The sequence below is a fragment of the Variovorax sp. YR566 genome (genome assembly GCF_051992195.1).
Lineage (GTDB): Bacteria > Pseudomonadota > Gammaproteobacteria > Burkholderiales > Burkholderiaceae_C > Variovorax.
The window spans coordinates 5,577,123-5,632,961 of record NZ_CP197092.1 but is presented as its reverse complement, the minus strand read 5'-3'; the positions used below and the strand labels follow the sequence as shown (position 1 = coordinate 5,632,961).

56 protein-coding genes and 1 pseudogene (2 of these 57 running past the window's edge) are annotated in these 55,839 nt (G+C 65.1%); 45 read left to right on the top strand and 12 right to left on the bottom strand.

Annotated features, from left to right (window positions below):
- A protein-coding gene (locus ACTG4X_RS26340) for an extracellular catalytic domain type 1 short-chain-length polyhydroxyalkanoate depolymerase (protein WP_097198393.1) crosses the window boundary here: on the top strand, positions 1-294 show its final stretch. It extends 759 nt beyond the left edge of the window; only the last 294 of its 1,053 coding nucleotides appear in the window; its start codon lies off the left edge, out of view; its stop codon occupies positions 292-294.
- Between the two features lie 15 nt (positions 295-309).
- Here ACTG4X_RS26340 and ACTG4X_RS26335 read toward each other — a convergent pair whose 3' ends face one another.
- A complete protein-coding gene (locus tag ACTG4X_RS26335; protein WP_093058612.1) occupies positions 310-1,239 on the bottom strand; it encodes an AraC family transcriptional regulator in 930 nt (309 codons plus the stop codon).
- A 124-nt stretch (positions 1,240-1,363) separates the two neighbouring features.
- On the opposite strand from ACTG4X_RS26335, the gene ACTG4X_RS26330 reads away from it, so the two are divergent.
- The 9 genes from ACTG4X_RS26330 to ACTG4X_RS26290 all read left to right on the top strand — a co-directional run bounded on the left by ACTG4X_RS26330 (position 1,364) and on the right by ACTG4X_RS26290 (position 10,849).
- Positions 1,364-1,750, top strand: coding sequence for a hypothetical protein (locus tag ACTG4X_RS26330; protein WP_440532307.1), 387 nt, complete (start codon positions 1,364-1,366; stop codon positions 1,748-1,750).
- A gap of 64 nt (positions 1,751-1,814) precedes the next feature.
- A complete protein-coding gene (locus ACTG4X_RS26325) occupies positions 1,815-3,275 on the top strand; it encodes an MFS transporter (RefSeq protein ID WP_440532306.1) in 1,461 nt (486 codons plus the stop codon).
- Positions 3,276-3,319: 44 nt separating this feature from the next.
- Complete coding sequence (locus tag ACTG4X_RS26320; protein ID WP_440532305.1) at positions 3,320-3,646, top strand: nucleotide pyrophosphohydrolase; 327 nt, start codon at positions 3,320-3,322, stop codon at positions 3,644-3,646.
- Between the two features lie 117 nt (positions 3,647-3,763).
- Positions 3,764-5,032: an urea ABC transporter substrate-binding protein gene (gene urtA, locus ACTG4X_RS26315; protein WP_093058616.1), complete on the top strand. Its 1,269-nt coding sequence runs from the start codon at positions 3,764-3,766 to the stop codon at positions 5,030-5,032.
- 92 nt (positions 5,033-5,124) lie between these two features.
- Positions 5,125-6,672, top strand: a complete 1,548-nt coding sequence (urtB, locus tag ACTG4X_RS26310; protein WP_093077223.1) for an urea ABC transporter permease subunit UrtB — start codon at positions 5,125-5,127, stop codon at positions 6,670-6,672.
- A complete protein-coding gene (gene urtC, locus ACTG4X_RS26305) occupies positions 6,669-7,889 on the top strand; it encodes an urea ABC transporter permease subunit UrtC (protein ID WP_440532304.1) in 1,221 nt (406 codons plus the stop codon). The genes urtB and urtC overlap by 4 nt, the downstream gene beginning before the upstream one ends.
- Complete coding sequence (urtD, locus tag ACTG4X_RS26300; protein ID WP_093178118.1) at positions 7,886-8,764, top strand: urea ABC transporter ATP-binding protein UrtD; 879 nt, start codon at positions 7,886-7,888, stop codon at positions 8,762-8,764. Before urtC ends, urtD begins: the two co-directional genes overlap by 4 nt.
- A gap of 12 nt (positions 8,765-8,776) precedes the next feature.
- Positions 8,777-9,469: an urea ABC transporter ATP-binding subunit UrtE gene (gene urtE, locus ACTG4X_RS26295; RefSeq protein WP_015866784.1), complete on the top strand. Its 693-nt coding sequence runs from the start codon at positions 8,777-8,779 to the stop codon at positions 9,467-9,469.
- A 132-nt stretch (positions 9,470-9,601) separates the two neighbouring features.
- Positions 9,602-10,849 carry an MFS transporter gene (locus ACTG4X_RS26290; protein ID WP_093058620.1) on the top strand — a complete coding sequence of 416 codons (1,248 nt, stop codon included), beginning with the start codon at positions 9,602-9,604 and terminating at the stop codon, positions 10,847-10,849.
- On the opposite strand, the gene ACTG4X_RS26285 is transcribed toward ACTG4X_RS26290, so the two are convergent.
- Positions 10,839-11,519: an anti-sigma factor family protein gene (locus ACTG4X_RS26285; RefSeq protein ID WP_440532303.1), complete on the bottom strand. Its 681-nt coding sequence runs from the start codon at positions 11,517-11,519 to the stop codon at positions 10,839-10,841. The two genes, ACTG4X_RS26290 and ACTG4X_RS26285, sit on opposite strands and share 11 nt — an antisense overlap.
- A complete protein-coding gene (locus ACTG4X_RS26280; protein WP_440532302.1) occupies positions 11,506-12,087 on the bottom strand; it encodes a sigma-70 family RNA polymerase sigma factor in 582 nt (193 codons plus the stop codon). The genes ACTG4X_RS26285 and ACTG4X_RS26280 overlap by 14 nt, the downstream gene beginning before the upstream one ends.
- A 156-nt stretch (positions 12,088-12,243) precedes the next feature.
- Between ACTG4X_RS26280 and ACTG4X_RS26275 the strand changes: the two genes are divergently transcribed.
- From ACTG4X_RS26275 to ACTG4X_RS26195, 17 genes are all read left to right on the top strand, one after another.
- Positions 12,244-13,488, top strand: a complete 1,245-nt coding sequence (locus ACTG4X_RS26275; protein ID WP_440532301.1) for a YVTN family beta-propeller repeat protein — start codon at positions 12,244-12,246, stop codon at positions 13,486-13,488.
- Positions 13,489-13,573: 85 nt separating this feature from the next.
- Positions 13,574-14,584 carry an aldo/keto reductase gene (locus ACTG4X_RS26270; RefSeq protein ID WP_093058623.1) on the top strand — a complete coding sequence of 337 codons (1,011 nt, stop codon included), beginning with the start codon at positions 13,574-13,576 and terminating at the stop codon, positions 14,582-14,584.
- A 72-nt stretch (positions 14,585-14,656) separates the two neighbouring features.
- Positions 14,657-16,141, top strand: a complete 1,485-nt coding sequence (locus ACTG4X_RS26265; protein WP_440532300.1) for an efflux transporter outer membrane subunit — start codon at positions 14,657-14,659, stop codon at positions 16,139-16,141.
- Between the two features lie 4 nt (positions 16,142-16,145).
- Positions 16,146-17,372: an efflux RND transporter periplasmic adaptor subunit gene (locus ACTG4X_RS26260; RefSeq protein WP_440532299.1), complete on the top strand. Its 1,227-nt coding sequence runs from the start codon at positions 16,146-16,148 to the stop codon at positions 17,370-17,372.
- Entirely contained in the window at positions 17,369-20,539 is a 3,171-nt protein-coding gene (locus ACTG4X_RS26255) for an efflux RND transporter permease subunit (RefSeq protein WP_093058626.1), read from the top strand. Before ACTG4X_RS26260 ends, ACTG4X_RS26255 begins: the two co-directional genes overlap by 4 nt.
- Positions 20,540-20,590: 51 nt before the next feature.
- Positions 20,591-21,313, top strand: a complete 723-nt coding sequence (locus ACTG4X_RS26250; RefSeq protein ID WP_093058627.1) for a heavy metal response regulator transcription factor — start codon at positions 20,591-20,593, stop codon at positions 21,311-21,313.
- Positions 21,310-22,707, top strand: coding sequence for a heavy metal sensor histidine kinase (locus tag ACTG4X_RS26245; RefSeq protein WP_440532298.1), 1,398 nt, complete (start codon positions 21,310-21,312; stop codon positions 22,705-22,707). Before ACTG4X_RS26250 ends, ACTG4X_RS26245 begins: the two co-directional genes overlap by 4 nt.
- Positions 22,708-22,823: 116 nt before the next feature.
- On the top strand, positions 22,824-23,762 hold the full coding sequence (locus ACTG4X_RS26240) for a VTT domain-containing protein (RefSeq protein WP_097198404.1): 939 nt from the start codon (positions 22,824-22,826) through the stop codon (positions 23,760-23,762).
- A gap of 99 nt (positions 23,763-23,861) precedes the next feature.
- Complete coding sequence (locus tag ACTG4X_RS26235; protein WP_440532297.1) at positions 23,862-25,091, top strand: MFS transporter; 1,230 nt, start codon at positions 23,862-23,864, stop codon at positions 25,089-25,091.
- A 44-nt stretch (positions 25,092-25,135) separates the two neighbouring features.
- Entirely contained in the window at positions 25,136-26,122 is a 987-nt protein-coding gene (locus ACTG4X_RS26230) for a hypothetical protein (RefSeq protein ID WP_440532296.1), read from the top strand.
- A 59-nt stretch (positions 26,123-26,181) separates the two neighbouring features.
- Positions 26,182-27,573: a cache domain-containing protein gene (locus ACTG4X_RS26225; protein WP_258353454.1), complete on the top strand. Its 1,392-nt coding sequence runs from the start codon at positions 26,182-26,184 to the stop codon at positions 27,571-27,573.
- Positions 27,570-28,211 carry a response regulator transcription factor gene (locus ACTG4X_RS26220; RefSeq protein ID WP_097198409.1) on the top strand — a complete coding sequence of 214 codons (642 nt, stop codon included), beginning with the start codon at positions 27,570-27,572 and terminating at the stop codon, positions 28,209-28,211. Before ACTG4X_RS26225 ends, ACTG4X_RS26220 begins: the two co-directional genes overlap by 4 nt.
- A 342-nt stretch (positions 28,212-28,553) precedes the next feature.
- Entirely contained in the window at positions 28,554-28,802 is a 249-nt protein-coding gene (locus tag ACTG4X_RS26215; protein WP_440532295.1) for a hypothetical protein, read from the top strand.
- Between the two features lie 203 nt (positions 28,803-29,005).
- Positions 29,006-29,311, top strand: coding sequence for a hypothetical protein (locus tag ACTG4X_RS26210; RefSeq protein WP_440532294.1), 306 nt, complete (start codon positions 29,006-29,008; stop codon positions 29,309-29,311).
- 624 nt (positions 29,312-29,935) lie between these two features.
- Positions 29,936-30,541 carry a hypothetical protein gene (locus ACTG4X_RS26205; protein WP_440532293.1) on the top strand — a complete coding sequence of 202 codons (606 nt, stop codon included), beginning with the start codon at positions 29,936-29,938 and terminating at the stop codon, positions 30,539-30,541.
- Positions 30,538-31,170, top strand: a complete 633-nt coding sequence (locus tag ACTG4X_RS26200) for a GTP pyrophosphokinase (RefSeq protein ID WP_440532292.1) — start codon at positions 30,538-30,540, stop codon at positions 31,168-31,170. Before ACTG4X_RS26205 ends, ACTG4X_RS26200 begins: the two co-directional genes overlap by 4 nt.
- A 339-nt stretch (positions 31,171-31,509) precedes the next feature.
- The gene (locus ACTG4X_RS26195; protein ID WP_440532291.1) at positions 31,510-32,316 is read left to right on the top strand and encodes a hypothetical protein; all 807 of its coding nucleotides are present in this window, start codon (positions 31,510-31,512) and stop codon (positions 32,314-32,316) included.
- A 38-nt stretch (positions 32,317-32,354) separates the two neighbouring features.
- Here the strand turns inward: ACTG4X_RS26195 and ACTG4X_RS26190 are convergent, their stop codons facing one another.
- Positions 32,355-33,269 (bottom strand): restriction endonuclease, encoded by a 915-nt coding sequence (locus ACTG4X_RS26190; RefSeq protein ID WP_440532290.1) that lies wholly within the window; start codon positions 33,267-33,269, stop codon positions 32,355-32,357.
- Positions 33,270-33,664: 395 nt separating this feature from the next.
- Here ACTG4X_RS26190 and ACTG4X_RS26185 point away from each other — a divergent pair, with 395 nt between their 5' ends.
- From ACTG4X_RS26185 to ACTG4X_RS26140, 10 genes and pseudogenes are all read left to right on the top strand, one after another.
- Positions 33,665-34,288, top strand: coding sequence for a DUF938 domain-containing protein (locus ACTG4X_RS26185; protein ID WP_440532289.1), 624 nt, complete (start codon positions 33,665-33,667; stop codon positions 34,286-34,288).
- Between the two features lie 299 nt (positions 34,289-34,587).
- On the top strand, positions 34,588-35,067 hold the full coding sequence (locus ACTG4X_RS26180; RefSeq protein ID WP_093058075.1) for a type VI secretion system amidase effector protein Tae4: 480 nt from the start codon (positions 34,588-34,590) through the stop codon (positions 35,065-35,067).
- Positions 35,064-35,309 (top strand): hypothetical protein, encoded by a 246-nt coding sequence (locus ACTG4X_RS26175; RefSeq protein ID WP_093058076.1) that lies wholly within the window; start codon positions 35,064-35,066, stop codon positions 35,307-35,309. The genes ACTG4X_RS26180 and ACTG4X_RS26175 overlap by 4 nt, the downstream gene beginning before the upstream one ends.
- 4 nt (positions 35,310-35,313) lie before the next feature.
- Positions 35,314-35,480 (top strand): annotated as a pseudogene (locus tag ACTG4X_RS26170) (DUF938 domain-containing protein); the annotation flags it as partial.
- Between the two features lie 31 nt (positions 35,481-35,511).
- Positions 35,512-35,931 carry a hypothetical protein gene (locus ACTG4X_RS26165; RefSeq protein WP_440532288.1) on the top strand — a complete coding sequence of 140 codons (420 nt, stop codon included), beginning with the start codon at positions 35,512-35,514 and terminating at the stop codon, positions 35,929-35,931.
- Between the two features lie 19 nt (positions 35,932-35,950).
- Positions 35,951-36,349 carry a hypothetical protein gene (locus ACTG4X_RS26160; RefSeq protein WP_440532287.1) on the top strand — a complete coding sequence of 133 codons (399 nt, stop codon included), beginning with the start codon at positions 35,951-35,953 and terminating at the stop codon, positions 36,347-36,349.
- Positions 36,350-36,523: 174 nt separating this feature from the next.
- Positions 36,524-38,200 carry a tannase/feruloyl esterase family alpha/beta hydrolase gene (locus ACTG4X_RS26155; RefSeq protein WP_440532286.1) on the top strand — a complete coding sequence of 559 codons (1,677 nt, stop codon included), beginning with the start codon at positions 36,524-36,526 and terminating at the stop codon, positions 38,198-38,200.
- 193 nt (positions 38,201-38,393) lie between these two features.
- Entirely contained in the window at positions 38,394-38,684 is a 291-nt protein-coding gene (locus tag ACTG4X_RS26150; RefSeq protein ID WP_093058078.1) for an HU family DNA-binding protein, read from the top strand.
- 126 nt (positions 38,685-38,810) lie between these two features.
- Positions 38,811-39,338 (top strand): C40 family peptidase, encoded by a 528-nt coding sequence (locus tag ACTG4X_RS26145; protein ID WP_440532285.1) that lies wholly within the window; start codon positions 38,811-38,813, stop codon positions 39,336-39,338.
- Positions 39,339-39,349: 11 nt separating this feature from the next.
- Positions 39,350-39,877: a YcxB family protein gene (locus tag ACTG4X_RS26140; protein WP_440532284.1), complete on the top strand. Its 528-nt coding sequence runs from the start codon at positions 39,350-39,352 to the stop codon at positions 39,875-39,877.
- Between the two features lie 31 nt (positions 39,878-39,908).
- On the opposite strand, the gene ACTG4X_RS26135 is transcribed toward ACTG4X_RS26140, so the two are convergent.
- The 5 genes from ACTG4X_RS26135 to ACTG4X_RS26115 all read right to left on the bottom strand — a co-directional run bounded on the left by ACTG4X_RS26135 (position 39,909) and on the right by ACTG4X_RS26115 (position 45,692).
- A complete protein-coding gene (locus tag ACTG4X_RS26135) occupies positions 39,909-40,550 on the bottom strand; it encodes a DUF2894 domain-containing protein (RefSeq protein WP_440534426.1) in 642 nt (213 codons plus the stop codon).
- Positions 40,551-40,578: 28 nt separating this feature from the next.
- On the bottom strand, positions 40,579-41,229 hold the full coding sequence (locus ACTG4X_RS26130) for an OmpA family protein (RefSeq protein WP_440534425.1): 651 nt from the start codon (positions 41,227-41,229) through the stop codon (positions 40,579-40,581).
- Complete coding sequence (locus ACTG4X_RS26125) at positions 41,229-43,586, bottom strand: DUF802 domain-containing protein (protein WP_440532283.1); 2,358 nt, start codon at positions 43,584-43,586, stop codon at positions 41,229-41,231. Before ACTG4X_RS26125 ends, ACTG4X_RS26130 begins: the two co-directional genes overlap by 1 nt.
- The gene (locus ACTG4X_RS26120; RefSeq protein ID WP_101952297.1) at positions 43,583-44,317 is read right to left on the bottom strand and encodes a DUF3348 domain-containing protein; all 735 of its coding nucleotides are present in this window, start codon (positions 44,315-44,317) and stop codon (positions 43,583-43,585) included. The genes ACTG4X_RS26125 and ACTG4X_RS26120 overlap by 4 nt, the downstream gene beginning before the upstream one ends.
- A 124-nt stretch (positions 44,318-44,441) precedes the next feature.
- Positions 44,442-45,692, bottom strand: coding sequence for an FAD-dependent oxidoreductase (locus ACTG4X_RS26115; RefSeq protein WP_440532282.1), 1,251 nt, complete (start codon positions 45,690-45,692; stop codon positions 44,442-44,444).
- A 215-nt stretch (positions 45,693-45,907) separates the two neighbouring features.
- Here ACTG4X_RS26115 and ACTG4X_RS26110 point away from each other — a divergent pair, with 215 nt between their 5' ends.
- The 8 genes from ACTG4X_RS26110 to ACTG4X_RS26075 all read left to right on the top strand — a co-directional run bounded on the left by ACTG4X_RS26110 (position 45,908) and on the right by ACTG4X_RS26075 (position 52,746).
- Positions 45,908-47,983, top strand: a complete 2,076-nt coding sequence (locus ACTG4X_RS26110; protein WP_354339256.1) for a carbon starvation CstA family protein — start codon at positions 45,908-45,910, stop codon at positions 47,981-47,983.
- Positions 47,984-47,987: 4 nt separating this feature from the next.
- Positions 47,988-48,194 carry a YbdD/YjiX family protein gene (locus ACTG4X_RS26105; protein ID WP_093058085.1) on the top strand — a complete coding sequence of 69 codons (207 nt, stop codon included), beginning with the start codon at positions 47,988-47,990 and terminating at the stop codon, positions 48,192-48,194.
- A 126-nt stretch (positions 48,195-48,320) separates the two neighbouring features.
- Entirely contained in the window at positions 48,321-49,124 is an 804-nt protein-coding gene (locus ACTG4X_RS26100) for a class I SAM-dependent methyltransferase (protein WP_093080652.1), read from the top strand.
- A 157-nt stretch (positions 49,125-49,281) separates the two neighbouring features.
- Positions 49,282-49,701 carry a sel1 repeat family protein gene (locus tag ACTG4X_RS26095; RefSeq protein ID WP_440532281.1) on the top strand — a complete coding sequence of 140 codons (420 nt, stop codon included), beginning with the start codon at positions 49,282-49,284 and terminating at the stop codon, positions 49,699-49,701.
- Positions 49,702-49,800: 99 nt separating this feature from the next.
- The gene (locus ACTG4X_RS26090; RefSeq protein ID WP_440532280.1) at positions 49,801-50,496 is read left to right on the top strand and encodes a hypothetical protein; all 696 of its coding nucleotides are present in this window, start codon (positions 49,801-49,803) and stop codon (positions 50,494-50,496) included.
- A 22-nt stretch (positions 50,497-50,518) separates the two neighbouring features.
- On the top strand, positions 50,519-51,181 hold the full coding sequence (locus tag ACTG4X_RS26085; protein WP_440532279.1) for a phosphoribosyltransferase: 663 nt from the start codon (positions 50,519-50,521) through the stop codon (positions 51,179-51,181).
- A complete protein-coding gene (locus ACTG4X_RS26080) occupies positions 51,172-51,945 on the top strand; it encodes a hypothetical protein (RefSeq protein ID WP_440532278.1) in 774 nt (257 codons plus the stop codon). The genes ACTG4X_RS26085 and ACTG4X_RS26080 overlap by 10 nt, the downstream gene beginning before the upstream one ends.
- A 66-nt stretch (positions 51,946-52,011) precedes the next feature.
- On the top strand, positions 52,012-52,746 hold the full coding sequence (locus tag ACTG4X_RS26075) for a hypothetical protein (protein WP_093080642.1): 735 nt from the start codon (positions 52,012-52,014) through the stop codon (positions 52,744-52,746).
- Between the two features lie 29 nt (positions 52,747-52,775).
- On the opposite strand, the gene metC is transcribed toward ACTG4X_RS26075, so the two are convergent.
- The 3 genes in view from metC to ACTG4X_RS26060 are tightly spaced (at most 55 nt apart) and all read right to left on the bottom strand, a layout consistent with a single transcriptional unit that may run on beyond the window.
- Positions 52,776-53,990, bottom strand: a complete 1,215-nt coding sequence (gene metC, locus ACTG4X_RS26070; protein WP_440532277.1) for a cystathionine beta-lyase — start codon at positions 53,988-53,990, stop codon at positions 52,776-52,778.
- A 34-nt stretch (positions 53,991-54,024) separates the two neighbouring features.
- Complete coding sequence (locus ACTG4X_RS26065; RefSeq protein WP_440532276.1) at positions 54,025-55,035, bottom strand: Bug family tripartite tricarboxylate transporter substrate binding protein; 1,011 nt, start codon at positions 55,033-55,035, stop codon at positions 54,025-54,027.
- A 55-nt stretch (positions 55,036-55,090) separates the two neighbouring features.
- Positions 55,091-55,839, bottom strand: the 3' end of a protein-coding gene (locus ACTG4X_RS26060; protein ID WP_440532275.1) for a rhodanese-like domain-containing protein. It continues 832 nt past the right edge of the window; only the last 749 of its 1,581 coding nucleotides appear in the window; its start codon lies beyond the right edge, outside the window; it ends in the stop codon at positions 55,091-55,093.

Sequence of the window (55,839 nt, the reverse complement as noted above, 5' to 3'; positions counted from 1 at the left end):
GCGCCGAGCAATGCAGTCAACAGCGCCGCGGTGTGGGCCACCGCGCTGGGCGCGAAGCCCGGGCTGTCGCGCAACATGCAGCGCGGCAAGCGCCGTTCGATGCGCGTGACCGACTTCAAGCGCAAGGGCCGCACGCTCGTCACGCTGTGCGAGATCGCGGGGCTGGGCCATTCGTGGAGCGGCGGCGCATCGAAGCTGCTGTTCAGTGACCCCGAGGGGCCCGACGCCACGCGCATGACCTGGGCCTTTGCGGCCGCGCAGTTCAAGGCTGCTGAAGGTCCGAAGAAGGTCTGAAGAGAAGAAGGGCGGCTATGCAGCGACAGCGCCTTCGCGCGCCGCTGCCCGCCAGGCACCGGGCGCCATCCCTTTCTCTCGCTTGAAGGCTTTGCTGAACGCCGCCTCCGACTCGTAGCCCACCGCCCCTGCGATCGCGCCCAGGGCAGCGTGGCCTTGCCCCAGCATGTTGCCGGCCTTGAACATGCGCCACTGCGTGAGGTACTCCAGCGGCGCCTGTCCCACCCGCTCGCGAAAACGCTGCGCGAAGGCCGAGCGCGACAGGCTCGCGACGGAAGCAAGAGCCTCCACCGTCCAGTCGCGCGCGATGTCCTTGTGCATCGCACGCAGGGCCGGGCCAATGCGCGCGTCGGCCAGTGCGGCGAGCCAGCCCGTCTGAGATTCGCCGTTGGCCGCGACATGCGCGCGCACGGCCTGCACGAACACGATGTCGGCCAGCCGGCTCACGAGCAGGCTGGAGCCCAGGCCCGGCTCGCCGGTTTCCATGGCCAGCAGTTGCAGCGTGCCTTGCAGCGCAAGGGCGCGGGCCTGCTCCATCTTCACGTGCAGCAGCACCGGCAGCAGATCGAGCAGCGGCCGCGCGGCGCGCTGGTCGAAGTGGAACCAGCCGCAGATCACCGATGCCGCCGTACCCGTGCCGCCAAGCTCCACCAGCCCGCCGATGCGGTCGCGCACGACGGAGGCACAGCTTACCGTCGGCGTGTTCGGATGGTCGCGCAGGATGTAGGGCGTGCCATGCGCCAGCACATAGCAGTCGCCCGTCGCCAGCGCCACCGGCTGCGCCATGCCCTCGATCTCCAGCAGGCAGCCGCCGCGCACCACCAGCCCGAAGCGCGCACTCTCGCCGCCCGCCAGGCTCACACCCCAGGGAGCGCCGGCTTCGAGGCGGGCATACAGGGCGCTGCGCACGCGCATGGCGGCAAAGACGTCGTCGAGCGGATCCATGAAGACTCCTGTGGCGGTGGACGAATGGACAAGATTGTCGGCTTCCCAGGCATTCACTGTCCACCGGGGGAGGCAGAAACTGCAGCCTCACTCTTCCCAGACACAGAAACAACAGGAGCAGAACATGAACGCCAGAACAGAATTTGCCGAGCTCGCCGACCGCTACGTCGCCGTCTGGAACGAACCCGACGCCGACGCGCGCCGCGCCGCCATCGCCGGCCTCTGGGTGCCCGACGGCGAGCACTACGTGCGTACGCTGAAGGCCAAGGGCTACGAGGCGCTGCAGCAGCGCGTTACCGGCTCGCACGAGAAGAACGTGCGTGACGCCGGCTTCCGCTTCATCTCCGCAGGCGATGCCCAGTTCCTGCACGACGCGGTGATGTTCCATTGGCACATGGTCCCGGCCGCCGGTGGCGTAGTGGCCGCAGTTGGGCTGGAGTTAATGGTGCTGGCCGAGGACGGCCGCATCGCCACGGACTACCAGTTCATCCTGCCGACGCCCGCCGTCTGAACCCCGACGATGACCTCCGGGGTCATTGCCGCCGTATCGCCTGCTCCCAACACTCGAGCCCATCATGACGCAGTCAAACATCGCTTCGGCAGCATCGATTTCTTCCACAGGAAGCCAGAGCACGGGCGCGACGAAGCCCGGGCGGCTGGGCTTGTGGGTCATGCTCAGCGGCACCTTCCTGGTGGTGCTGGACTTCTTCATCGTCAACGTCGCGCTGCCGTCGATGCAGCGTGAGCTGCTGGCGAGCGCGGGCACCCTGCAACTGGTGGTGGCCGGCTACGGCCTGGCCACCGCAGCGGGCCTGATCACCGGCGGCCGGCTCGGCGACCTGTTCGGGCGGCGCCGCATGTTCATGCTGGGCCTGCTGCTGTTCACGCTGGCTTCGGCCGCCTGCGGCTTTGCGCCGAACGCCGAACTGCTGGTGGCGGCGCGCGTGCTGCAGGGGCTGGCCGGCGCGTTGCTGCAGCCACAGGTGCTGGCGATGATCGGCCTGGCATACACCGGCGAAGACCGGGCGCGTGCCTTCGCGGCCTATGGGCTCACGCTGGGGCTGGGAGCCACGCTCGGGCAGCTCGTCGGCGGCTTGCTGATCCATGCCGATGTGGCTGGTCTGGGCTGGCGCAGTTGCTTCCTCATCAACGTGCCGATCGGCCTGCTGGCGCTGATGCTTGCACCGCGCGTCATTCCGCCGCTGGCGAACAACGGCAGCAGCAAGCTCGACCTCCTCGGCATGCTGCTGGTGGCCGCGGGTTCGGTGGCCGTGGTGCTGCCGCTGGTGGAAGGCCGCGAACAGGGCTGGCCACTGTGGAGCTGGGTGTGCCTTGCGGCGGCGCTGCCGCTGCTCGCAGCCTTTGCATATCAACAGCGCCGGCTCGCTGCACGCGGCGGTGCGCCGCTCGTGGCACCGGCGCTGCTGGCCAATGACCGCTTCGTCACGGGCCTGCTCACCACGCTGGCCTTCTATGTGGGCAACGCCTCGCTGTACTTTGTGCTCGCGCTGTACCTGCAGCAGGGCCTGGCGCTCGATGCGCTCACCTCGGGCGTCGTTTTCACGTCGCTGGCGGTCGGCTTCTTCGCGACGTCGATGGCGGGTGCGCGGCTCGCACGCCGCTTCGGAGGCAAGCCGCCCATCGCGCTCGGTGCACTGGTGCTTGCTGCAGGGCACGCGCTGCAGTTCGTCAACGTGGTCGGCTGGGCGGGGCATTCGCACGCCGTGGCGTGGATGGTGCCGCTGCTGCTGTTGCAGGGCGCGGGGCTCGGCATGGTGATGGCGCCGCTGGTGTCCACCGTGCTGGCAGGGCTGCCGCCGCAACATGCGGGCGTCGCCTCGGGAGTGCTGTCGATGGTGCAGCAGGCGAGCAATGCGCTGGGGGTGGCGTTGATCGGCATCCTCTTCTACGGGCGGCTGGGCGAGGCGACGGACATGGCCGGCTATTCGGGGGCGTTCGGTGTGGCGCTGCTGTACCTGATGGTGTCGGCCCTGGTGGTGGCTGTGCTGCATTGGCGCGGAAGCCGACAGACCTGAGCTGTGGGGGCGTGCCAAACTCCTGACCGCACAACAGGAGCGACATGATCACCGATCTGCAACAACTGATTCAGGCGCTGCGCGACTTCGCACAAGCCCGCAACTGGGAGCAGTTCCACTCCCCCAAGAACCTCGCCTCGGCCCTCTCGGTCGAAGCCGCCGAACTGCTCGAACACTTCCAGTGGCTCACCGAAGCACAGAGCCGTTCGCTGCCGGCCGACAAGCGCGCCGAGATCGGCACCGAGATCGCTGATGTCTTTCTCTATCTGCTGCAGCTCGCCGACAAGCTCGGCATCGACGTGATCGAGGCGGCGAGAAGCAAGATGCTGGTCAACGCGCAGAAGTACCCCGCGCCATCACCACCCGCCTGAATACCTTCCGTGTACGCCACCCGGCGTATTTCCCCTTCCTGGTGCATTCCGCAGACTCCCTCCCACGCCAGCAAAGCGCTGGCGACAAGGTTCAACCAACCCGGAGCAGGAGTCCACATGCAACGTCGTTTCACACTCAAGGCGCTCACCGCCGCCGTCGCGCTGGCCAGCATTTCTGCTGCGCCCGCTTTCGCTGCCGACACCATCAAGGTCGGCGTGCTGCACTCGCTGTCGGGCACGATGGCCATCTCTGAAACCGTGTTGAAAGACACGGTGCTGATGGCCATCGACGACATCAACAAGAAGGGCGGCGTGCTGGGCAAGCAGCTCGAGCCCGTGGTGGTCGACCCGGCCTCCAACTGGCCCCTGTTCGCTGAAAAGACCAAGCAGCTGCTCGGCCAGGACAAGGTCTCGGTGATCTTCGGCTGCTGGACCTCGGTGTCGCGCAAGTCGGTGCTGCCGGTGGTCGAGGAAATGAACGGCCTGCTGTTCTACCCGGTGCAATACGAGGGTGAAGAACTCTCGAAGAACGTGTTCTACACGGGCGCCGCGCCCAACCAGCAAGCCATTCCGGCCGTCGACTACCTGATGAGCAAGGAAGGCGGCGGCGCCAAGCGCTGGGTGCTGCTGGGCACCGACTACGTGTACCCCCGCACCACCAACAAGATCCTGCGCGCCTACCTCAAGAGCAAGGGCGTGAAGGACACCGACATCGACGAGAAGTACACCCCCTTCGGCCACAGCGACTACCAGACCATCGTTGCCGACATCAAGAAGTTCTCGGCCGGCGGCAAGACTGCAGTGGTGTCGACCATCAACGGCGACTCCAACGTGCCCTTCTACAAGGAACTCGGCAACGCCGGCCTGAAGGCCAAGGACGTGCCCGTGGTTGCCTTCTCGGTGGGTGAAGAAGAGCTGCGCGGCGTGGACACCAAGCCGCTGGTCGGCCACTTGGCCGCATGGAACTACTTCATGTCGATCAAGAACCCGACCAACACGGCGTTCATCAAGCAGTGGAGCGACTACGCCAAGGCCAAGAACATCGCCGGCCACAAGGACAAGCCGCTCACCAACGACCCGATGGAAGCCACCTGGATCGGCATCCACATGTGGAAGCAGGCGGTCGAGAAGGCCAAGTCGACCGACACCGACAAGGTGATCGCAGCCATGGCCGGCCAGACCTTCACGGCTCCCTCGGGCATCGTCTCGAAGATGGATGAGAAGAACCATCACCTGCACAAGAGCGTGTTCATCGGCGAGATCAAGGCCGATGGCCAGTTCAACGTGGTGTGGAAGACGCCGGGTCCTGTGAAGGCGAAGCCGTGGAGCCCGTACATCGAAGGCAACGACAAGAAGCCTGACTACCCCGCTGGCAAGTCGATGTAAGTGTGTTTCTCCCTCCCCAGTGGGGGGAGGGAGCCAACCCAACTTCCATTCTCATGATGCTTCGACGAACCCTTCACTGCGCACTCGCCGCCATGCTGCTCATGGCATCGGCCGCCCACGCGCTGACCGCCGACGAAGCCCGGGCCATCGCCTCCGGCGAATCCGAAGCCCGCATCGCCGCGCTCAACAAGGCCGTGCTCACGGCCGACGACAAGACCACCGCCTTCATCCAGGCCATGTCCGACGACGCGGTCAAGTACACCGAAGACAAGGTCTTCGTGATGAAGGACGACAAGGGCTACGACCCCGTCACCGGTGCCGAGCTGAAGGTGCCCGACACCGCCGAAGACGTCGTCAACAACAACCTCATGCGCGGCGCGCTCGATGCCGCACAGGCCGCGCTCAAGCTCACGAGCAAGGACGACGCGGTGCGCGCCGAAGCCGCGCAGGCGCTCTTCAAGGAGCCCGACGAATCGCGCGTGCCCATGGTCGAGAAGGCGCTGGCAGCCGAGACCAATCCGAAGATCAAGGCGCAGCTCGAACTGGTGCGCGCCGCCAGCATGCTCACCAGCGCCGACAAGGCCAAGCGCCTCATCGCCGCCAAGGAGCTCGGCAACAACCGCAACCCCGACACCAAGCTGCTGCTCAACCAGCGCCTGGCCGACGAAACCGAGGCGGACGTCAAGGCCGCCATCGTCGCGTCCATTGCCAGCATCGACGGCGCGCTGGTCTGGGGAGACCGCATCAACGCCGTGTTCAGCGGCATCAGCCTGGGCTCGGTGCTGCTGCTGGCCGCGCTCGGCCTGGCCATCACCTACGGGCTGATGGGCGTGATCAACATGGCGCACGGCGAGCTGATGATGATCGGCGCCTACGCCACCTACGTGATGCAGGGCATCTTCCAGAAGTACGTGCCCGAGGCGGCCTTCGGCTTGTACCTGGTCGCGGCCATTCCGGTCTCGTTCCTCGCGTCGGCGCTCGTGGGCGCGGTGCTGGAGCGCGGCGTGATCCGTTTCCTGTACGGCCGACCGCTCGAGACGCTGCTCGCCACCTGGGGTATCAGCCTGATGCTGCAGCAGCTCGTGCGCACGCTCTTCGGTGCGCAGAACGTCGGCGTCGAAAACCCCGGCTGGATGAGCGGCGGCTTCACCATGCTGAGCAACGTCACGCTGCCGTGGAACCGCATCTGCATCATCATCTTCGCCGCGTTGGTATTGCTTGCGATGGGCTGGCTCATCGGCAAGACGCGCCTTGGCCTGTTCGTGCGCGGCGTTACGCAGAACCGCCCGATCGCCTCGTGCATGGGTGTGAACACCGCGCGCATCGACACCTACGCCTTCGCGCTCGGCTCCGGCATAGCGGGCCTTGCCGGCTGCGCGCTGAGCCAGATCGGCAACGTCGGCCCCGACCTGGGCCAGAGCTACATCGTCGACAGCTTCATGGTGGTCGTGATGGGCGGCGTCGGCCAGCTCGCGGGCACCGTGTATGCGGCGCTGGGGCTGGGCATTCTCAACAAGTTCATCGAAGGCTGGGCGGGCGCGGTGCTCGCGAAGATCGCGGTGCTTGTCTTCATCATCATCTTCATCCAGAAGCGGCCGCAAGGCATCTTCGCTATGAAAGGCCGGAGCGCTGAGGCATGAGCAAGGTCGCACTTCCAACCAAGGGGCCGCTGCTGAGCGGCAAGGGCTGGACGGCCTTCTTCGTCGCGCTGATCGTGGTGTGCGCCGTGGCGCCGGTGCTCAACATCTGGGTGCCGGTCGACAGCCCGCTGCACATGAGCGACTACGCGGTGGCGCTGGTCGGCAAGATCATGTGCTACGCCATCTGCGCGCTGGCCATGGACCTGATCTGGGGCTACACCGGCATCCTCTCGCTGGGCCATGGCCTGTTCTTCGCGCTCGGCGGCTACATGATGGGCATGTACCTCATGCGCCAGATCGGCCGCGACGGCAACTACAAGAGCGACCTGCCCGACTTCATGGTGTTCCTCGACTGGAAAACGCTGCCCTGGCACTGGACCTTCAGCGACAGCTTCATTGCCACGCTGATTTTGATCGTGGCGGTGCCGGGCCTCATCGCCTTCGTGTTCGGCTTCTTCGCCTTCCGCTCGCGCATCAAGGGCGTGTACTTCTCGATCATCACGCAGGCCATGACATTCGCGGCCATGCTGCTGTTCTTCCGCAACGAGACGGGCTTCGGCGGCAATAACGGCTTCACCGACTTCAAGCGCATCCTGAATATTCCGATCGCCACGCAGGAAATGCGAATGACGTTGTTCGCGCTCACCGGCGCCACGCTGCTGGGCTTCTTCCTGTTCGCAAAGTGGCTCATCGGCAGCAAGTTCGGCCGCGTGCTGCAGGCCATTCGCGACGCGGAGACGCGCGTGATGTTCTCTGGCTACAACCCGCTGCCGTACAAGCTCACGATCTGGGTCATCTCCGCCATCATGTGCGGCGTGGCCGGCGCGCTGTACGTGCCGCAGGTCGGCATCATCAACCCGGGCGAGATGAGCGCGGCCAACTCCATCGAGATCGCCATCTGGGCCGCCGTGGGCGGACGCGCGACGCTGATCGGCCCCATCATCGGCGCCTTCATCGTCAACGGCGCGAAGAGCTGGCTCACCGTGGCCTACCCCGAGTACTGGCTGTACTTCCTGGGTGCCTTGTTCATTGCTGTCACGCTGTTCCTGCCGAACGGCATCGTAGGGTTGGTGCGCAAGTGGGTGTCGAGGGAGAAGAAGCCGGTGTCGCCCGAGCCCGTGCAGGATGCTGCACGGCGCTCGGTTGCGGTGGAGCAGGGCATCGAGCCCGATGCGCTGGCCTCGCTGCCCGTGGACGCGAAGGGAGCACGCGCATGACCCCCGACCTGATGGAAGCCGGCGCCGAGCGCGCGGCACGCGCCAGCGGCATTCACTACGTGAGCGGCAGCACCGAATCGGGCGGCCGCGCCGCCGACTTCGGCCGCCACGTCACGCCGGGCGAAGTCGACGTCACGCATGGCCGCATCCTCTACCTCGAAGACGTGAGCGTGAGCTTCGACGGCTTCAAGGCCATCAACAAGCTGTCGCTCGACATCGCGCCAGGCGAGCTGCGCTGCATCATCGGCCCCAACGGCGCGGGCAAGACCACGATGATGGACATCATCACCGGCAAGACGCGGCCCGATTCGGGCACCGTGTTCTTCGGCAGCACCATCGACCTGCTGCGTCACCGCGAAGCGGACATCGCGCAACTGGGCATCGGCCGCAAGTTCCAGAAGCCAACAGTGTTCGAGCACCTGACCGTGTTCGAGAACCTCGAGCTCGCGCTGAAGACCAACAAGGGCGTGCGTGCCTCGATGCTCTTCAGGCTCGACTCGGCACAAAGCGACCGCCTGGCCGAGGTGCTGGAAACCATCCACCTCGCCGACAGCGTGTCGCGTCTGGCCGGCAACCTGAGCCATGGCCAGAAGCAGTGGCTCGAAATCGGCATGCTGCTGATGCAAGACCCCAAGCTGCTGCTGCTCGACGAGCCCGTCGCAGGCATGACCGATGAAGAGACGGCGCGCACCGCCGAGCTGTTCCTCACCCTCAAGGGCAAGCATTCGCTGATGGTGGTGGAGCACGACATGAGCTTCATCCGCACCATCTCCGAGATCGTCACCGTGCTGTGCGACGGCTCCGTGCTGGCGCAAGGAACGCTGGACGAAGTGCAGGCCGACGAGCGGGTGATCGAGGTCTATCTGGGCCGCTGAGGAACCGAACCCATGCTGACAGTCAAGAACATCCACCAGTACTACGGCGGCTCCCACATCCTCCGGGACGTGAGCTTCGAGGCAACGCTCGGCAAGGTCACGGTATTGCTGGGCCGCAACGGCGTAGGCAAGACCACGCTGCTGAAGTCGCTCATGGGCCTGGTGCCCATCAAGAGCGGCAGCATCGAACTCGAAGGCAAGCCCATCCACAAGGCCACGCCGTACGACAGGGCAAGAGCCGGCATCGGCTTCGTCCCGCAGGGCCGCGAGATCTTCGCGCGGCTCACGGTCGAGGAAAACCTGCGCATGGGCCTGGCCTACAAGAGCGGCAGCACGCCCATTCCGTCGGAGCTGTTCGACCTGTTCCCCGTGCTCAAGCAGATGATCAACAGAAGAGGCGGCGACCTCTCCGGCGGGCAGCAGCAGCAGCTTGCGATCGCCCGGGCCCTCGCGCCCAAGCCCAAGCTGCTGATCCTCGACGAGCCCACCGAGGGCATCCAGCCGAGCATCATCAAGGACATCGGCCGCGTCATCCGCATGCTGGCCGACCGCGGCGACATGGCCATCGTGCTGTGCGAGCAGTACTACGACTTCGCCCAGGAGCTGGCCGACGACTACCTCGTGATGGAGCGGGGCGAAGTCATTGCCCGCGGCCTTGGCAAGGACATGGAAGCCCAGGGCGTGCGCCAGCTCGTCGCCATCTGAACCCCTTGGGCAGGGCTTCGAAGCCCTGCCAGTACAAGGCCTTGGGCAACTGCGTATCGGCAGAAATTCAGGGTTTACCCTAAAATCCGGCTTCTGCCCGCGGCCGCCGGGCACCTTCCCAGGAGCCTGGCCTTGAACGCCTCCCCACCCGCGCTGGACAGCGCGGACACCGATATTTCCGTTTCTTCTTCTCCCGCCGCGCCCGTCAGCTTCCTGCGCGCGGTGCTCGCACTTGGCGTCGGCGGCTTTGCCATCGGCACCGGCGAATTCGTCATCATGGGCCTGTTGCCCGAAGTGGCGAAGGACATCGACGTCAGCATCCCGCAGGCAGGCCACGTCATCAGCGCCTACGCGCTCGGCGTGGTCATCGGCGCGCCCGTGCTCGCGGTGCTCGCCGCAGGCTGGCGCCGCCGCGCGCTGCTGATCGCGCTCATGGCCGTGTTCGCGGCCGGCAACTTCGCCAGCGCCGCGGCCCCCAACTATTTGCTGCTGAACCTGCTGCGCTTTGCCACCGGCCTGCCGCACGGCACCTACTTCGGCGTGGCCGCGCTCGTGGCCGCCACGCTCGCTCCACCGGGGCGCCGCGCGCGGGCCGTGGGGCTCGTCATGCTGGGGCTCACCGGCGCCACGCTGGTCGGCGTGCCCATCGCCGCCTGGCTGGGCCAGATCTTCGGCTGGCGCGCCGCCTTCGTGTTCGTCGGCGTGATCGCGCTGGTGGCCATCGCGCTGCTGCGCCGCGACATCCCCGACCTCGCAGCGCCCGCAGGCGCCAGCCCTTGGCGCGAACTCGGCGCGCTCAAGCGCAAGCAGGTGTGGTTCACGCTCGGCATCGGCGCCATCGGCTTCGGCGGCATGTTCTCGGTGTTCAGCTACATCAAGCCCACGCTCATCGAAGTGGCAGGCATGCCGCTGGGCGGCGTGCCCTTCGTGCTGGCGCTGTTCGGCCTGGGCATGGTCACCGGCAACCTCGTGGGCTCGCGCCTGGCCGACAAGTCGCTCATGCGCACCATCGGCGGCCTGCTGGTCTATGCGGCGCTGGTGCTCGCGATGTTCACCTTCGCGGCGCACAACGTCTTTACCGCGGCGTTCAACGTGTTCCTCATCGGCACCACCGTGGCCATCGGCCCGGCGCTGCAGATCCGGCTGATGGACGTGGCCGGCGATGCGCAGACGCTCGCTGCCGCACTCAACCACTCGGCCTTCAACATGGCCAACGCGCTCGGCGCGTGGCTCGGCGGCGTGGCCATTGCCGCGGGCCTGGGCTGGACCTCGACCGGCTGGGTCGGCGCCTTGCTGGCGCTGGCGGGCATGGGCGTGTTCGGTTGGGCGATTGCGAGCGCGCGCGCCGAAGCGCGCCGGCCCGAAACGGTTACTTGCTGAGGGCTGCGCCCTCGGGCGCGCCGCGTTCGCGCAGCAGCGACGCGAAGCGGCGAAGCTCCGCCGCGTTCAGGTCCGACACCGCCCACGCCTGCATGCCGCCCTGGGCCCATCGCGCCAGCTGGTAGCCCTGGCGCGTGGAGAACACGGGGCCCTGCGCCTTCGCATCGGCCGCCGGCCAGACGAACACATTGATCACATGCGGCCCTGAGCGATACACCAGCGCTGCCACGGTGCGCCCATCGAGGTAGTCGAGCCGCCCGCCAGTCAACGGAAAGCCTTCCGCAGCCAGGTCGGTCACCGGCGGTGAAAAGTCGAGCTTGCCGGCGAACCACGGCTTCACCGTGTGCTGGTCGGACGAGGCCACGTCGGCCAGGTGCGAGGCCATCAGCGAGCGCACGTGGTTTGCGGTGACGGCTTCGGCGAGCGCGTCCTGCGGTGGCATCGGCGTCGCGAGCAGCATCAGCGCAAGGCCCCAGGCCGTTGCCGCGCCCGTGCCGAACCATGCCAGGCCTTGCCACAAGCCGCGACGAGGCTGCTGCACCGGCGTGGGTGCGGTCACTGCCTCGGCGCGCACCGCCTGCCCGATGCGCTCGGCCAGCCCATCCGGCGGCGTGTGCCGCACGGCGTGACGCCGGATCAGCGTTCCCAGTTCTTCTTCAGACATTGACATGGTGGATCTTTCCTCCAGCGTCGCCAGCGGGCCGTTCGTCGCGCAGGCTGTCGCGCAGCAAGGCCCGCGCGCGCGACAGCCGCGACATCACCGTGCCCAGCGGCACGCCGGCAATGCGCGCGATGTCCTCGTAGCGCATCTCTTCGAGCTCGCGCAGCACGATCATTTCGCGGTACACCGGCGGCAGCGCGTCGATGGCGGCATTGATGCGCTCGCCCTGCGCGCGCTGCTCCCATTGCCGGGCCGGATCGCCGGCCCGCGCTGAAGAGTGGCCATCAGCCGCCTCGCTGTCGCGCAGTTCGTCGAACTCGACCTGGTCGGCCAACTGCCGGTTCTGCCGCATCCAGTCGTAGCAGGCATTGCGCACGATGCCCAGCAGCCATGGCCGCGCGCTCTCGCCGCGCAGCCCGTCGAAGAAGCGGAACGCACGCAGGTACGCCTCCTGCACCGCATCGTCGGCCAGCTGGTCGTCGCGCAACAACCAGCGCGCAAGATTCCACGCCGCATCGAGATGCGGCAACGCTGCGGCTTCGAACTGGCGTGTGCGATCGGTCGTCAACAGGCTCAATGGGCTCCTTCTTCCTGCATGACGGAGTGGCCTGGCGCCTTATTCCATCTTCTCCATCTTTTTTACCGACCCGCGTGGAATAAGCAGGGCACGCCATGCGTCATGCCCTGTGCGGATTCTGCTTGCTTCCGTTCAATTCCCCAGGAGGTTTTCACCATGCTCGCCATTCCCGGTTTCGCACGCATCCTCGTACTGCTCTCGGCCCTGGCCGCCTTGGCCGCCCCCGCCCTGGCCGCCGGGCCCAAGGCCTACGTCGGCAACTTCAAGGACAGCACCGTCAGCGTGATCGACACCGGCACCGAGCGCGTCGTCGCCACCGTGCCGGTGGCGGCCGGGCCGGACGGCATCATCGTCGCGCCGGGCGGGCGAAGCGTGTTCGTCAGCGGCTCCAGTGCCTCGACTGTGAGCGAGATCGATGCCGCCACCGACCACGTCGCGCGCAACATCGACGTCGGCAAAGGCCCGCAGGGCCTGGCCATGACGGCGGACGGCAAGTGGCTGCTGGTGGCCGTCAACGGCGACGACCGCGTGGCCTTCGTCGACACCACGGCCCACGGCGTGAGCGCTACCGTGCCGGTGCCCAAGCCGCACACCATCGCCATCCGGCCCGACGGGCGTCAGGCCTACGTTGCGTCGCAGGAGCCCGGCCATTTCGCGCTGGTCGTGATCGACATGACCACCCGCAGCGTGGTCACCGAGATCCCGCTCGACAAGCCACCGCGCGACCTGGAGTTCGGCCACGACGGCAAGGCGCTCTACCTCACGCTGGCTGGCGTGCCCGCGGTGCAGGTGCTCGACCCCGCCACCAACCAGTGGGGCGCGCCGGTTCCCACGGGCGTGTCGCCGCATATCGCACAGCACTTCGCGGGCATGGCCAGCGGGGTGGTGGTAGTGCAGGGCCCGGGCGAAGTCATGCTGTTCGACCCGGCCACGCGTGCGGCGGTGCGCAGCATCGGCGTGGGCAAGCAGCCGCATTGGCTCGACCTGTCGGCGGACGGCAAGAAGCTGTGGGTGAGCAACGAAGGCTCGAACGACGTCAGCGTGGTCGATCTTGCGGGTGGGCCGGTGCACACGGTGGCGGTGGGCAATGCGCCGCGCAAGGTCGCGGTGCAGCGAGTCGTGGCCGCCGAAGCCGCGCATGCCGGTAGCTCCAACCACGTGACTATCCGCAACTTCGCCTTCGAGCCCGCGCAGATCACGGTCAAGGCCGGTCAGCGCGTGAGCTGGCAGAACGACGACGGCGCGCCGCACGGCGTTGTCTTCAAGGACGGCGGCGCCGGCATCGACCTGCTGCTACCCGGCAAGACCTTCGCCCGCTCCTTCGACAAGCCGGGCACCTACGACTACGTGTGCTCGGTGCACCCTTACATGACGGCGCGCGTGACGGTCATTTCCCCCTGAGCTGCGCGCAGGCGATGCGGTGCCTATGATGGTTGAGCGGGCCAGGCATGTGCACGGCCCCTTCGCTTCCAAGGAGCCAACCCCCATGAGCATTCCCACCACGCGGCTCGGCCGCACCGGCCTTACCGTGTCCCGCCTTGCCCTCGGCACCATGACCTTCGGCCTGCAGACCGACGAGACGGTGTCGCACCAGATCCTCGACAAGGCTGCCGAAGGCGGCATCAACTTCCTCGACACCGCCGACGTGTACCCGCTCGGCGGCACCGTCGAGACCACCGGCCGCACCGAGGAAATCATCGGCCGCTGGCTGCAGAAGCAGGGCCCCACGGGCCGCCGCCGTTTCGTCGTCGCCACCAAGGCGGTCGGCAAGGTCGGCCCCAACAGCTGGGACCAGGGCGCGTCGCGCAAGCACCTGCTGGACGCCATCGACGCCTCGCTCAAGCGGCTGCAGACCGACCACGTCGACCTGTACCAGCTGCACAGCGACGACCGCGAGACGCCGCTCGAAGAAAGCCTGGAGGCGCTCGACGTCATCGTGAAGTCGGGGCGGGCGCGCTACATCGGTGTGTCGAACTTCCTGGCCTACCGGCTGGCGCGCGCGCTGGGCAAGGCCGAGCTGCACAAGCTCACGCGCTATGTGTCGGTTCAGCCGCGCTACAGCCTGCTGTTCCGCGAGATCGAGCGCGAGCTGCTGCCGCTGGTTGGCGAAGAGGGGCTGGGCGTGATTCCCTACAACCCCCTGGCGGGTGGCCTGCTGACCGGCAAGTACAAGCCCGGAGCCAAGCCGGAGGAAAACACCCGCTTCACGCTCGGCACCGCCGGCAACATGTACCAGGACCGCTACTGGAACGAGCGCAGCTTCAACACCGTGACGCAGCTGCACAAGCTGGCCGACGAGGCGGGCGTGCCGCTGGCAACGCTGGCCGTGGCGTGGGTGATGGCGAATCCGCTGATCACCGCGCCGCTGCTCGGCGCGAGCCGGCCCGACCAGCTCGACGCGACGCTGGCCGCCGCCGAATACAAGCTCGATCCGGCGCTGAAGCAGAAGCTCGACGAGCTGACCGCCGAGTACCGCAAGGGCGATGCCCCGCGCTGACGCTGAAACTGTCAGAACTGTCAGTTAGTCGACAGCGAGGGGTTTGATGAGGGTGCCTAGAGTGCCCTCATCATGGTTCTTTCCGACGTACCTCCTCTCTCGCGCGCGGCCCTCGCGCTGGCCGTCATGGTCCTCGCAGGCTGCGCTGTCGGCCCCGACTACGTCCGCCCGCAGATGGACGTGCCGGTCGCCTACAAGGAAACCGGCGGCCCCTGGAAAACCGCTGCCCCGCAGACCATCGACGCCAGCCACCCCTGGTGGGACGCCTACGGCGACAGCACACTCAGCGCGCTGATCGTGCAGGCCAACGCGGCCAACCAGAACATCCGCGTCGCCGAGGCGCAGTACCGCGAGGCGCAGGCCATCACCGCGGCAGCGCGCGCCAACTTCTTCCCGACCGTCGGCATCAACGCCGGTGCCACCCGTGCACAAAGCAACAGCACCGGCACCGTCAAGCTAGGCACCACCGACACCCTCGGCCTCGCCGCCAGCTGGGAGCCCGACATCTGGGGCGCGGTGCGCCGCTCGGTCGAGGCCGACAGCGCGAGCGAGCAGGCCAGCGCCGACGACCTCGCAGGCGCGCGGCTCAGCATCCAGACCACGCTCGCGCAAGACTATTTGCAGATCCGCGTGATCGACCTGCAACGCGACCTGTACGCCAGCACCACCACCGCCTACGCCAAGGCGCTTGAACTCACGCAGCACCAGTACGCGGCAGGCACAGTGCTGCGCTCCGACGTGGCGCTGGCAGAAAGCCAGCTCAAGACGGCGCAGGCCCAGGCCGTGGATCTCGACGCCCAGCGCGCCCAGCTCGAACACGCCATCGCGGTGCTGACGGGGCAGGCGCCCGCGTCGTTCTCGCTGCCGCCGCTCGAATCGTCGTCGCAGCCGCCCACGGCCGAAACGCTTTCTTCGGCCGCCGCGCTGCGCGTGCAGCTCCCGGTCACGCCAACGGGCCTGCCTTCGGAGCTGCTCGAACGCCGACCCGACATCGCCGGCGCCGAGCGCCGCGTGCAGGCAGCGAACGCCAACATCGGCGTGGCCAAGGCCGCGTACTTCCCGCAGATCGTGCTCAGCGCCAGCGGCGGCTTCAGCGCTGCCAGCCTGTCCACGCTCTTCAACACGCCCAGCCGCGTGTGGTCGCTCGGCGCGGCGCTGGCGCAGACCGTGTTCGACGGCGGCTTGCGCAAGGCGCACACCGACCAGGCCGTGGCCACCTACGACGCCTCGGTCGCGCAATACAAGCAGACCGTGCTCGGCGGCTTCCAGCAGGTGGAAGACAACCTCGCCACCCTGCGCGTGCTCGACAACGAATCCGCCCTGCAGGCCGATGCCGTGCGCGCCGCCCAACTCGCTGAGCGTCTGGCCCTGAGCCAGTACCGCGCCGGCACCGCCACCTACCTCAGTGTGGTGACGGCGCAGACGCTCTCGCTCACCAACCAGCGCACGGCCGCGCAGGTGCTCGGCCGCCAGCTGGCAGCCAGCGTCTCGCTGATCGCGGCCACGGGCGGCGGCTGGAACGCCGCCGATGCCGCACAAAAGACTTCCGGAAATTGACGCCATGACGACGACCGCAGACACCACCACAACGTACCCCCTGTTCCAACGCCGCTCCACCTGGCTCGCGGCCGCCACGCTCGTGGTCGTGCTGGGCGGCGGCGCCTGGGCGCTCACCCACCACGCGGCCAACGCAGCCAAGCCCGATGCGCCCAAGACTCCGCCGGTGCAGGTGACCACCGCACGCGTCACGCCGCAGACCGTGCAGGTCTATCGCTCGGGCATCGGCACCGTCGCCTCGATGGCCACCGTTACCGTCAAGGCGCGCATCGATGGCCAGCTCGACAAGGTCGGCTTCGTCGAAGGGCAGGACGTGAAGGCCGGCCAGCTGCTCGCGCAGCTCGACCCGCGCACGCTGCAAGCCCAGCTCGCGCAGGCGCAGGCCACCAAGGCGAAGGACCAGGCCACGCTCGTCAATGCGCGCGCCGACCTCAAGCGCTACACCACGCTGCTCTCGCAAGACGCCGCCACGCAGCAGCAGGTCGATACGCAGAAGGCCCTCGTCAACCAGCTCGAAGCCACCGTGCAGAACGACGCCGCGCAGGTGCAATTCGCCGAGGTGCAACTGAGCTTCACGCGCATCTCCTCGCCCATGAACGGCCGCGTAGGCGCGCGGCTGGTGGACCCGGGCAACATCGTTCACGCGACCGACACCAGCGGCCTCGTCGTCATCAACCAGATCGACCCCATCGCCGTGCAGTTCACGCTGCCCGAAGACGCGGTGCAGGACATCAACCGCGTGCAGCAGCAAAGCGCGCAGCCGCTCTCGGTGGTGGCCTTTGACCGCAGCGGCGCGCAGATGCTGGGCACCGGCAAGCTGATCTTGCTGAACAACCAGATCGACACCACCAGCGGCACCGTGCAGCTCAAGGGCAGCTTCGCCAACCCGCAGCACACGCTGTGGCCCGGCCAGTACGTCAACGTGCGGCTGCAGCTAGACCGCAGGCCCGATTCGCTCACCGTGCCCGCCGCCGCCATCCAGCGCGGACAGGACAACACCTACGTCTGGGTGGTCGATGCCGAGAACAAGGCCGAGAGCGTGCCCGTGCACGTGGTGCAGATCGCCGACGGCACGGCAGTTGTCGACAAGGGCCTGACAGCCGGCCAGCGCGTGGTGGTCGACGGCCAGTACAAACTCAAGCCCGGCGCCACCATCGTCGAGCCACCGCCCGCCGCCAAGAATGCAGATGGCAAAGATGGCAAGAAGGCCGCCAGCGGGAGCAGCAATTGAGCATCTCCGCCGCATTCATCAAGCGCCCCATCGGCACCACGCTGCTGGCGCTGGCCATCCTGCTGGTCGGTGCGGCGGTGTTTCCGCTGCTGCCGGTGGCGCCTCTGCCGCAGGTCGACTTTCCGACCATCCAGGTTTCGGCCAACTTGCCGGGCGCCAGTCCGGAAACCATGGCCTCCAACGTCGCGCAGCCGCTGGAGCGGCAGTTCTCGCTGATCGCGGGGCTGTCGCAGATGACGTCCACCAGCGGCCTGGGCTCCACGCAGATCACGCTGCAGTTCGACCTCGACCGCAGCATCGACGCCGCCGCCCTCGACGTGCAGGCTGCCATCAACGCATCCACCGGCCAGCTGCCCGCCAACCTGCCGAGCCCGCCCACCTTTCGCAAGGTGAACCCGGCCGACGCGCCAATCCTGATTCTTTCGGTGCAGTCGAAGACGCTGCCGCTCACCGAGGTGAACGACTACGCCGACAACATCCTCGCGCAGCAGATCTCGCAGATCTCCGGCGTGGGCCTGGTCAACATCGGCGGTGTGCAGAAGCCGGCCGTGCGCATCCAGGTCGACCCGGCCAAGCTCGCAGCGCTGGGCCTGAGCCTTGAAGACGTGCGCACCGTGCTTGCCTCGGCCACCGTCAATGCGCCCAAGGGCACCATCGACGGGCCGAACCAGAGCTTCACCGTCTACACCAACGACCAGTTGCTGAAGGCCCAACCGTGGAACGACGTGGTGCTGGCCTACCGCAACGGCGCGCCCATTCGCGTGCGCGACCTGGGCGTGGCGGTCGATGGCCCCGAGAACGCCAAGATCGCCGGCTGGGCCTACGCAGGCGCCGCCGCGCCCGAAGGCAGCAACGTGCAGAACGGCCGCTCCATCGTGCTCGCTATCACCAAGCAGCCAGGCGCCAACGTCATCGAAACGGTAGACCGCATCAACGCCGCGCTGCCGCGGCTGAAGGCGTCGATTCCGCCGACGGTGGACGTCAACGCCATCATCGACCGCACGCAGACCATTCGCGCCTCGGTGAAAGACGTGGAGTTCACGCTGCTGCTGACCATCGCGCTCGTGGTGGCCGTGATCTTCGTGTTCCTGCGCAACGTGCCGGCCACGCTCATTCCCAGCGTGACGGTGCCACTCGCGCTGCTGGGCACGGTGGCGGTGATGTACCTGCTGGGCTACAGCCTCGACAACCTCTCACTCATGGCGCTGACCATCGCGGTCGGCTTCGTGGTGGACGACGCCATCGTGATGCTGGAGAACATCTACCGCTACGTCGAAGAGGGCATGTCGGCCGTCGAGGCCGCCTACAAGGGCGCGAGCGAAATCGGCTTCACCATCATCTCGATCTCGGTGTCGCTGGTGGCGGTGTTCATTCCGCTGCTGCTCATGGGCGGCATCGTTGGGCGCCTCTTCCGCGAGTTTGCGGTAACGGTCACGCTCACCATCGTGGTGAGCGTGGTGATCTCGCTCACGCTCACGCCCATGCTGTGCTCGCGCTTCCTGAAGAACGAGCACGGCAACAAGCACGGGCGCCTGTACCAACTGTTCGAGCGCGGCTTCGACGCCATGCTCAACGGCTACAAGCGCGGGCTGCACGTGGTGCTCGACCACCAGTTCATCACGCTGATGGTGTTCATTGCCACGGTGGCCGCCACCGGCGTGCTGTTCGCGATCATCCCGAAGGGCTTCTTCCCGCAGCAGGACACCGGCTTCATCTCGGGCTTTGCCGAGTCGGCTCAAGACGCATCCTTCGCGTCGATGAACGCCCGCATGCTCGAACTGGCCGACGTGGTGCGCAAGGACCCTGACGTGACCGGCTTCGGCATGAACGGCAGCTCGTCCACCTACAACACCGGCAACTTCTTCATCAGCCTGAAGCCCAAGGACGAAGGCCGCACCGCCACCGCCGACGAGATCATCACGCGCCTGCGCCCGCAGCTCGCCAAGGTGCAAGGCGTGAACCTGTTCCTGCAGGCCGGGCAAGATATTCGCGTGGGCGGACGCGCCTCGCGCACGCAGTACCAGTACACGGTGACCGACGCCAACCTCGACGAGCTCAACACCTGGGCACCCCAGTTGCTCGCGCGCTTCAAGCAGCTGCCAGAAATTACCGACCTGGCCTCCGACCAGCAGAACGCCGCGGCGTCCGCCGTGCTCACCATCGACCGCGACCGCGCGTCGAGCTTCGGCATTTCTCCCGCCACCATCGACGCCACGCTGTACGACGCCATCGGCCAGCGCCAGGTGGCGCAGTACTTCACGCAGCTCAACAGCTACCACGTGGTGCTGGAGGTAACGCCCGAGCTGCAGCAAGACCCGTCGCTCTTCAGCAAGCTGTACCTCAACTCGCCGCTCACCGGACAGCAGGTGCCGCTGTCGACCTTCGTGAAGGTGGACACCAGCAAGACGGCCTACCTGTCGATCAGCCACCAGGGCCAGTTCCCGGCGGTGACCATCTCGTTCAACCTCGCGCCGGGCCATGCGCTGGGCGACGCGGTGAACGCCATCAACAAGGCGCAGGCCGAGATGGGCCTGCCGCAGTCGCTCACCGGTTCGTTCCAGGGCACGGCGCAGGCCTTCCAGGATTCGCTGGCCTCGCAGCCCTACCTGATTGCGGCGGCGCTGGTGGCGGTGTACATCGTGCTGGGCCTGCTGTACGAGAGCTACATCCACCCGCTGACGATTCTGTCGACGCTGCCCTCGGCCGGCGTGGGAGCCTTGCTGATATTGATGGCAGGCGGCTACGACCTGAGCGTGATTGCGCTGATCGGCATCATCCTGCTGATCGGCATCGTGAAGAAGAACGGCATCATGATGATCGACTTCGCGCTCAAGGCCGAGCGCGAGCAGGGCATGTCGCCGCACGACGCCATCTACCAGGCCTGCCTGCTGCGCTTCCGCCCGATCATGATGACCACCATGTGCGCACTGCTCTCGGGCCTGCCGCTGATGCTGGGCCACGGTTCGGGCTCCGAGCTGCGCCGGCCGCTGGGATACGCGATGGTCGGCGGGCTGATACTCTCGCAGGCACTCACCCTGTTCACCACGCCGGTGGTCTACCTCTACCTCGACCGTGCCCACTACTGGTACATGAATCGCAAGGAAGCGCGCAAGGCCCGCAAGGCAGCGAAGGAAGGCAAGGCCCCGGTGCCGGCCGAGGCGCACTGATGAGCGCCGGCTGACACCACGGACAGGGACGGAGACAGAGACAAAAACGCCATGAAGATCCTGATAGTCGAAGACGAGCTGAGAACCGCGGACTACCTCTCCAAGGGGTTGACCGAGCAGGGCTGCGCCGTCGACATGGCGCACAACGGCATCGACGGCCAGCACCTGGCGCTCACGCACGACTACGACGTGATCGTGCTCGACGTGATGCTGCCCGGGCAGGACGGCTTCTCGGTGCTGCGCGCGCTGCGTGCCGTCAAGCAGACGCCGGTCATCATGCTCACCGCGCGCGACAGCGTGGAAGACCGCATCAAGGGCCTGCACGAAGGCGCGGACGACTACCTCGTCAAGCCCTTCTCGTTTCTCGAGCTGCTGGCGCGGCTGCAGGCGCTGAACCGGCGCGGCCGCAAGCAGGAGCCGATGCAGCTGCGCATTGCCGACCTGCAGGTCGACCTGCTGGCGCGCAAGGCTTTTCGTGGCAGTGGCGGCGGCAACACGCGCATCGACCTCACGGCCAAGGAGTTTGCGCTGCTCGCCGTGCTGGCAAGGCGCCAGGGCGAGATCCTGTCGAAGACCGCCATCGCCGAGCTGGTATGGGACATGAATTTCGACAGCAACACCAACGTGGTCGAGGTGGCCATCAAGCGGCTGCGCGACAAGATCGACGTGCCCTTCAGCCCGAAGCTGCTGCACACCATCCGCGGCATGGGCTATGTGATGGAAGTGCGCGACGGCGACAGCAACACCGCCGAGGGGGAGGGCGCCGCACCGTGAAGCGCTCGATCACCGCGCGGCTGGTCATCATGTTCGCCGCGGCGGCGCTCGCGACCTTTGCGCTGACCGGCTTTGCGCTGCACAGGGTGCTGATTCGCGAGCTGGACCGGCACCAGTACGAAGAGCTCGACACCACGCTCAAGAGCCTGCAGTTCTGGATCAAGGCCATCGACACCCCCGAGCGCTGGACCCGCGTGCAGGCGCGCATGGATGCGCTCACGCCAGAGGACGGCAGCGTGCGCTTCTGGGTGCTCAGCGACGATCCGCGCTTCCAGTACGGCAAGGGCCTTGCCGAAATCGACGGCCTCACGCGCGAGGCCACCGGCCACACCAGCAGCGTCGTGCTGCCGGGGCAGGAGAGGCCGTTTCGCACGCTGTCCGTGCACATCGAGCCCCATGCGCAGCGGCCGGCCGTGCGGCTGATCGTCGGGCGCAACACCGAGCCTTATGCGCGCACGCGCCAGACCTTTCTGACCGCGCTGGCCGCGCTCGGGCTGGGGTCGGCGCTGGTGGTGGCCATTGCCGGCTACTGGATCGCACGCGTGGGGTTGCGGCCGCTGGAGCGGCTTTCGGCCGAGGCGCAGGCGCTGCGGCCGAAGACCTTGTCGCAGCGGCTGCAGTCGGGGGCCTTGCCGGTCGAACTCTCGGCGCTGGCCGAGGCCTTCAACGGTGCATTGAACCGGCTCGAAGAGGCCTACGGACAGCTCGAATCGTTCAACGCCGACGTGGCGCACGAACTGCGCACGCCGCTGGCCAACCTCATCGGCAGCACGCAGGTGGCACTGTCGCGCCAGCGCAGCGCGGGCGAGTTCCAGGAGGTGCTGCAGGCCAACCTCGAAGACCTGGAGCGCGTGCGCTCCATCGTCAACGACATGCTGTTCCTCGCGCGCGCCGACCGCGGCGAAGTGGCGACCGGGCTGGTGCTCACGCCCGTGGCGCAGGAAGTGCGCAAGACCATCGAGTTCTTCGAGTTCGTGCTCGACGAGACGCGCACGCAGGTCGCCATCGAGGGAGACGTGCTGGCCGAGGCGCGGCTGGAAAGCGCGCTGTTCCGCCGCGCCATGTCGAACCTGCTGCAGAACGCCATCGAGCATTCGAAGCCCGGCGCGCAGATTGCCGTGACGCTGCGCGAGGAGGCTGCCTCGACGTGGATCACCGTGTCGAACCCAGGCGCGCCCATCGACGAGCAGCATCTGCAGCACTTGTTCGACCGGTTCTACCGTGTCGATGCCGCACGCAACGACGGCGGCGAGCACCACGGCCACGGGCTGGGGCTGGCCATCGTGAAGGCGGTGGCGAGCATGCACGGGGGCCAGGTGAGCGCATCGAGCGAAGGCGGCCTGAACACCTTTGGTTTCAGCGTGGCGCGCCCCCCTGAAAAACTCGCTGGCTGAAGCCGCCCGCCAATGGCCTGTGCCCAGTACGTTCTTGGGCCATGCCCGAGAATCGCGGTTCGCATGAACCGCACGCAACCACCGCAAATTCATCCAGCATCCGGACAAGGGCAGCCATGGCGCAGCTGATGTCCCTGCTCGTGCAGAACGCGATCCTGGTGGTGTTTGCTGCCAGTTTTGCCGCACGCCTCGGGCTGCCGGTGCCGGCGGCCGCGGTGCTGGTGGTGACGGGCGCGCTGCTGGCGGCGGGCGATGTCTCGGTGCCCGGCGTGGTGGCGGCTGCAGTCGTCGCCAACCTGCTGGGCGACGGTGCGTGGTTCTATGCCGGACGGCGCTTCGGCTACCGCTTCATGCGCCTGCTGTGCCGCATCTCGCTGTCGCCCGACACCTGCGTGCGGCGCGGCGAATCGCTCATTACCGACTGGGGCGGCATGTCGCTCGTGGCCGCGAAGTTCGTGCCGGGCGTGTCGGTGGTGGCGCCGCCCATGGCGGGGGCGCTGGGCATGTCGGTGCGGCGCTTCATCGGCTTCGACATTGGCGCAGCGCTGGTCTGGACGGGCCTCTTCCTCGGGCTGGGCTGGGTGTTCCGCAACCAGATCCAGGAAGTGCTGGCCGTCATGGCGCAGGCAGGCGGCATCGCCACTGCTGCGCTGGGCGTGCTGCTGCTGGTGATCCTCGCGGTGCGCTACTGGCGCCGACGGGCCTTCATGCGGCTCACGGGCATGCCGCGCATCTCGGTGGAAGAGTTGCACGAACTGCTGAGCGGGGAAGAGCCGCCGCTGGTGATCGACGTGCGCGGCCAGGCCGGTATGCAGGTCGACCCGCGCCGCATTCCGGGTGCAGAGGCGTACACGCTCAAGGCGCTGCAGCAGCGCAGCCTCGACCTCTCGCATGCATCCGGGCGCGTCGTGGTGCTGTACTGCAACTGCCCCAACGAGGTGTCGGCCGCGCAGGCTGCACGCGTGCTGCTGGCGCGCGGTGCGCGGCGGGCCCTGCCGCTGACCGGTGGGCTCGACGCGTGGGTGGCCTCTGGCCGGCCCACCAGCGTGGACTGACCTCGCGCCTGCAGAAATCGGCCCTGCGTGCTAAGGTGCCCGGGCTTCGGGTTAACCCCTAAGTCCCTCCACCCCGCAATCGGCAACCGGGATTCCTCTGTGTCCTCTTCCGCTCCCACAGCCTCTCCGGCCGCTTCGACCGCAACAGGCCTCACGCCCGCGCTCACGCTGGTCTTCGCCATCGCCTGCGGCCTGTGCGTGGCCAACATCTACTACGCCCAGCCGCTGATCGGCCCCATCTCCGACACGCTGCAGCTGCACGCCGGGCTGGCCGGCCTGATCATGACGCTTACCCAGCTCGGCTACGGCGCCGGCCTGCTGCTGCTGGTGCCGCTGGCCGACGTGGTCGAGAACCGCAGGCTCATCGTCGGTGCGCTGTTCGGCGCGGTTATCGGGCTGGTGGGCATTGCGCTCTCGGACTCGGCCGTTACCTTCCTGGCTGCCTCCTTCGTGGTTGGCACATGCGCGGTCGCGGCGCAGGTGCTGCTGCCCTTTGCCTCGCACCTCGCGCCGGAGGCCACGCGCGGCAAGGTGGTCGGCAACATCATGGCCGGGCTGCTGGGCGGGATCATGCTGGCGCGGCCCTTTGCCAGCGTGGTGGCTTCGGCGCTGGGCTGGCGCGCGGTGTTCTGGCTGTCGGCCGTTCTGATGGCCACCCTCATCGTCGTGCTGTGGCGCGTGCTGCCGCAGCGGCAGCCGCATGCCTCGGTGGGCTACGCGCGCACCATGGCCTCGCTGCCCGGCATCGTGTGGAACACACCGCTGCTGCGCCGGCGCGGCTTCTACCAGGGAATGATGTTCTCCGGCTTCCAGGCCTTCTGGACGGCCGTGCCGCTGGCGCTGGTGCACGAGTTCGGCATGGGGCAGCGCGGCATTGCGCTGTTCGCGCTGGCGGGTGCTGCCGGTGCGCTGATGGCACCACTGGCGGGTAGGCTGGCCGACAGGGGGCTGACGCGGCCTGCCACAGGAGCCGCCATCGTCGTCGCGCTGCTTTCCTTCGTGCTCGGCGCGATCGCCATGCACTACCACTCGCTGGCCGGGCTGGTCGCGGCGGGCATCCTGCTCGACGGGGCGGTGCAGCTGTGCCAGGTGCTCAACTTCCGCAGCCTGTTCATGCTGGCGCCCGAACTGCGTGGCCGGCTCAATGGGCTGTTCATGACCTTCATCTTCATCTGCGCCGCAGTGGCCTCGGGCATTGCAGCTGCCGTGTATGCCTTCCACGGATGGAGCGGCTTGTGCCTGCTGGGCGGCGGCTATGTGCTGCTGGCGCTGCTCTACTACGCGACCGAGTTCCGCCAGCAACCTTCGGCCGTGCCCGTCGGCAGGTAGCAGACGCAAACGACCGTAGACTCGTTCGCTTTGCGTTGCATTCAATGAGCTCGCCGATTTTTTCGCGGTCCATTCAGGTAACCCAAACCGACGCGAGCGGTATCTGGCCCATCTTGCTGCTTTGCACGGCTTACTCCGTATTGATCGCCGGCGTGGCGTCGTGGGCTATCGACCCGGATGCGAAGGGGTGGTACATCGCGCTTGGCATGGTGATCATGCTTGCGTTCATAGCGTTGTGGCTGGTGGGCCTGGTGTTCGTCGTGCGTGCATGGATCTGGGTCGAGACGCATTGGCTGCAATCGGCCAAAGGCCGGGCAAAGCCGTTCAACGAATGCACCCACGTCGACGTCGGCGAAGGCGGTTTCTCCGTGCAAGGGCTTGGCCACGTCGATTGGATCGACGTGCTGACCCTCGAAGGGATTCCCGACAGCGACAACTATCTGATCGTTCACACACGGCCATTCAGGAAGCTGATGCTGACGGCACCTGTCGATGAACTGGCGCCGGTCATCAACCACTATCTCGCGCTGAGAAGCAGCGTCAAGGCAACGCGAACGGGCACTCTGCAAAGCCGCGCCATGGTTTTTTGCTGGCGATGCTTTCTCGCCTGGATCTGGGCGGGGTATGCGTTGGCTGGCGCCGCAGGCATCGCGTTGCTCCTCAACGTGTCAGATGCAGGATTCATGAAAACCATGGTGGGCCTCTGCGTGCTCATGCCACTGATCGCGTGGCTGGTCTGGGCCATTCCTGTCTCGCAGATCAGCACCTTTTCGCATTCGCGAGTGCGAGCCTTCGAACTCGACGGCACGCGGCTGCGCAGCATCGACGGTGCTTGGCAATTCGACCTGCTGCGAGCTCGCGTCAGCCGTCGCCGTGCCAGCGGTATCGGCTACGAATTCACTTTCCTGACCGTTCGCCCGGAGTCTGGAAAGAGGCTCGATCTGATACTGGAAGGCGGAGCCGATCAGGAGGCGTTGCTGGACGCCTTGAGCGATCGAGGCTTGCTGCCTGCGATGAACCCGCAAGGCTGAACGCCCGGGCCCCACGGGGGAGCCAGGGCGAAAGTGCTCAGTGGTAGCCTTGCCACCCGATGAATCTCCGCACCAAGATCGTTGCGCTGGCCGTTGCACCTTTGCTCATCGCACTGGTGCTGGTGGCCCTCGCGGTGCGCCACCAGGAGCATGACCTCGCCCAGCGCGAGCGTGCCCTCATCGAGCGCAGCTACATGGACCAGCGCCGCAGCGAGCTGCGCAGCTATGTCGAACTGGCCGTGAGCAACCTGCTGCCGCTGTACGAATCAGGCCAGGACGACGAAGCCACCCGCAACGAGGCCCTGCGTCGCCTGGCCTCGCTCAACTACGGCGACGACGGCTACTTCTTCGTGTACGACCTGGAGGGCAACTCCCTCATGCACTCGCGCCAGCCCGAGCTGGTCGGCCAGAATTTGTGGGAGCTGCGCGATTCGCGCGGCCGCTACACCATCCAGGAGCTGATAAAGGGCGCGAAAGAAAACGGCGGCGGCTACGTCGAGTACGAATGGCGCAAGCCGTCGAGCGCGCAGATGGCGCCCAAGCTCGGCTACGTGACCGCCATGCCGCGCTGGAACTGGATGGTAGGTACCGGCCTGTACCTCGACGATATCCAGTCGACCATGGACACCCTCGACCGGCAGATGAACGCCAACGTTACCGCCACGCTGTTGTGGATTGCCGGCATTGCCGCGCTGTGCCTCGGCGTGGTCAGCGCCGCCGGGCTGCTGCTGAACCTGAGCGAGCACCGCACCGCGGAAGCCAAGCTGCGCCTGCTCGCGCGGCGCGTGGTGCAGTCGCAGGAAGAAGAGCGCGGCCACCTCGCACGCGAACTGCACGACGGCACCAGCCAGACGTTGGTGTCGGCCAAGCTGCTGATCGAATCGGCAGTCGAGTCACTCGACCGCCAGCGGCAGCCCACGCCGCCCGCACTGGCCAAGGCGCTGCAGCGGCTCAACGATTCGCTGATTGAAGTGCGCCGCATATCGCACCGCCTGCGCCCCGCCTTGCTCGACACCCTGGGCCTGCCCGCCGCGCTGGAACGGCTGGTCGACGAGTTCAGGGAAGAGGGAGGCGTCGACGCGTCGATGATGATGGGCGGCGAATCATTCGAGCTGCAGCCCGAAGTGAAGACCGCGCTCTTCCGCCTGACGCAAGAGGCGCTGACCAACGTGCGCAAGCACGCGAATGCACAGCACGTGAACATTGCGCTGCACTTCGACGAAGAAGAAGGCGTGCGGCTCGAAGTGAGCGACGACGGCACCGGCTTCGACATACAGGCCGTGCAGCTCGACCCCCGGCGCGGCATTGGCCTGCGCAACATGCGCGAGCGCATGGAAGCCATTGGCGGGCGGCTCATCATGTGCAGCAACGCCGGGCGCACATCCATCGAGGCCGAAGTGCCGACCCGCAGCGCAAGGGCTGCCGAAGAAGCGCCCGCATCCATCACATGACGACGACCAAGACCATCAGGCTTTTTCTTGTCGACGACCATCCGCTGGTGCGCGACGGCCTGCGCGCCCGGCTCGGCTCCATGCCCAACCTGGAGATCGTCGGCGAGGCCGGCAGCGCTGCCGAGGCGCTAGCGCAGGTAGACAGCGTGCAGCCCGACCTCATGCTGATGGACGTCGGCATGAAGGACATGAACGGCATCGAGCTTGCGGCCCTGCTGCTGCAACGCCAACCCGCAACGCACATCGTGATGCTCAGCATGTACGACAACCCCGAGTACGTCCAGAAGGCCCTGCAGGTGGGCGCGCGCGGCTATGTGCTGAAAGACGCGCCCGCGGCCGAGATAGTCGCGGCCATCGAGGCCGTGTCGGCCGGCGGCACCTTTCTGAGCCCGGCCGTGTCGAAGAAGCTGTTTCGCACGCAGGAGCCGCGGCCGCTGCTAACGCCGCGTGAGAGCGAGATTCTTTCGGCGCTGGGGCGAGGGGAGTCGAGCAAGCAGATTGCCCGCGACCTGGGGCTGAGCGTGCGCACGGTGGAGGCGCACCGGCAGAGCATCAAGCGGCGGCTGGGCATCGAAGGGCAGGCGGAGCTCATCAAGTACGCGGTGGAGCATGCGCGTGAGTTTGGGCAGCGCTCGTGAACTTCAGCGACTGACTGTCAGAGCTTTGTGTATTGGCGCTGCCGCCCAGCGAATACCTGAGCTATTCGAGAAATTCTCGGCAGAAGTTTCTTCCTGCGCCGGGCTGGTTTTCTCTACAGTGAATGCCCCTGTGATTGAACGACCCGCTATGTGGGTGAGGAAGGCGGCATACACAACCAACACCAACAATCGGATGAATGAATGAACCGCTTCGCTTCACGGCGGGCCATTGGTGCGACATGCATCGATGCGAACGTGAGGCACAAAAGGCGACGGTCAAGGTGCGCGAACACCTTGACCGTCTAACCAAGTGACGTGCAATACCTTAGAAGGAGCACACCAATGGCTGAACGAATTATGGCCGGGCCCGCAAGGCCGGCATCTGCGGACGCGACCACCACGACACGGGATCCGTCCGATCTTCTTGAGAACAAGCTGGAGCAGTTGAACTCACTGCTGTGGTGCTTCTACGGTGCCGGGGATGGATGGTTCCAGGAGGCGGGCGAGGCGCATCGGGAGAATCTGCTTTGGATTGCTTCTGATTTGGCGCGGGAGGCGGTGGAGTTGTTTCAGGAGAGTGGGGGTGGGTGACGAGTCTTGGCATTAGATGCTTCGTCGCATTTATGGCTGTTTCAGACGGCTTAGCGTCGCTGAGCGGAGGGGCAAAGCAATCACGCTAAGTTTGATTGAGCCTGCTCAATCGAACTGCCCCTTGGCGGCCATGCAAGGAAAACCCCTAGAGAGGGTCAATTGAATGTTGATAAAAGCATATTCTCAATACTGTTTTTATCGACATGGCCCATTTCGTCGTCACTTTTCGCATCGGCAACGATTCCAGCTATCAAGAACGGTACGAATCATTCATGGAGAAGATTCATCTATTGGCTGGTGGCGTCGGCTCTTCTTGGGAGGAGACCACATCATTCGTCGCCTTCAAAGCAGCTGGAACCGCGGAGAGCATTCGCGACGAGCTCTATCTGAAGACAAAGTTCTCCGAACTGAGCGACGTAATGGTGGTCATTGATGTAGGTGCGAGGAAAAAAGCTACCAAGGGGGCGATCAAGTACCCGAATACGCTCTCCGGTGCATTGGGTTTCTGACTCGAACCAGATTCCTGCGATCCGATCAACGGTAGCGTCTTACAGGAGTTGCCGACGTTTCCTAGAGCATGAATAGCGGGGCCAAGAAGCGTGGCGCCGGACTGGAAAGGAACGAGATCTGCTCGCTTGCACGGTCCTCTCTGCTAGCGCTTTGAGCGCTGAAAACCACTAAGCGAGAGGCTCGTCGTCATTTCGTCACAACACTCGGGTGACCTTATGCCACTTGAATCAATTTTTAGTTTTCTGACCTATCCGCGCCGCAATCGACCGGATGAGCCACTTGGTCCGGGCGCGCGGATTCCGGTCGGAAATGACAAGCTGAGTGGGATGCTGAGAGGAGTCTTTGATAACGCAGGGCGCGATTGTGTCGTCCCAATAATGTTCACTTCGGACGGTGCGCAGCGAAATTCGGTTCGCGAGGAACTCCTGAAGTTAGTGGCTAGGCCTGCTCTGCGTACGGCGACTTCTCTAGCTGCTAGGCTTCAGAAGTCGACCTCGGGGCAATCGGGTATGGGTCTTCTCTTTGTTTGCCTAGGCGACGACTTAGGGCGCCGGAGGGTTGTGCTATCTCGTTTCCCGGCCGATGAAGGGGTTGTCGCTGAGCGGGCCCCGACGCGTCTCACCGTGCAATTTGTCGAACAGGTTTTCCTAAAGAGTGCGTATTCCTACAAAGCCGCGACATACGTAGCTACGGGACGAGCCGATCAACTGTGGTCCGGGCATGTTGTGGACCGACAGATCAACGCAGGTAGTAAGGCGGTCGCAGACTACTGGATCATCGAATTTCTGCGTTCGGAATTTGCCACTACGGCAGCCGCCGGTACTAAGCGTCTCGCTACTGCGCTGAAGGATGCAATCGCTTCTACAGCTTCGGTCAACGTAAAGGCCCAGATCGCGGCTGTTGCACAGCTCGCGAGCGGCCTGCCGCGCCACATGATGACAATCTCCGACTTCTGCGATCGGTTCAATTTCTCACAGGAGACCAAGGAGGCTGTGCTCCGGAAGGTTAATCCTGCTCGGCTCGTCGACGACCGCTTTCAATTCGACTCGGCCGAATTTGGGCGGCATATCGCCTACAAGCAGGTAGAGCTAGACAACGGCGGGGTTCTTACTGCTCCTGCAGAAAAATTCAGTGAAGTCTTTGAGGAAACGAGGCGGAGAGGTGGTGAGGAGCGAACCTTCAGTACCACAGGTCTTATCGTTGATGAGCGGCTAAAGAAAATCAAATGACGAACGATGAAATGCTCATGGAATACAAGGCGCGCTATGCCCAGATCTTGGAGCCACTTGCCGCGCGGCTTGTCATGCAACTGCAGGACCATTTAAAGGGGATCCCACGCGTCGATCGCATCACCGCACGCGCAAAAAGTCCTGATCGATTTCTCACTAAGGCCAGTCGCACCGAAGACGAAGGCACTGTCAAATACGCCCAGCCCTTCGAACAGATTCAAGACTTGGTTGGCGCGCGTGTGATCGTCTTCTATAAGCAGGACGTCGATGTGGTGAGTGCGACGATTGAGCGGTATTACAAGTCCATCGAACTTCGCACACTAATCCCAGAGTCTGAGCGCGAGTTTGGCTACATCGGCAAACATTTCGTGCTCGCTTTTCCAGAAGATCTCTTCGGCGACGCCGACGATAGAGGCCGAGCTCCAGTGTTCTTCGAGTTGCAAGTAAAGACGCTGTTCCAGCATGCCTGGAGTGAGGCTGAGCATGATCTATCGTACAAGCCTGCGGTACCCTTGACAAAGTTGCAAAAGCGCCAAGTCGCGCTTACGGCGGCACAGGCTTGGGGATCGGATCAGCTCTTTGCGCAGATGCATACAGAGTTGAATGGTGCACCACCAGCTGTTGGCTGAATGACCAGCGCCGCCGGCGAGAAGGCGAACGTCAAGTGACGGGAGAACGAGCGCCTGTGAGTTCTATTTCTGCGGCGATTCAATGCCAAAGCTCTAGAGACACACGTAGATGCTAATTGATCATCGCTCAACGTACATTACAGTCATGCGCGGATGCCCGCTTCAGACTGAGAGTGGGCATCGGTATTCGACACTTAAACCATCCCCTTCGGGTTCGCCTTCTGATCCGAGAAAGTCGCGGGTACATAGCTCGATCTGCGGCTGAATTCGTTTGCTCCAATGCCTACTCGCTCAACCTCTGTCCTTCCTCCCCCAGCATCATGGCAGGAGTTCGAAGTCTTGGTGCTTGCCGCCGCAAAGCTCAGGTGGCGCTCGCCAAATTTTTACGGCAATGGACGTCAAGGCCAAAAGCAGAACGGTGTCGACGTTTGGGGTGAACCTGCACTCGGGAGTCGAATTGGTTTGCAGTGCAAAAATGCTGTCAGAAGTAGTCTCTCGCTAGACATCGTGAACAACGAAGTTGCGAACGCAGGTGAATTTACGCCCGCTCTTACCGAGATATACGTCGCCACGACGGCACCGCGCGACGCAACATTGCAAGCTGCAGTAAGGCAACTGTCTTTCTCTCGTGAGCAACAGGGACTCTTTAAGGTTGCCGTCTTATTCTGGGAAGACATCTCTGGCGATTTGGCAAGCGATCAGCAGGTGTTCGCAACGCACTATCCGCAGTTCGTTCCGACAGCCCCATCACCTCCTACAGATGATCAAGTTCGTCTAGGTGCGTTCCTAAACCACTATGGCACTCTCGTCACCTATCTGTTTCATGCTGGCGGAGAGATTGCGTTCAGTATCGACGAACCTCGGTTTGCTGAACTGACTGAATTGTCATGGCCGGATTGGAAATTCGAATCGCTAGAGCCACATGTATCAAAGCTTCAGCAGGATTTGATGTCAGGGTTGATAGCCGTCTACAACAACTACAACGCTGGAAGTTATGACGACATTGGACGATCCATTAGATGGCGGCAGGAACAGCCCAATCAAGCAGAAGAGTTGAATCGACGCAGAAAGCAACTCGACAGATTGATCCAAGAGATTTGGGCGACGTTTCTTCGATTGAAGAATTTGCGTAGTAAAGGCTCCTGAGGCTGGCTTGCCGCAACGGCGCTGGCGAGCAGAAGACGTCAGCCACTGAATGCCGAGACCGGCAGATGCGACTCGCCGGTTTGCGCCGCATGTCGTCGCACGCGTCTGATGAGATCAGGAAGGCTCATTGCACCAGTCAGTACGAGAAAGACGTGGTTGGAGTCCAGAAGTAACATCGTCGTCTTCTTACCGGATGCCTCACGGATTGCCACTGATGAGTAGCCGGCCATCGACACGAATACGCCCATGGTGTTGTCCGCCTTGCTCTCAATCTTGCTTCTGAACACGTCAATGTCAGGCGCACCTCCCTGATCGTTCGTGAACTTGAGCTCAACGAGGTATGTTGTTCCATCCACAGTGATCGAGCCGTCGATCTGACGGCCAGCCACCACGTACGGTCGTCGATTCTCGATTTCAGCGAATGTCAGTAGATCGTAGAACCACTCTTGGAAGGCATAGCCGCCAGGCGCCGTACCCATCTGCGGGTGCAGGTCTGCTAGTCGCTGCATCAGCTTTTGAAGATCCATGCTCTCGCGTTGATGAGCCGCTTTCTCGGCCCGGCCCTTCTCCTTGGCCGCTTCAATTTCTCGCTCACTTCGGATCTTCTCGTCCTGCGTCTTGATGAGCGCCTTTAATTCCGCCACTGCTTGCTTCGCCGCCGCGGTCTTTACGTCGGAGTCTTCCCAATTCCGTAGGTCGGGAAATGTCGTTTGTTCGGCCAAGGCCGTCGCCATCTCGCCAATGACGACTTTTCCTTTGTCGCTTCGCTGCAATGCAGCAAATGTCCGATCGAGAAACACGCGTTTTGATTCCTCTGTTGGCCACGTTGATAAGTGGGCCTCACTGACGTGGCAGTCACGTAGAAACTTCCGGAGCGCTTCTCTTCGCCAGAAGGACTTCAATGTCGCTTCGAAGGTGAGTTGAACAAGGTGCGGGGTAACGAGAAGTGCCATACCGCGAATTGTGCTTCTGACGGCTGCGCTACACCACAGCAGAATTTCTGAAGGGCCGCTTGCGACTGCCTTTCTCAACGCCTTTGAGACTTGGGCGAGTAGAGTACGGCCCGCTCGAACAGGCCGTTGTCGATCTGCATCGCCATTTCGCGCATCTGCCAAGCTTATTGCGTCACTATGTGCGGATGAACTCGTGTTCCTCTTGGAATTTGGTGCGGGTGCGGGTGCGGGTGCGGGTGCGGGTGCGGGTGCGAGGATCGGGGAATTTCCCTCAACAACGTTGAGAGTTTTGATTTGAGCGAATAGGCTTGAGTGCAGACGTCGTCCGACGACAGGCAAGCATTCGAACAACCTTGCCCGTGTCTTTCACATCACCTCCTCCAAGTACCACTCGAATGCCTGACCTTCTCAGCAGCCCTGCCGCCGACCGCAACAAACAGCCCATCCTCGATGCATTGACTGGCATCCTTGGTGAACGCGGGACCGCACTAGAGATCGCATCTGGCACAGGCCAACATGCCGCCTGGTTCGCAGCAGCAACGCCCCGATGGACTTGGCAGCCCACCGACGCAGATGCACGAATGCTTCCCGCGCTTGCAAACCGAGTCGCAGAAGCCGCGCTACCCAATCTCCACCCGCCGCTCCTGCTCGACGTGATGGCCCCTCAATGGCCATCGCAGGGCCCCGCGTTCACCCAAGAAGAGAAGTTCGACGCGATCTACTGCGCCAACATGCTGCACATCGCACCTTGGGCCACATGCGCCGCCCTGATGCAAGGGGCCGCGCGGCATCTGCTTCCTGGCGGGTTGCTCATCACATACGGGCCTTACTTCGAAGATGAAGTCCCAACGGCGCCGAGCAACCAGGCGTTCGACGAAGACTTGCGCGCCCGAAATCCCGCATGGGGCATTCGTCGTCTGGAGGACGTGGCAGCAGAGGCGCACCGATCAGGCCTCGCGTTGCGCGAGCGGCATGCGATGCCCGCGAACAACTTGCTGTTGGTCTTCGGCCTCCAGTGAATACAGCGTACCGGTGTCTCCACGGTGCAGCCTGGAACGCCGCCGAGTGGTTGTGCCTGGAGCACGCGCGTATGGCATTGAGCCTTTATTTCTTGGCTAAAGCATGGTGATACAGAGGGAGAGGGGTTGAGCTCTGTGCGACGATGCCCCCGAAGTTCCACTTGCAATTTTTCCGCAAGAGGGAGTAATTTCTAGGCCGTTTCAGCTTCACCGTCATTCCTTGGAGATAGGCTAGCCTGCCAAGCTGAAGTCCTTGCCTTGCAAGGCTTCGAGATCCAAATAATCACCAGGGAGAATTAATGCCTACGTTCGCAACGCTTTGGGCCAATCATCCAAAAATCAAAGGTGACGATACCTTGTTGGATGAAAAGGTCTACACAGACCAATGCGCGATCGATGTCGGTGCAGCCTTTATTCGATCAGCTATGGACATGAGGTCCTTCAAAGGGGTCTATTCATGGCAAAAGGACAAGCCCAGGTATCCGATACGAGCACAGGAGCTCGCAAACTGGCTTGATTCCCCGGCAGCAGGGTTGATGCATCGAACTGAAAAGTACTTGGGCAAGGAAGGGTTCGAAAAGATTGCCGGCCGCACAGGGATCATCTTCATCCAGAACTACTGGGGAGAGGGCAGACAGGGCGACCACATTGATCTATGGAACGGTTCCCGCTTGACGAAGTTCTCTTCCTGGTTTCGTATTCATTGGCACTTGTCGGTCGAAGGATGGGCAACCGATATGAGGAAGGCAGAAGCCATCTGGTTCTGGTACGTGCCATGAACGTAGTTCTTCGGATTCTCTTCATCGCCGGCGGCGCACTACTGCTTGGATTCCTTTCGAACGTCATCTTGGTCGGCATCGGTCATTGGTATGAAATGAAGGTGGCACGCAGTGAGTACGACCTCTCCGATGCCTTCATGATTGCCGTGTTCGTGCAGGCACTTTGTGTTGTTGCCGGCGGATTGATTGGCAACTGGCTGTACCGGCGGTGGCGCAACAAGAAAGTCCCGAAAACCGACTGATGAAGAGAAGAAGTTCGACGCGATCTGCTGCGCCAACATGCTGCACGTCGCGCCTTGGGCCGCATGCGCCGTCTGGAGAGCGGGACGACAGAGGCACGCCGATCAGGCCTCGCGTGGCGCGAGCGGCATGCGATGCCCGCGAACAACTTGCTGCTGGTCTTCGACTTCTAAGGCCGCGGTGCAATCCGAACGAAAGGTGGGTTTGCCGTTGCAGACCCTTGGCTGCATGCCGCTACCACGCTATCGCAAACTGAACGTACAAGAACAAAACGCCTTGGTCGAAGATGCGATCCGTCGAGAAGCCATGCACTGGCGGCAGAACGCGCTCCCCGAAGCACTCAAGGTCATTGGCCTTGAGCGAGGTGTTCAGTGGGAGAAATCCATCGTTGTTGATCTGGATATCGACTTCCCCGGAATGCCGAAGCTGTGCGGCTTGCTGCTCACGCAAGACGAGAGGTTCGTGGACTTCGAGATCGACACCGACACGACTTATGGGGTCGTTGAATCGGTGGAAATCTGGGAAGACGTGACGGCGATTCAGAACACGAACCCGCGCAACCGCGGAATTGGTGCGGGGCGTGGAGCGATCGCAATCAAGGTGCTGCGGGCACTCAACAGTTGAAAGTCAGACTCCTCGCAACATGAACACGATGCGCCTCGAAGGACAGAACTTTGCCGAACTCAAAGCGCCCACGGATGCGCAAATTCGGCGGAGAGTGCTCGCACTCCAGAGCACAGGAAAGCACTCATACGCATCGCTGACGAGCGAAGACGGAAGCTACGTTCAAGTTGCGGGTGGCCGGGCAACCTGCATGGTGGAGAGGTTCGACCCTGCAACCGGGAAGCGGGAGAGGGCGTTTCACGACAAGCCAAACCCGGCTTTCCCGGATGGAACCTTGCTTGTATTTGGTGCGGGTGAGCTGACGCTCAAGTCCGATGAGTGGTTTGTGGCAGATGCGGTCGTGGAGATATTCCTGTGCTTCAAGGAGCGTCGCCAATATCCGGATACCGTGTCTTGGCGTGCTGCGCCGGGCTTCTGACGTGCTGCACTGAAGCCGAACACTGCAGGCTGTCGTTGTCCGCGCTTGGGGCGGACCCGCATCGATGCGATACACGCATGCGCGCAAACCCGTGGCGACGCGCCATGGTCTTCTCAATACCATGCGGCTTGGGCGCATTGCCGCCCGTCCGACAACAACTCAGACAGGCGACAAATGGCAACTCCAGATTCCCGCAGGCGCAGCGCATCGATCAGCCTGGCCGCATTGGCCACCGCAGCCGCACTCGCCGGATGCGCCTCTGTCAGCGAGCCCGCAATCACGCCCGCCCAAACGGCCCAGGCGCAAGCCGCGTGCACGGCGCTGCAAGACATGAAGATCGCGGCCTCCGCTATCGGCAAGCCGAGTTCGGGCGCGGTCGTTCAATCTGCGAGCTTCGTCCCCGCCAATGCCGCGGACAACCCCAATGGCGAGTACTGCGCGGTCAAGGGCGTCGTGCTGCCCGTGAGTGCATCGGCGCCCAGCCTCGAGTTCCAGGTCAACCTTCCCACCGCATGGAACCGCCGTGCGCTGCAGATGGGCGGTGGCGGCTATGACGGCACGCTCGTCACTGGCCTGGGTGCCTACACCGCGCAGCCCAACGGCACACCCAACGCGCTGCGCCAAGGCTATGTCACGCTGGGCAGCGACGGCGGGCACAAGGGCACGGGCAACTTCGACGGCAACTTTGCGCTGAATGACGAGGCGCTTCTCAACTACGGCCAGCAGTCGGTGAAGAAAACGCACGACGTGGCGCTGGAGATCATCCGGCAGCGCTATGGTGCGGCGCCACGGCGCTTCTATTTCATTGGTGGATCGCAGGGCGGGCACGAGGCTCTCGATGCCGCGGCGCGCTATGCCGCCGACTACGACGGGGCCATTGCCAACTACCCGGCGTACAACATCACGATGCTGCAACTGGCGTCGCTGCATGTCGGCAAGGCGCTGTATGCCAACGGCGGCGCGGGCTGGATGAACCCGGCCAAGAAGACGCTGCTCGTCAATGCGGTGTATGCCGCCTGCGACGGGCTCGATGGTGCCAAGGACGGGATCATCGGCAATGTCGCGGCCTGCAACGTGGTCTTCAACATCGACAAGGTGAAGGCCTCGCTGCGTTGCGTTGGTGGCGCTGACAACGGCGACTTCTGCCTGTCCGATGCGCAGATCGCGGCCGTGCGGCAGATCGCATCGCGCTATGACGCGGGGTTTGCGGTTGCGGGGCAGCAGGTGTTTCCGCGCTGGCCGGTGCTCGAAGGTGCGGTGTTCTCGGTGTCGTCGTTCGGCGCATCGCGCGTGCCATCGAACCCGCCGGCCGCCACCGATGCGTTGCTGTTCTCCATTGGCGCGGCGCACGCCAAGTATTTCGCTACGCGCAACCCGTCGCTCGATGCGCTGCGCTACGAGCCGGCGCGCTACAGGGCACGGCTGCAGCAGCTGGGCAGCATCACCGACGTGACGACGGTGAGCCTCGAAGCCTTCCGCGCCAGGGGCGGCAAGCTGATCCTCACGCATGGCACGGCGGACGATTTCATCAGCCCCTACAACACCGAGGACTACTACCGTCGCCAGGTCGCCGCCTTCGGCCAGGCGGGTGTCGATTCATTCATTCGCTTCTACAGCGTGCCGGGCTTCGGCCACGGCATGGGCCCGTACCGGCTCGGCTATGACGGGCTCGCGGTGCTCGACAACTGGGTCGAGAAGGGGCAGGCGCCTGAAACGATTCCCTCGGTCGACAACAACCAGAACGCCAACCGCTCGCGGCCGATGTGTCGCTGGCCGGCATGGCCGGTGTTCACGGGGGCGGCGGGTGCGTCGATGAACGACGCGGCAAACTTCAGCTGCAGGGCGTCCTGACATCGTTGGTACTTTCCATCGGGTCTTGTGCTCGAGTTTCGTGCACCATCGTGCATCGATCACGATGTTTCACTTTTGAAACGCATGCGTGTCTCGATCCCCCGGTGGGGCGTTTAAAGTTCGAGCCCGGTGCGTTTTCGCGTCACGGACTTTTCCCCCAACCGTTTTACTGATTGAAGAAAGAACCCCCGTTTTGAACAAGACCGACCTCATCGCCGCTATCGCCACGGACACGAACCTCAGCAAGGCTGACGCCGCCCGCGCGCTCGATTCCGCCATCGACAACCTGTCGCGCGCCCTCGCCAGCGGCGACACGGTACAACTGATCGGCTTCGGCACTTTCGCCGTGGCAAGCCGCCCCGAGCGCACGGGCCGCAACCCGTCGACCGGCGAGCCGATGACCATCAAGGCCAGCAAGGCGCCCAAGTTCACCGCCGGCAAGGCGCTGAAAGACGCTGTCAACACGCCTGCAGCAGGCCAGTAAGCGCTTTTTCCTCTCTTCCCTCCGTTGCGTCGGCGCAGCAGCGCGGGCCTCGGAGGGCCTCATCTTCAGGAAGCCGTCGCATTCCGCGCTAGAGTTCGTGCACGTTCACGAGCCCAGCCATCCGACATGTACGACGCGCCTGTGCCATCAACGCAACAATCCCGCACATTGCAGCAGTGGCTGCTTCGGCTCCTTTTCACAGGGGCCTGTCTTCTGGTTCTGGGCTGTGCAAGCCCATCGGGGCCACGACAAGGGCCAGGGCCCGCCGTCAGCAGCACGTTGACGGACGAACAATCGAACAGCGTCGCAATCCATGCACTCGGCCTTGTTGGCACGCCGTATCGCTATGGCGGCAACACGCCTGATGGCGGCTTCGATTGCAGCGGGCTCATCGGCTATGTGTATCTCAACAGCGTGGGCGAGTCGCCGCCGCGCACAGTGGCGCGGATGAGCGGCTTCGGCAGCCCGGTGTCGATGTCCGAGCTTCGCACGGGCGATCTCGTGCTCTTCGGCTCATCCACGCCGTCGCATGCGGGCATCTATGTGGGCGGAGGACGCTTCGTGCATGCGCCATCGACTGGCGGCGTCGTGCGGCTCGATCGGCTGGACGGCGTCTATTGGTCGCGCCAGACGGTGCAGGCGCGGCGGCCTTGAGTCCGGCAAGCATGTCGGCAGCATCGTTCACCCTCACTCCGACAGACTTCGCGCGCCTTCAGAAGGTCGTCGGTCGTCGCGTTGGCCGCAAGCCGGGTTTGTCGTCCACCCTGTTCATGTTGCGCGCGGCGGTATGGGTGGGCGTCGGATTGCTGGTCGCGGCGTACGTGCGCGTGCTGGACGACTACGCCGAGCTGCCGCATCTCCGGTTCATGGCGTACCTTGTGATGATCGTCTTCCTGCTGCTGGTGTCGCTGCCCCATGTTTCCCAGGCGCTCTGGCGCAAGTACATGTTCGCCCCCAATGGCACGTTTCTCTCGCCCCAGACCGTCAGCATCACGGACAGCGCGCTGACGATCCAGTCCGCAACGATGCGGTCAGAACTTCTGTGGGCGGGCTTCATGGCCCGCGAGGAAGACGACGTGAACCACTATCTCTTTACCGATGAGATGCAGGCGGTCGTGCTTCCTCGTTCTGCCACTGCATCGTTTGCCGACGAGTTCGAGCGCCTGACTTCGCATCTGAAGAACAAGCCCTGAGGCAAGGGCCTTGCTTCGGTTGACTCCGGCCTCAGCTGGCCTTGCCGCGACCGCTCTTCTTCGGGCTTTCGGCGCGCGGGCTCGCCGCACTTGCTGCTGCAGCAGCAGCGCCATTCAACTGATCGACCCACGACAGCGCATCGACATACGACATGAACCGGTTCAGGTACTCCGGCGACAGGTCGCGCATCAGCGTGAGCGAGCGGTGCACGAGGTGATGCGAGTTGAGGGGGCCGGCGTTCTCGGGCACCTTTGCCAGTGACTGCGTCAGGCGCCGGTCGGCGCTGAGCTTGGACCAGGTGCTCTTGAAGTAGCGGATCGACTTCAGTTCTGTGGAGGGCGACGAGGCAGAAGAGGCAGAAGAGGTGGCGGGCGTCGCCTTGCCTGTTGCGGCCGGGCTGTCATCCATGACCGGCGCGTGCTGGGCGATGTGGTCGACGAGCGCGGCGAGTGCACCGCGTTCAGTCGTTGCTGCTTGCGCCTTCGCAACGTCCGCAGGCGCCGCTTTCTCAAGATCCTCGCCATACGCCATCAGCAGTGCGACCACCTTGTCGTCGAGCATGCGCCGCGCGTCACCGCCGTGCGCTGTCGCGCGCCTGGCCATCGCCTCGATGACACGAAAGCGCACAGGGTCGAAGCGCTGATCGCCACGCGCGATCGCTGCGGCGACCATCGCGCCGGTGTCGCGGCAAGTCTCTTGATCAGTCACGGGGCTTCGCGTTGGCGTTGGAAGGGCGCGGCGTCGGCGCCATCTCCACACGCCGGTTCTTCGAGCGCCCGTCGGCATCGGCATTCGACGCCACCGCCTGCTCGGAGCCGAATGCTGCCGCAAAGATCGACGACGACGGAATGCCGGCGTCGATCAACGCACGAGTCACCGTCAGCGCACGCTGGGCCGACAGCTCCCAGTTGTCTGCAAACTGGCGTGCGTTGTCGCGCATCTGCCGGTCGTCGGTGAAACCGCTCACCATCAGGATCTCGTCTCGCGACTTGAGGTACGCGGTCAGCGGTGCAGCCAGGCTTTTCAGCAGTTGCCGGCCTTCGGGCTGCAGCTCCGCGGAGTTGAAGGCAAACAGCACGCTGCCGTTGATGCCGATGCGCCCGTTGGCCAGTGTCACGCGGCCGGCCGCGAGCGGCCCTGCCAGGGCCTGTTCGAGCGTCTGCAGGCGCTTGGCCTCGGCCTGACGTTGCTTGACTTCGGTTTCCAGCTTCGACGCAAGCTCCAGCTGCATGCCCAGCGCGCACACCAGGATGAGCACAAAGGCCCCGAGCAGCCCGGCCATCAGGTCGCCGAACACCGCCCACACCGGCACGCCCGGCTCGTCGAAGCTGGCGTCGAGCTCTTCGCGCATCATGCTTCGCTGTCCACCGGTGCTTGCTGCTGCCTGCTGGCGATCTGCTGCATGTCTTCGACGATCTGCTTCTGCGACATGATGCTCAGGTCGATCACTTCACGGGCCTGCGCCACGTAGTAGGCCAACTGTTCATCGCTGCGCGCAATGGATTTGCCCAGCGCGCCTTCGATGCGCTGCAGGTGGCCCACGAGCTTGTCGTTCGACTGGCTGAACATCTGCACGGCAAGGCCGAAGGCTTCACCCAGGCTGGCCACTTCGACGGCGCTGCCAGTGATCTGCGCGGCAACGGCGGCCATCTTCTCGGACTCGGCATCGGCCTTTTCAGTGAAACGGCTGCCGACGCGCTCCAGCAGGTCCGCCGATGCGGACACCAGCGTGTCGATGGCTGTGCGCTGTTCGGTGGACGCGTGGTTCACTGCATCGAGCAGGGTGGCCAGCGTTTCGAGGATGCGGCTGCGTTCTTCCAGCATTGCGTTGTCGCGCGTCATGCTGTCGGCGAGCTTCTGGCGCAACTCGGTCACCACTTCGGCTGCGGCACGGGGTGCTTCGGCGGCAGCTTGCAGGAGCTGCGCGATTTCGGCCACGGTGTTCTTCGCATGCGCCTCGGTCTGTGCCGTCATGTCGCGTGCGGTCTGCGCCACTGTGTCGAAGAGCTGCTGCTGCTGGCTTGCGTTGTGTGCGTTGACCTGTTGCCATTCCTGTTGCAGCGATGCGGCCATGGCCGTGAGCGATTGCGTCCATACCGAGAGGCGTTGCTCGTCGCGCGATGCCATCTGGGACATCACTTCGGCCGCGGCCTGCGGTGCTTCAGCTGCGGCTTGCAGTAGCTGCCCGATCTCTGCGACGGTGTTCTTTGCATGCGCTTCGGTCTGTGCGGACATTTCGCGCGCGGTCTGCGCCATGGTGTCGAGCAGCTGTTGCTGCTGGCTCGCGCTGTGCGCGCCAGCTTGTTGCCATTGCTCTTGCAGCGACGCGGCCATGGCTGTCAGCGATTGCGTCCACGCCGAGAGGCGCTGTTCGTCGCGCGATGCCATTTCGGTTTGCAGCTTCGCGTGTGCCTGGTCCACGGTGCTCAGCAGCGATGCGGAATGCCGCTCGAAGGTTGCAGCGGCTGCCGACAGGGCTTGGTGCGAATCGCCCGACAGCTTCTCGCTGACGCGCTGATGCTGCGCGAGCGCGCTACCCCAGGTGTCCGACACGCTGCTCACGGTGCTTTCGAGGCGGGCGGAAACGCTGTCTACCAGCGCGGCCGAGCGTTGCTCGAAGGTCTGCGCGAAATGATCGTGCGAACCGCGCAGGTCTTGCGACAGCGCCTCGGTCGTGCGCTGGTGCTCGGCAAGCGCGGTTTTCCAGGTGTCGGCCACGCGGGTGGTGGTGGCCTCGAAGCGGCTCGAGAGGCCATCGAGCTGCTGCTGCACGGTTTGCGAAATGGTGTCGTGCAGTGTGGCCGTTTCGCGCGCGATGCCGGCCATGGTGGCCTCGACGACAGGCTGTATCGCCGCGCTGGCGACGCGTGCGCTTTCGGTCAGGCTCTGCTTCAGCGACTGGTCGACGGAAGAAGCGAGGCTGCCGTACACGGCTTCGGCCTTGCTGTGGAAGTGGTCCTGGCTGCTGACGAGGCGTTCGTTCAGCGCCTGGGTCTGCCGCTCCATCGCGTGCATCATGGCCTGCAGCTGGCCGACCAGCTCGGGCATGACGTGGGCCTGCTGCTGCAGCAGCTTGAACGACTCTTCACGCTGATGGCTGAGCGAGAAGACGCGCAGCACGGTCGCGATCTTCGTGTCGAGCATCTGCCCGGCCTGCAGCCGCTCGCGCCGGCTCAGTGCCGAGGCAAGGCCCAGCATGGCCGATGCGGCCACGCCTGCCACCGAGGTGCCGAAGGCCAGCCCGAGGCCCTTTACGGGGGCGGAGAGCGAATCGCGAATGGTCTGCAGGTCGGTCGAGCTTTCCAGCGCCAGGCCGGTGCCCTTGAGCGTGACCACCATGCCCACGAAGGTGCCGAGCATGCCAAGCAACACGAGGAAGCCGGCAAGGTAGGGCGTCATCGCTGGGCCGGGCAGGCCGACGCGTTCGCCCTCGATGCGCAGGCGCACGGCGTTCTGTAGCGAAGGGTGCAGCTGGCCGAGCCATGTGCCGAGGCTCTCGGGCGGGGAAGAGAGGTCTGCCACGGCGTGCGTCAGCGTGGCCGTGGCCTGCTGAAAGCGGTGCAGCTCCAGCGCGCCCATGATGTAGAACGCGCCGACGATCACGGTAACGGCCAGCGCCAGCGGGTTCGTGCCGATGTATCCGGCGCCCACCCAGCCAACGACGGCCAGGCCTGCGACAAAGACAGCGTATTGAAGGAATCGGGTCATGTAGTTCTGGTGGCCTGGGTGCGAAGGGCTTCGAGCAGCCCTTCGACCGGTTGAAATCGAAAGTCCAGTTCGGCGAGCAGCACGTCCTGGGCGTCCTTGCGGAACACGGCCAGCCACGCTTCGTCGGGCTGGGCACTGTTGTCTTTATCTGTCTCTGGTTCGCCGTCCGGCAGGTCCGGCACGTCTGGTGCCTGGCTGGCTTTGCGCAGGCGCTCGAAGTGCTTTTCGAGGATGCCCGGCACGGCCGACAGCAGGCTGTGCTCTCGCGCCTCCAGCACCTGCGCCATGACCACGTCCACGGACGCGAGCCGGGCCATGGACGGCGACTTTGCCGCCAGCGCCGAGCGCAGCCGGCTGCGCAAAGAGCCGACGCCTGCTTCCATCGCCTGTTGCCGGGCGAGGTAGCGTCGGCGATAGGGGGTGAAGTCTGGCGTTGCGTCCTTGCTGGTGCCGAAGGTGGTGTCTTCGACGATGGCGTTTGCCAGCGCGGTTCGCACGCGTTGGCATTCGCTTTCTTCGGTGTTGCGGGGAGCGCGCGTGCTGGCCTGCGTGGTTGCCGGTGCGCCATCGAGCGCTGCTGACAGCGAGATGGCATCGGTCCAGCCGAACCACTGGCTCAATCGGTCAGCGGTGGGTTGCGCGGGTTCGCGAGCGTCGATGTCGGTCAGTCGTGAAAGCAAGCGAATGAGCGCCGAGCCGTTGAAACCTGTGCGCCTTGAAACTTGCCCCATAACCTCCTGAACGCGCTTGAACGCACCTCTTCGAAAAACCTCGCAGTCTACAACAGGGCCCTCTCTCGAAGGCCTCCCTGGCGGCCTCGCCCGGCCTCGGCTGTGTAACGAAATGCCAGCTTTTTCATTTTGTGCGCGGCGAAGTTACGTGCTCGGGCCGCACGCCCATTCCCACGGCCCGCGCCGGCAGCCTGCGTAGGAGCGGCCAGCGTGCCAGCAGCCGCAGCGGCCAGGGCACGTGCCCAACCGTGGCCGTCAGCTCGCCGTGGAGCACTGGCATCAGCACTCGGTCTTGTATGAGGCGCTGCACGGCCTGCGTCACGCGCACGGGCCATTCCCTGCGGCGCTGCAGCTGGGGCAGCAGGGTGTCGATTTCCTTGTCGGTCGCCGCGCCGGCCAGCGCTGAGGCCAGCAGGTTCGCGGCGGCCACCGCGTCCTGCACGGCGAGGTTGATGCCGACGCCGCCCACCGGCGACATCGCATGCGCGGCATCGCCGATGCACAGCAGCCCGCGGCACGACCAGGCCTCGAGGCGGTCGACCGTTACTTCGAGCAGCTTCACCGCGTCCCAGTCGGGTAGCGCTTCAGGCAGCCGCGCGGCGAGAAAGGGCGCGATCTTGCCGATCGCTTCATGGAATGCCCCGATGCCCCGGGCCTGCAACGCATCGTGGCCGCCCTTGGGTATCACGAAGGCGCATTGCCAATAATCGCCGCGGTTCAGTGTCACCAGAAAGCGCCCACCCGCGACGTGGCCCGCGGTGGCCGATGGGTCGCCGGCCTGCCTGGGAATGGCCATCCACAGCACGTCGATGGGCGCGCCATAGCTGATGTGCGGCAGCGCGGCGGCATCGCGCAGTGCGGAGTGCCGGCCGTCGGCCGCCACCACCAGCGAGGCGTGCAGCTCGACATCCTGCGGCTGGCCCGCGCGGCGGCCGCGCCGCACCTTCACGCCGTTGACGCGGCCCTTGTCCTGCAGCAGGCCGATGGCCTCGGCATCTGTCCACAGTTCGAAGCCCGGGTAGCGCCGGGCCTCGTCGCACATGAAGTCCAGAAACTCCCACTGCGGCATCAGCACGAGAAACCTGCTGTGCGCGGGCAGATGGGTGAAGTCGGCCACGGGGATGCTGCGGCCTTCGATGGTGGCGCGCAGTTCCTCGATGCGGTCGTGCGGGCGCTGCAAAAAGGCTTCGAGCAGGCCCAGCTCGTGCAATATCTCCAGCGTGGACGGGTGCACCGTGTCGCCGCGAAAGTCGCGCAGAAAGTCGAGATGCTTTTCAAGCACGACGACGGGCACGCCGGCCCGGGCCAGCAGAAGGCCCAGCACCATGCCGGCAGGACCGCCACCTGCGATGCAGCAGCGTGGTTGTGTGTCCATGGCTTCTATCTTTTCGCTCCCTGATGACGGGCTCGATCTTCGCGCGTGGTCCGGTTCATGCATGTAGGCCCGCAGGCATTGCACAGCGGCCCGGCGCTTGCCGTATCCGGGTTTTCCATTACGCAAAGCCACGCGCCCGCCCCGCGCAGTCCGACGGATGCGCCCGCGCCGCAGCCCGGCAAAACTCCTCGGGTCAATAACGAGGAGACATCCGCATGCACAGCATCCGACGCCATCTGGTGTGGCTGGTCGTGGCCGTGGTCGGCGCTTTCGCGCTAGGCACCGTGGCCCTGACCCGAGGCGAAAGCGTCAACGCCCTCTGGGTGGTGGCCGCCGCGATCTGCACCTACCTGATCGCCTACCGCTACTACAGCCTCTTCATCGCCGACAAGGTGCTGGGCCTGGACGGCAACCGCAAGACGCCGGCGCACCGCCACAACGACGGCCTCGACTACGTGCCGACCGACAAGAATGTGCTGTTCGGCCATCACTTCGCGGCCATCGCAGGGGCCGGTCCGCTGGTGGGCCCGGTGCTCGCCGCGCAGATGGGCTACCTGCCCGGCCTGCTGTGGATCCTGGCCGGCGTGGTGTTCGCCGGTGCGGTGCAGGACTTCATCATCCTGTTCATTTCCACGCGGCGCGACGGCCGCTCGCTGGGCGACCTAGTCAAGCAGGAGATGGGCGTGGTGCCCGGCATGATCGCGCTGTTCGGCACCTTCATGATCATGATCATCATCCTCGCGGTGCTGGCGCTGATCGTGGTGAAGGCGCTGGCCGAATCGCCGTGGGGCACCTTCACGGTGGCTGCGACGATTCCGGTGGCGCTGTTCATGGGCGTGTACCTGCGCTACATCCGACCGGGGCGCATCGGCGAGGTGTCGCTGATCGGCTTCGTGCTGCTGATGCTCGCCATCTTCGGCGGCCAGGCCGTGAGCCAGAGCGCCGAATGGGCGCCGCTCTTCACCTTCGACGGCAAGGCGCTCACGTGGATGCTGGTGGGCTACGGATTCATCGCCGCGAGCCTGCCTGTGTGGCTGCTGCTGGCGCCGCGTGACTACCTGTCGACCTTCTTGAAGATCGGCACGATCATCGCGCTGGCCATCGGCATCGTGTTCGTGATGCCCACGCTGCAGATGCCGTCCATCACGCAGTTCGCGCAGGGCAACGGCCCGGTGTGGTCGGGCAGCCTGTTCCCGTTCTTGTTCATCACCATCGCCTGCGGCGCGGTATCGGGCTTTCATGCGCTGATCTCCTCGGGCACCACGCCCAAGATGCTCGACAACGAGCGCCACGCGCGCTTCATCGGCTATGGCGGCATGTTGGCCGAATCGTTCGTTGCGGTGATGGCGTTGGTTGCGGCCTCGTGCATCGAGCCGGGCATTTACTTCGCGATGAACAGCCCCGGCGCGCTGGTCGGCACGACCGCGCAGCAAGTGGCTGCCACGGTGTCGAGCTGGGGCTTCGTGATCACGCCCGAGATGCTGGTGCAGACCGCCAAGGACGTTGGCGAAACCACCATCCTCGGCCGCGCAGGCGGCGCGCCGACGCTGGCCGTGGGCATGGCCCACATCCTCCACCAGGTGATCGGCGGGCAAGCCATGATGGCCTTCTGGTACCACTTCGCGATTCTGTTCGAGGCGCTGTTCATCCTCACGGCCGTGGATGCCGGCACCCGCGCGGGCCGCTTCATGCTGCAAGACCTGCTGGGCAGCTTCGTGCCCGCGCTCAAGCGCACCGATTCGCTGCCGGCCAACCTCGTTGCCACGGCGCTGTGCGTTTCGGCCTGGGGCTACTTCCTGTACCAGGGCGTGGTCGATCCGCTGGGCGGCATCAACACGCTGTGGCCGCTGTTCGGCATCTCCAACCAGATGCTGGCCGCTGTTGCGCTGATGCTGGGCGTGGTCGTGCTGTTCCGCATGAAGCGCGAGCGCTATGCGTGGGTGGCCATTGCGCCGGCAGCATGGCTGCTGGCGTGCACGCTCACGGCCGGCTGGCAGAAGATCTTCTCGGCCGACCCGAAGATCGGTTTTCTCTCGCACGCCGCGAAGTACACCGACGGCATCGCCAACGGCGTGCTGGTGGCGCCGGCCAAGACGCCCGAAGCCATGTCGCGCATCGTGTTCAACGACCGTCTCGACGCGGCGCTGTGCGCGCTCTTCATCTTCGTGGTGCTGAGCGTGCTGGTGTACAGCGTCAAGGCCTGCCTCGCGGCGCGTGCGGCCAACCGGCCGACCACCAAAGAGACGCCGTTCGAGCCCGTGGGCGCAGCAGCCGCAACGGCTGCCCACTGATGCCATGGGCCTCGCATTGCCGGAAGCCGGGCGCTACTTTGCGCGCTCGCTCAAGCAGTCGCTGCGGCTCATGGTCGGGCTGCCCGACTACGACGCCTACCTGACGCACATGGCGGCCACCCACCCTGACCGGCCGCCGATGAGCTACGAGGCCTTCTTCCGCGAGCGGCTGGAGGCGCGCTACGGGGCGGGCAAGGGGCGCTGCTGCTGAGCCTGGCGCGGCATTGCGTTACAGGTCTTTCCGATCGAAGCCCCGTCTCTAGGGATGTACGGGCCGGTTCCCGGGGCCTAGAGTCCCGTCCATGTCCGCAGCCTTGTGGCTGGCATGGAGGGCGATATGTCCCAGGATCCGTTTGCAGAGTTCAAGGGCCGCCAGCGCGAGATGTGGTCGACCTTTGCGCCGACCGCCATGTTCACGACCCCGGTGGCTGGGCATCTCGTCAGGTTCGCGCAGGTAGCGCAGGGCGAGGCGGTGCTGGACGTCGGCACCGGAACGGGCGTGGTAGCCATCACGGCGGCGCGCCGGGGCGCACGCGTCACGGGGCTCGACCTGACGCCCGAGCTGCTCGAAGCCGCGCGCGACAACGCCGGCGTCTCCGGGCATGGGGACATCACCTGGACCGAAGGCGATGCCGAGAACCTGCCGTACGCCGATGCCTCCTTCGACGTGGTGCTGAGCCAGTTCGGCCACATGTTCGCGCCGCGTCCGGAAGTTGCCGTGGCCGAGATGCGCCGCGTGCTGAAACCCGGCGGCCGCATCGCCTTCGCCACATGGCCGCCGGAGGATTTCGTGGGGCGTATGTTCGCCTTCATCGGGCGCAACTCGCCGCCCCCTCCGGCCGGCGCGTCGCCGCCGCCGCAATGGGGCAACCCGGGCATCGTCGCGGAGCGCCTGGGGCCGCACTTCGAGGCGCCGTTCTTCGGGCGCGGCACCATGCAATTTCCGGCCCTGAGCATCGAGCACTTCCGCTTGTTCCTCGAGCGCTCGGTCGGGCCGATGCGCAAGCTCGTGGAAGGTCTCGCCGGCGATCCGCAGAAGCTGGCCGCACTGCGGTCCGAGTTCGATGCGCTTGCCGAGCCGTACTACGTCGACAACGTGGTGCACCAGAACTACCTGCTGACGCGCGCGCGGGCACGCTGAGCGCCGCCGGGCCGACACGCCGGGGCCGTTGCAGGAGTTGCCGCATCGAGCCGTCATTGGGCTCAGGCGCCGACTGAGGCGGCCTGTGTCAATTCCAGCTTCTCTCTTTGGCGCGGCGGCGCGACGATGTCTTCCATGTCAATCGTGGAGAACATCGATGCAACCCGAATTCAACCAGCTTGCCGGCCTGTCGTTGCGCTGGCGGGTCTTGCTCTCGGCAGCGCTGCTCCTGGCGGCCGCGCTCTGCGCGGCCAGTCCGCTGGACGCCGGCACGCAATTGCAGGCCGAGCAACGCTTCCAGCTCGCGCTGGAGGCACAGGCCGCGCGCGACTACCGCTCGATGCTCGAACAACTGCGCCAGGCGGCCAACGAAGGCCATGCCGAGGCGCAGGAGATGCTCGGCATGGTGCTGATGACCGGCCCCGCGCTCTACGGCACCGCCGTGAAGGCCGACCGCTGCGAGGCGGGCATGTGGATGCGCCGCGCGGCGGTGCAGGGCAGCGAAACGGCGAAGGTGCAGCTCACCTTTCTGAACCGGCTGCGCGCCTCGCCCGCGGGGAAGAACGCCTGCGGCTGAATGCGTAGTGCCTGATCGCGGCCATGCTTGCGCACTGGTCGCACAATGGCGCATGGCGACGAGGGCGTGCTGTCGCCCTCGACACAAGGACCGTCCTCCATGCGCAACGTGCTCGATTTCAGTTCCTGGCAAGGCCTGCTCACGACCCTGATGGGCCTGGTGCTGGTGTCCGTCGTGGCGGTCGGCATACGCCTGCTCGTGATGCACGGCGTGCAGCAGCGTCGCGAGCGCCAGAACCGGCAGATCAACGAGCGGCTGAAGACGCTCATTGCGGCCTACAAGGTGCTGGGTGGTTCGTTCACCGGCGACCTTGCCGTCGACCCCAGTCATCTGCGTGAGCTTCGGCAACGGGCAGGCGCTGCGGCGGCAGAGGATGCGGCTGCTCATGCAGACGTGTCCGCATCGGACCGCCGTCGCCGCATCCGCGATGCAGTGGAAGCCGCGCTCTCCGACGTGATCCTGCTGGGCACCGAGACGCACGTGCGCCTCGCCGCCAAGGCGGCCAATGACATGGTCGCGGGCCGCACTGTCGAGACGGCAGAGCTGGTCGTGGCGCTGCGCACTTTCATCCGCGACGTGCTGGACCTCGATCCAGTCCCTGCAGAACTGGGCATTCCCAGGCAGGGCCCCGTGCGGGCGAAAGGCACGCCTGCGCGTGGTGATCGTGGCGAAGGAGCCGGTGGTGGGCGTGGTGGCGGTGCGAAAGGTGGCGGCGGTGGCGGTGGCGGCGCGGGGATGCGGTCCGAGACCGTTCTTGAAAGCAACGACGCCCACGCGCCGGGCAACCGCGAATGAAGCGCGAACGAAGAGGGATACGATGTTCAAGGATCGCTCCGATGCCGGCCGGCAACTGGCGTTATTGCTGAGCCAGTACCGCGATGCACAGCGCTGCATCGTGCTCGCACTGCCGCGAGGTGGCGTGCCAGTAGGTGCCGAAGTGGCACGCGCGTTGCACCTGCCGCTCGACGTGCTGGTCGTGCGCAAACTAGGCCTGCCCGGCCATGAGGAATACGCCGCCGGCGCCATTGCAGTCGGCGGCATTCGCGTGACGGGCGAAGAAGCGCCCGGTATGGCGCGCACATTGAAACGGGAGCAGCGCGAACTGCAGCGGCGCGAGCGCGCATACCGGGGCGATCGCGCGCCGCTCGACCTGCATGGCATGACGGTCCTATTGATGGACGACGGACTGGCGACCGGCTTGTCGATGCGCGCAGCGGTGATTGCTGCAAGGGCACTTGGTGCGGTCTCGGTCATCGTGGCCGTACCCTTGGGCAGCGCGTTCGCGTGCCATGCGCTGCAGACACCGGCCGACCCGTCAGCGCTGACCGGCATCGGCAGGATGAGCCCCGCCGCAACCCGTGCCGACGAGGTGGTGTGCCTGCACACCCCAGAGCCCTTCTTCGCCGTCGGTGCCTGGTACGAATCGTTCGAGGCGCCCAGCGATGAAGAGGTGCGGCAGGCGCTGGCGCAATGGCGCTGATGATCTTTCTTCCCCGACGCCTCCGCACCGTAGACTCCTGCGTCACCAACGAGTGGAGCGGAGTGATGGTCCAGAGAGAAGTACACAACGAGGGAGTGGGGCGCAGCGCCTTCCGCTTTGCAATGCGTGCGGGAGCATTGATTTCATGCGTGGCGCTGCTGGCTGCTACTGCCTTGGCACTGGCAGGCTGTGCATCGCATGACCCGAATCTCAAGCGCATCTCCGGGGATTCCATCGAACTCCACGAGAAGCTGATGTTTTCCGCCATCGCAGGCGCAGCGCCCGGCGTGCGGCACTACCACGGCTTGTTGCCCGGCACCTACAAGGCCACCATGGAAGACAAGGCCGGCCGGTACTACTTCGGCAACGGTGCCCGGCTGGTGCTTGGCGGTCAGCAGAATGCCGATGGCACTACGGAGGAGCCGCTGGCTGTGGGCGGTTTCTGGCTGGCGAAGGACAAGGGCGCATCTCCGCCAATGCGCCTGTTCTACCTGCCGAAGTTCCGGGATCAGGGCACGATGGTGAACGGCGTGATCGTGAACACCATTGTGCAAACTCCGGGGCTCTCGGTCGGACAGGCCGGCATTGCCGGTGCGCTGGGTGGCGTGATTGCCGGGGCGATCGTCGAGAGTGGTGCCGTGGGGTATGGCCCGAAGAACGGGGAGCCGATCTTCGTTCCGTTCAAACAGGTGCCGGATGAGAGTCTGCTCTTCACGCAAGCTGTGGCTAGCCGTACCCCGGCCAAGGCGGAAGAGGCGCGTTGAGACAGGAAGTACCTACAGGCAATGAAGAACGCACTCTCTTGACCAACGAAACCGAGTCTGGCGCCGATGCCCATCCATTCATTTGCCGCAACCGACCTCGTCTTCGATCACCAGAAACTCGGCGTGCTTCTGGTGTTTCCGACAGAGCAACTGCCTCAGGCGCGGCTTCGTCCCAGCCCGGTCGACCTCGAGGAACTCGTCGACAGCCCGCATCCCTATCTGCGTGAAATGGCCGAACAGGCCTTGCAGCGGGACAACGGAATCAAGAATGCTCTGGACGCGATCGCGAGCGAGTTCGAATTTGCTCCGCTCCCCACGCTGAAGCGATGGTGTCAGGCCAACGGCTTTGCGGCGCTTGCCTCGGAGTTAGGGCAACTGCCTGTCGCGGCGGCGGAAGGTACCTTCAAATTCAAGGGCTACCTTCCGACCAGGATCGATGAATCGGCAGCAACACGCTACGCCGCGTTGCTTCTCCTCATGGCTGTGCGTGCGATCTTCTTTGGCGAGCGAAGAGGTCTGGATCAGATCGTCGGCAGCATCGAGGCCAAGGGCTGGCGCTATGCCCGTGTGCTTCCAGAAGACTCTGCGCTCGTGGTCAGCGGCTTCATGACGCTGTCCGAACATTTTTCCGATCTGGGGATGGCGACGGTGCTCCGCTCATGCGCTCAGCGAATAGTCGATGCTGTTCATCCCGAAGACAGACCTGTCGCTGCGCTCGCAATCACTTATTCGTTGCTGGTGTCGACCGGTCGTTCCGCATTGGCCAAGAATCCTCAGCTACTTCTGAAGTTCGCTAGCTGAAGAATTCAGAGCTTCTTTTCGGTCGAGTGCTATGCCTTCTGCGCCGGAGCACTCATCGCATCGAACCCACGCGCCAGATCCGCCGTCAGATCTTCCGGCGCCTCCAACCCGATGTGCAACCGCACAACCGCCCCGCGCTTGCTCCAATCCGTCACGCTGCGCGCCGCGCGCATGTTGGTCCAGGCTACCAGGCTTTCATAGCCGCCCCACGATGAGCCACGCCCGAACAGCGTGAGCGCATCGACAAAACGCTCGACCGAGGCGCTCTCGATGCCGGGCTGCAGCTCGATGGAAAGCAGCCCGTTCGTGCCGCTGCAATCGCGCTTCCAGATATCGTGCCCCGGATGCTGCGGTAAGGCAGGGCAGAACACAGTCGCCACTTCAGGCCGCTTCTGAAGCCAATGCGCCACTTCCAGCGCATGCCGCTCGTGCATCTGCAGCCTAGCCGACAGCGTGCGCATGCCGCGCAGCACCAGCCAGGCGTCGTCGGGGCTCACGGTCATGCCGAATGCATCGCAGCGCTCGTTCAGCGGCCGCCATGCGGCTTCGGTGGTGGCGACGGTGCCCATCATCACGTCCGAGTGGCCCGAGAGGTACTTGGTGGCGGCCATCGTCGAGATGTCGGCGCCCAGCGCCAGCGGCCGGTACTGGCAGCCCGAGCCCCAGGTGTTGTCCGCCGCGAGCAGCGCGCCGCGCGCGTGCGTCAGCTCCGCAAGCTTCGGCAGGTCGCACATTTCGTAGACCAGCGAGCCAGGGCACTCCGCGTACACCAGCCGCGTGTTGGGCTCGAACAGTTCCTCGATGCCGATGCCGTCCGCCGCGAAGAACGAACTGCGAATACCGTACGGCTCCAGGAACGAATGCACGAGGTTGCGCGTGGGCTCGTACACGCTGTCCGACATCAGCACATGGTCGCCCGGCTTCAGGTACGACAGCAGCAGCATGCCGATGGCCGCGAGGCCGGTCGGAAAGAGCCGCGTGCGGTAGGCGCCTTCGAGTTCGCTCACCGCGTCTTCCAGCGCAAAGGTGGTCGGGGTGCCGCGTGCGCCGTAGCTGAAGATGCGTTCGTCGTCGCGCCGCGCGCGTGCGTCGCGCATGGCGCCCACGCTGTCGAACAGCACGGTGCTCGCGCGCACCAGCGGTGTGTTGACGGGCGCGCCACCGGCATAGGAAGGTGCCTTGCCGGTGCGCGTGAGCCGGGTGTCGAGGGAGAGTCCGGGGGAGTCTTTGTGCGAGTTGGACATGGTGTTCAAGCGTTGGCCAAGCCTCGATGGTGCGTCAATCTGCCTTCGCACCGGAAAGTTTGACGATGCGCGACCAGCGGTCGATGTCCTGGCGCAGCTGCGCCGCAAAGGCTTCGGGCGAGTTGGCCACCACTTCACTGCCACCGTCGTTCACGAGCTTGGTCACCTCGGGCATGCGCAGCGTGCGCACGATGGCTTCGTTCAGGTAGGCCACGCGTTCGGGCGGTGTGCCGGCCGGTGCGAAGAAGCCGTACCAGTCTTCGAAGCGTGCACCGGCATAGCCCAGTTCCTCGAGCGTCGGTGCATTCTTGAAGACGCCGATGCGGCGCGGGCTGGTCACGGCCAGCACGCGCAGCTTGCCGTTCTGCACCAGGCCCGCGACCGAGGATGTCGAGGTCACGAGCACATCGACCTGTCCGCCGAGCAGGTCTGTAAGTGCGGGGCCGGCACCCTTGTAGGGAACGTGCGTCATGGCGATGCCATCGTCCTTCGACAGCACCACGCCAACAAGGTGCGACAGCGTGCCGTTGCCGGGCGTTGCATACGTCACCTTGCCGGGGCTGGCCTTGGCCTTGGTGGCGAGGTCGGCGAAAGTCTTGAGCGGCGAGTTGGCATCCACCACCAGCGCGAGCGGCGCGGCGTTGATCTGCGTGATGGGAATGAAGTTCTTGATCGGGTCGAAGCCGGGCGCCGCATACAGCGTGGGGTTCACGGCCATGATCGACACCTGCGAGGTGAGCACGGTGTAGCCGTCGGGCTTGGCGTCGGCCACGGCCTTGGCGCCGATGTTGCCGCCCGCGCCGCCGCGGTTGTCGACCACTGCCGCCTGTCCCATGATTTCCGGCAGGCGCGTGGTCACGAGGCGCGCGGTTGCATCGTTGCCGCCGCCGGGCGGGAAGGGCGAGATGAACTTCACCGTCTGCGACGGATAGCCGTTGCGCGGCGCGAGCGGTTCGGCTGCGGCTGGCTGCAAGACGAGCGCCGCGAGCCATGCGGCGGCGACGGCAAAACGGGCAAGGTGCGGGATGCGGCTGGCGAACGACATGACGGAACTCCTGGAATAGGAACGGACAAGGACGAACAGAAAGCGAAAGCCGGGCTCAGGGGTGCGATGCGGCGGCGGGAAGGCGGAAGGCGGCCCGCTCCTGCGCGTCGAGCTGCGCGACGAGGCCGGTCTCCCATGCGAGGTAGCGGCGCGCGGCTTCCTTGTTGCCGTCGTGCCGGTCGTGCACGAAGAACAGGTAGTCGATGCAGTCGCTGTCGGCGGGCAGCGCGGGCGTGGCCTCGACGGGCAGTCCTGCGGCGCGCCATGCGGCCATGCCACCAGCCAGCAGCAGCGGCGCGGGCGAGTGGCCTGCGAGTTCGGAGGCGGCAGCCCATGCCGCAAGCGCGGCATCGTCGGCGACCAGCACGAGCTGGCGGGTCTCGCTCTTCACGTCGCTTGCGAGGCGAGGGCGAATCGACCAGCGCGCCTGCGGGATATGGCCGGCGCGAAACTGCATGCTGCCGCGCAGGTCGATCACCGCCACCTCGTTGCGCTCGATGCGCGCAGCGAGGGCCTGCGCATCGATGGTGGCCAGTGCGGGTGCACCCGGCGCTGCAGCAGGCGCGAGCGACAGGCCGCTCGCCAGCCCACCCTCGAGCACGCTCGCGTCATGCCCCATCTGCCGCAGCCAGCTCGCGATGGTCGGTGCGCGCACGCCGTCGTTGTCGAACAGCACGAGCCGGGCACCGCGCACGCCGAAGTACTGGTCGCCGGCCTGCATCAGCTGGCCGCCGGGCGTGTGCTGCGCGCCGGGCAGGCTGCCGGCCGCGAATTCTTCCGGCGTGCGTACGTCGCACAGGAACA

Coding starts and splice junctions, on each gene's coding strand:
- ACTG4X_RS26325 (WP_440532306.1), top strand. CDS start 1,815: ATGACGCAGTCAAACATCGCTTCGGCAGCATCGATTTCTTCCACAGGA.
- ACTG4X_RS26110 (WP_354339256.1), top strand. CDS start 45,908: ATGCACAGCATCCGACGCCATCTGGTGTGGCTGGTCGTGGCCGTGGTC.
- ACTG4X_RS26145 (WP_440532285.1), top strand. CDS start 38,811: ATGTACGACGCGCCTGTGCCATCAACGCAACAATCCCGCACATTGCAG.
- ACTG4X_RS26180 (WP_093058075.1), top strand. CDS start 34,588: ATGCCTACGTTCGCAACGCTTTGGGCCAATCATCCAAAAATCAAAGGT.
- ACTG4X_RS26085 (WP_440532279.1), top strand. CDS start 50,519: ATGTTCAAGGATCGCTCCGATGCCGGCCGGCAACTGGCGTTATTGCTG.
- urtD (WP_093178118.1), top strand. CDS start 7,886: ATGACCCCCGACCTGATGGAAGCCGGCGCCGAGCGCGCGGCACGCGCC.
- ACTG4X_RS26285 (WP_440532303.1), bottom strand. CDS start 11,519: ATGTCAATGTCTGAAGAAGAACTGGGAACGCTGATCCGGCGTCACGCC.
- ACTG4X_RS26275 (WP_440532301.1), top strand. CDS start 12,244: ATGCTCGCCATTCCCGGTTTCGCACGCATCCTCGTACTGCTCTCGGCC.
- ACTG4X_RS26200 (WP_440532292.1), top strand. CDS start 30,538: ATGACGAACGATGAAATGCTCATGGAATACAAGGCGCGCTATGCCCAG.
- ACTG4X_RS26100 (WP_093080652.1), top strand. CDS start 48,321: ATGTCCCAGGATCCGTTTGCAGAGTTCAAGGGCCGCCAGCGCGAGATG.
- ACTG4X_RS26115 (WP_440532282.1), bottom strand. CDS start 45,692: ATGGACACACAACCACGCTGCTGCATCGCAGGTGGCGGTCCTGCCGGC.
- ACTG4X_RS26140 (WP_440532284.1), top strand. CDS start 39,350: ATGTCGGCAGCATCGTTCACCCTCACTCCGACAGACTTCGCGCGCCTT.
- ACTG4X_RS26065 (WP_440532276.1), bottom strand. CDS start 55,035: ATGTCGTTCGCCAGCCGCATCCCGCACCTTGCCCGTTTTGCCGTCGCC.
- ACTG4X_RS26080 (WP_440532278.1), top strand. CDS start 51,172: ATGGCGCTGATGATCTTTCTTCCCCGACGCCTCCGCACCGTAGACTCC.
- urtC (WP_440532304.1), top strand. CDS start 6,669: ATGAGCAAGGTCGCACTTCCAACCAAGGGGCCGCTGCTGAGCGGCAAG.
- urtB (WP_093077223.1), top strand. CDS start 5,125: ATGCTGCTCATGGCATCGGCCGCCCACGCGCTGACCGCCGACGAAGCC.
- ACTG4X_RS26105 (WP_093058085.1), top strand. CDS start 47,988: ATGGGCCTCGCATTGCCGGAAGCCGGGCGCTACTTTGCGCGCTCGCTC.
- ACTG4X_RS26075 (WP_093080642.1), top strand. CDS start 52,012: ATGCCCATCCATTCATTTGCCGCAACCGACCTCGTCTTCGATCACCAG.
- ACTG4X_RS26330 (WP_440532307.1), top strand. CDS start 1,364: ATGAACGCCAGAACAGAATTTGCCGAGCTCGCCGACCGCTACGTCGCC.
- ACTG4X_RS26185 (WP_440532289.1), top strand. CDS start 33,665: ATGCCTGACCTTCTCAGCAGCCCTGCCGCCGACCGCAACAAACAGCCC.
- ACTG4X_RS26095 (WP_440532281.1), top strand. CDS start 49,282: ATGCAACCCGAATTCAACCAGCTTGCCGGCCTGTCGTTGCGCTGGCGG.
- urtA (WP_093058616.1), top strand. CDS start 3,764: ATGCAACGTCGTTTCACACTCAAGGCGCTCACCGCCGCCGTCGCGCTG.
- ACTG4X_RS26160 (WP_440532287.1), top strand. CDS start 35,951: ATGAACACGATGCGCCTCGAAGGACAGAACTTTGCCGAACTCAAAGCG.
- ACTG4X_RS26175 (WP_093058076.1), top strand. CDS start 35,064: ATGAACGTAGTTCTTCGGATTCTCTTCATCGCCGGCGGCGCACTACTG.
- ACTG4X_RS26240 (WP_097198404.1), top strand. CDS start 22,824: ATGGCGCAGCTGATGTCCCTGCTCGTGCAGAACGCGATCCTGGTGGTG.
- urtE (WP_015866784.1), top strand. CDS start 8,777: ATGCTGACAGTCAAGAACATCCACCAGTACTACGGCGGCTCCCACATC.
- ACTG4X_RS26250 (WP_093058627.1), top strand. CDS start 20,591: ATGAAGATCCTGATAGTCGAAGACGAGCTGAGAACCGCGGACTACCTC.
- ACTG4X_RS26120 (WP_101952297.1), bottom strand. CDS start 44,317: ATGGGGCAAGTTTCAAGGCGCACAGGTTTCAACGGCTCGGCGCTCATT.
- ACTG4X_RS26220 (WP_097198409.1), top strand. CDS start 27,570: ATGACGACGACCAAGACCATCAGGCTTTTTCTTGTCGACGACCATCCG.
- ACTG4X_RS26335 (WP_093058612.1), bottom strand. CDS start 1,239: ATGGATCCGCTCGACGACGTCTTTGCCGCCATGCGCGTGCGCAGCGCC.
- ACTG4X_RS26215 (WP_440532295.1), top strand. CDS start 28,554: ATGGCTGAACGAATTATGGCCGGGCCCGCAAGGCCGGCATCTGCGGAC.
- ACTG4X_RS26210 (WP_440532294.1), top strand. CDS start 29,006: ATGGCCCATTTCGTCGTCACTTTTCGCATCGGCAACGATTCCAGCTAT.
- metC (WP_440532277.1), bottom strand. CDS start 53,990: ATGTCCAACTCGCACAAAGACTCCCCCGGACTCTCCCTCGACACCCGG.
- ACTG4X_RS26265 (WP_440532300.1), top strand. CDS start 14,657: ATGGTTCTTTCCGACGTACCTCCTCTCTCGCGCGCGGCCCTCGCGCTG.
- ACTG4X_RS26155 (WP_440532286.1), top strand. CDS start 36,524: ATGGCAACTCCAGATTCCCGCAGGCGCAGCGCATCGATCAGCCTGGCC.
- ACTG4X_RS26225 (WP_258353454.1), top strand. CDS start 26,182: ATGAATCTCCGCACCAAGATCGTTGCGCTGGCCGTTGCACCTTTGCTC.
- ACTG4X_RS26135 (WP_440534426.1), bottom strand. CDS start 40,550: ATGGTCGCCGCAGCGATCGCGCGTGGCGATCAGCGCTTCGACCCTGTG.
- ACTG4X_RS26090 (WP_440532280.1), top strand. CDS start 49,801: ATGCGCAACGTGCTCGATTTCAGTTCCTGGCAAGGCCTGCTCACGACC.
- ACTG4X_RS26270 (WP_093058623.1), top strand. CDS start 13,574: ATGAGCATTCCCACCACGCGGCTCGGCCGCACCGGCCTTACCGTGTCC.
- ACTG4X_RS26230 (WP_440532296.1), top strand. CDS start 25,136: ATGAGCTCGCCGATTTTTTCGCGGTCCATTCAGGTAACCCAAACCGAC.
- ACTG4X_RS26260 (WP_440532299.1), top strand. CDS start 16,146: ATGACGACGACCGCAGACACCACCACAACGTACCCCCTGTTCCAACGC.
- ACTG4X_RS26125 (WP_440532283.1), bottom strand. CDS start 43,586: ATGACCCGATTCCTTCAATACGCTGTCTTTGTCGCAGGCCTGGCCGTC.
- ACTG4X_RS26320 (WP_440532305.1), top strand. CDS start 3,320: ATGATCACCGATCTGCAACAACTGATTCAGGCGCTGCGCGACTTCGCA.
- ACTG4X_RS26130 (WP_440534425.1), bottom strand. CDS start 41,229: ATGCGCGAAGAGCTCGACGCCAGCTTCGACGAGCCGGGCGTGCCGGTG.
- ACTG4X_RS26190 (WP_440532290.1), bottom strand. CDS start 33,269: ATGGCACTTCTCGTTACCCCGCACCTTGTTCAACTCACCTTCGAAGCG.